Consider the following 57,671-nt stretch of genomic DNA (forward strand, 5'->3'; position numbering starts at 1 on the left):
TAAACTAGTCCCCCCTTCAAAATCTGGAATTACGTTTAATAACGAAATGAAGGAAAGTGAAAAGATAAACTACCTGAAATTTACAGCAATCTACAATGGTGGTGGTGTCGCAGTAGGTGATATTAATAATGATGGACTAGAAGACCTTTTTTTTACAGGAAATATAGTTGGCAGTAAACTCTATTTAAATAAAGGAGAACTGGAATTTGAAGATATTACATCTTCTTCTGGAGTATCTACTGAGGGGCTTTGGTGTAATGGAGTATCAGTTGTTGATATAAACGCAGACGGTTTCAATGACATTTACGTGGCAGTTTCTGGACCTCATGAAGACAAACGCGAAAACCTTCTTTTCATTAATAATGGCGACAATACATTTAAAGAAAGTGCGCGTTTATATGGCTTGAACGATGATGGACATTCTACTCACTCGGTATTTTTCGATTACGACCTAGATGGCGACCTAGACATGTATCTGCTTACTTACGGAAATAATGAAGGTACTGACCTTACATTGGTCAATAAGAAAATTTCAGACGGAACAGCCTTGTCTAACGACAAACTATACAGAAACAATGGAGATAATACCTTCACAAATGTGGCGACAGAATCTGGTATTCTTGTAGAAGGATATGGCCTTGGTGTGGCAATAAACGACATAAATAATGATAACTACCCCGACATTTATGTTAGTAATGATTTCTTATTCGACGACATTCTATACATCAATAACCAAGATGGAACATTTACAGATATGTCAAAAGAATACTTAAATCATACAAGTGTCTTTGGAATGGGGGTAGACTTTCAAGATTTCAATAATGACCTTTTACCCGATGTAGTGCAAGTGGATATGATGCCTGAAGATAATTATCGGCAGAAGAAAATACTTGGCCCTATGCAATTTGATTTTTTCAATTTGTCGATAAAAGAAGGGTATACCCCACAATACATGAGAAATAGCCTTCAGCTGAATCAAGGAGAAAGAGGTTTTTCAGAAATTGGCCAATTGGCTGGTGTTCACCAAACAGATTGGAGTTGGGCTCCTATGTTCGTTGATCTCGATGCGAACGGAAGTAAAGACCTTTATATAACAAACGGCTTCAGAAGAAATGTAAGTGATTGGGATTTTAGAAATTATATAGGTGAACAGATCAGAGTCGCGAAGGAAGCCGGTAAAAACTCGGATCAAATCGCATTAGACATTATTAAAAGTACTAACGATGTAAAGCTCTCAAATTACGCCTACACTTATAACCATGACCTTACATTTTCTGATGTAACAAAGAAATGGGGCTTATCTGCGCCTACATGGTCGAATGGGATGGCCTATGCTGATCTGGACAAGGACGGAGACCTAGATATTGTAATTTCAAATATTGATGATTTTGCCCATGTCTACGAGAATACTTTGAATGAAGAAGAGAGTCCAGCAAATTACCTAAAAATCCAATTGCACGGTACCAAAAAAAATCCAATAGGTCTTGGTGCGAAAATCTTGGTGAATCAAGAAGGTCTTAAACAGGTACACTATCAAACTAAGACCAGAGGTTATTTATCAAATGTATCTTCGGAGATATATTTTGGTTTTGGTAACAACTCAGCGAAAGCAGAAGTCAAAGTTATTTGGCCTTCAGGCCAAGTTGAAACCGTAGAAAGTGACCTTAATACTACTTTAGTATTAGATATCAAAAATGCGGTTGACGAATCTAAGATAGATGAAACAGTTGTTCTTACAGATGGTAATTCTGCCTCTAAATTCGACCTAGACCATTTTGCGGAAGAAAACGATTATGTAGATTTCTACTATGAACCACTGCTACCTCATCGGTTATCACAAGCAGGTCCTACAATCACAAAAGGTGATGTAAATGGTGACGGAAAGGATGATCTTTTCGTTGGCGGATCAGCAGGCTACCCTAGCCACCTACTCACTCAAAACAACAATGGAACTTTCGATAAAAGGATCTTAGCTGACTCTGAGCAGTTTGAAGATACTGACGCTGTGTTTTTTGACGTCGATTCAGATGGAGACATTGACTTATATGTGGCGTCAGGCAGCAATGAATTTGATGAAAATGACCCTAGATATCAAGACAGGCTTTACCTAAATGACGGTAAAGGAAATTTCCTGCGAAGTGAAGCTTCATTGCCAATTATGTTGACCAGCACTGGTTCAGTAGCCGTAAACGACTTCGACAACGACGGTGATTTAGACATTTTTGTCGGTGGACGACTTTCTCCCAAAAAGTATCCTATGCCTGGTACTTCTTATCTACTCAGAAATGATGAAGGTAATTTTACCGATGTCACGTCGAATTTAAGTTCTGATCTGGTAAATGTAGGTATGATTACCACTTCCGCTTGGGCAGATTTAGATAATGATAATGTAGCAGAGCTTATCATAGCCGGAGAATTTATGCCTATTACTGTTTTCAAAAATGTCAATGGTAAATTCGAGAATCAAACGGCTTCTTTAGGCTTATCAAAGCATACTGGTTGGTGGAATACATTAATGATCGACGACGTAAATAATGATGGGAAACCAGATATCATTGCTGGTAACTTGGGGGAGAACACAAAATATCAAATATCGCCAGAAGAACCTTTAACCGTTTTTGCGAAAGACTATGATAAAAATGGAATGATAGACCCTATCATGAGCTGTTTTATTGGGGGGCAAGAGCATATATTGCACTCAAAAAGCACCCTCGAAAGCCAAGTCATCGGTTTTAAGAAAAGATTCATAAAACACGAGCCATTTGCTAAGGCTACATTCGAAGATATTATATCCAAAGAGTTAAGGGAAGACGCTTTTGTTTTACGAGCTAATACCTTTAAGCATACATTATTCCTAAATTCTGGTGACAGTTTTAACGCCGAAGTATTACCAAAGGATGTACAAGTAGCACCACTTCAGTCAATTCAAAAAAGCGATGGTAAATACTACTTAAGTGGAAATGACTATGCGACTGAGGTAATTGTGGGGCAATACGATGCCAGTCATGGTTTTGAATTGAGCTACAGTAACTCTAGCAATGCTTTTATGGTGGAAAGAGAATCTAACTACAGAGCATCAGGTAACATTAAAGATGCAGTGATTATCAACGTCGGCGATAAAAAATTGGCCGTTCACGCGGTGACAGCGGGTGAACTTTATGTTCGGGAGTTGAACTAATTACTGGCTAGATCTTACTCCTCCTCTTCGTTCGAAGTAGAATCTTTGAGATCATCGCGATCTCTTAGTTTCTTATCGTCTACGTTCTTGTTTAAAAATTCGTTTATTTTATCAATGGATAACGAATTTTGGATTTCACCAAAACGATCGATGTTGACGCTCAAACCATCGAGCTCTTCTGCAACTTTGGCTTTCTCTTCTTGATTCTTTTTCTTCTTTGCCATAATTATTTACGCTAAAGTTTCAATTGCCTTATCTATACGACTGATGACTTCTTTTGGACCTAAAATTGACATAATTGCCATTAAATCAGGTCCACCAGCTTGACCTGTAAGTGCGAGCCTCAAAGCAGGCATCACTCTTCCTAAAGGTGTATCATCTTTTGCTAAAAAAGACATAAAGAGTTCTCTTACATCTTCCTTAGACACGTGATCGAAGTTAGACAGTTCAGCAGAAAATCCCTGCAACTTTTTAACTGCTAAGTCATTCCACTTTTTTCGAGTAGTTTTTTCATCATAAACCGAAGGAGACTCAAAAAAGAAACTACCGGCTACTTTCATTTCTTGGATGAATGTCACCCTTTCCTTTAACGCAGCCACGATGGCTAAAGATTTACTTCTTTCAATAGGCTCATCAAAAAGGTTTGAATATACATCGGCCAATTCATCATCAGACCTTGCCCTTAGATATTGTTCATTGAACCATTTTGCCTTATCGATATCAAAGCGTGCACCAGCTTTATTTATTCTTTCGATTGTGAAGGCGTCGATCAATTCTGTCAAAGAGAAAATCTCATCTTCTCCTCCTGGGTTCCAGCCGAGGAAAGCCAAGAAATTGATAAATGCATCTGATAGGTATCCCTGTTCTTTGAAACCTTTCGATAGTTCTCCCGACTCAGGATCGGTCCAGTTTAATGGAAATATTGGGAAGCCCAATTTGTCAGCCGCACGCTTGCTTAGTTTTCCATTTCCATCTGGCTTCAATAATAATGGTAAATGGGCAAATTCAGGCTTTTCCCACCCCAAATACTCATAAAGAAGAACATGCAATGGCGCTGAGGGTAACCATTCTTCGCCACGAATAACATGAGAGATGTGCATCAAGTGATCATCTACAATATTAGCTAAGTGATAAGTTGGCATGCCATCAGACTTCAAAAGAACTTTATCGTCCATAGTAGCGGTATTCACAACTACCCAGTCCCTGACTAAATCCTTGAATCGAACATCTTCATTACGCGGAAGTTTAATTCGGATTACATAAGCATCTCCCCGTTCAATTCTTTGTTTTACTTCCTCTTCCGAAAGTGTTAAAGAATTAACCATTTGCATTCTTGTAATGGCGTTGTATTGAGGGTTGGCCACTCTTGCTTCTTTTAGCCGTTCCCTCATTTCTTCTAACTCTTCGGCGGTATCAAAGGCATAATATGCCTTACCTTCGGCTAGTAACTGGTCGGCATACTGTTTATAAATATCTTTACGCTCAGATTGTCGGTAAGGCCCGAACTCACCTCCGGCGTTCACGCCTTCGTCCGGAGAAACTCCTGCCCATTCTAGTGCCTTTTCTATATATTCCTCAGCACCTTTTACAAACCTATTCTGATCCGTATCTTCTATTCTGAGAATAAAAGTGCCATTATTTTTCTTGGCAAATAGGTAATTGTAAAGTGCAGTTCTAACACCGCCAATATGTAGGGCACCTGTGGGACTAGGGGCAAATCGTACGCGAACGCTCATATCAATAAATTAGGCCGCAAATATATGAATACTTGAAGAATGACCGATGATTATAGGTCAACTGCAATACAAGAAATCTCTACATTTACATCTTTTGGCAACCGAGCTACTTCTACTGTTTCTCGTGCTGGTGGATTCTCTTTAAAATACATACCATAAGCTTCGTTTATTGTACCAAACTGGTTCATATCCTTGATGAAAATCGAACATTTTACAACGTTTTTAAAACCCATTCCAGCCTCACTTAATACAGCTTCCAAGTTCTTCATTACTTGATGGGTTTCCTCTGTTATGTTCTCATTGATCATTTCTCCAGTGAGCTGATCAAATGGGATTTGACCTGAAACATATAGCGTATTCCCCGCTTTAACAGCTTGACTATAAGGTCCAATGGGCGCCGGTGCCTGATCACTTGTAACAATGGTCTTTGTCATAGTTTAATTGTTTAATAGAATCCATACTTTTGTCTCAAATTAGTGATTTATGAAGATTCTGGTTGTCGGTACAGAAAGAGATTTCGAAGAATTTGAAAATAAGTTTGGTATTGATCATGACCTGACGCTCGATAAGCGGTACCAATTCCAATCAACGTTCGCTTCTTTTGATCTAGTCTTTGATTTCTTTATTGGAGACGATCCTGAGCTTTTCAACAACTATATTGGTTTAGAAGGTGTCAGACTCTTTATTAACATACCAAAGATTTCTCTCCTAGAGTTGTCCTACTTTCAAAACCATGAATTCGATATTAAGATATTTGGGTTCAATGGACTTCCTACATTTACCGATAGGTCTTTACTTGAGGTTTCACTTCTAAACGACCAATATAAAGACGAGTTGACCGCAATTTGTGCGTCTTTGAAAACAGATTTCCAGATTGTGAAAGATAGAGTAGGCATGATTACTCCTAGAATCATATGCATGATTATTAATGAAGCATTTTATACGGTTCAGGAAGGGACAGCTAGCCCTGAAGATATAGATCAAGGAATGAAATTAGGAACCAATTACCCTTATGGTCCATTCGAGTGGAGTCTAAAAATTGGCATCAAGAACGTATACGAATTGTTAGAGGCAATCTATGACGACACCAAAGACGAACGATACAAAATCTGTCCCGCTTTAAAGCAGGCTTACCTAAAACTATAATAAAAAAGGGAGCTTTCAGCTCCCTTTTTTATTACTCAACAGTAACTGATTTAGCTAAGTTTCTTGGTTGATCAACATTACAACCCCTCATGACAGCAATGTGATATGATAGCAATTGCAGTGGTATCACTGACACTAAAGGCATCAAGGCCTCATGAGTATGGGGAACTTCGATGATATGATCAGCAATCTCTGCTATATCAGTATCTCCCTCTGTCACAATTGCAATTACCTCACCCTTACGTGCTTTAACCTCTTGTATATTCGAAACTATCTTTTCGTATGATGAATCTTTTGTGCCAATGAAGACAACTGGCATATTTTCATCAATTAAGGCAATTGGCCCATGTTTCATTTCAGCCGCAGGATAGCCTTCTGCGTGGATATAAGAAATTTCTTTAAGTTTGAGAGCTCCCTCTAAGGCTACCGGGAAATTATAACCTCTTCCTAAGTAAAGGAAGTTGGCGGCATCTTTGAATTTTGCGGAGATGATTTCAATCTGAGGGTTCAGGTCTAAGCACTTTGCAATTTTTTCAGGTATCGTCTCTAATTCTACTAATAAGCTCCTGTACGCACTTTCTGAAAGAGTACCTTTTTTCTGAGCAATCATCAGCGCCATCATTGTTAAAACAGAAATCTGAGCAGTGAAAGCTTTTGTACTTGCTACACCAATTTCAGGTCCTGCATGGGTATATGATCCAGCATGAGTAACCCTTGGAATAGAAGAACCGACCACGTTGCAAACACCAAATATGGTAGCGCCCTTTGATTTAGCAAGATCAATGGCAGCAAGTGTGTCAGCTGTTTCTCCAGACTGAGAGATCGCGATAACGACATCATTTTCTCCAATAATAGGATTTCGATATCTGAACTCAGAAGCATATTCTACTTCTACAGAAATTCGACAAAACTCTTCAAAAATATATTCAGCGACTAAACCGGCGTGCCATGATGTACCACAAGCGAGGATGACTATTCTATCCGCATTAACTATTTTATTGGCATAATCATGGATTCCACCCAAATGAAGGTGACCATTTTTAGCATTCAACCTCCCTCTTAGGCAATCTGCCACTGATTTAGGCTGTTCAAATATTTCCTTGATCATAAAATGATCATATCCACCTTTTTCAATCGCCTCCAATTCAATATCAACAGTTTGAACGTAAGGTTTCATCTCTACGTCCTCGATATTCTTTATGGTCAAACCACCATCTTTTATGATTGCTATCTCTTGGTCGTCTAGATAAACAACCTCGTTTGTATACTCAATAATAGGTGTAGCATCAGATGCCAAGAAGAATTCATCTTTACCTAGACCGACTACTAAAGGGCTTCCTTTTCGAGCAGCAATTAACAAATTTGGATCTTCTAGGGACATAATAGCAATTGCGTATGCACCAACAACTTTGTTAAGCGCGAGTCGCACTGCCTCTGCCAAGGGAACCTTCGTATTGAGGTAAATATCTTCTACAAAATTTATGAAAACCTCTGAATCAGTTTCACTTTGGAAAGTATATCCCTTGGAGGTTAGGTCTGTTTTAATAGATGCATAATTCTCAATAATTCCGTTGTGAATCATTGCTAATTTACCACCATTCGAAACGTGTGGATGAGCATTAACATCGTTTGGTTCACCATGAGTGGCCCACCTCGTATGCCCAATACCTATTGTAGATTTAAGATCATGTTCTTTGGCAAAATCGTGTAGGTCGGCCACCTTACCTTTCTTCTTATAGACGTTTAACTTGTTGTCATTCAAAAGTGCTACACCCGCGCTATCATAACCTCGGTACTCAAGTCTTTGAAGACCCTTCACGATGATAGGATAAGCTTCTTTTTTACCTATGTAACCAACAATACCACACATACACGTAAGTTTTCTGAAAAGTAATAATTATAAGGCTGTCTACCTCAATTGGGAAAAGAAAATCTTTAATTGAACATCTTCAACAGCAACAGTCAAACCATTAACCGAAAGGCTCATATTAGTTGGGTAAAGAAACACTTCGTTTCTCCTAAAAATGTCACTCAAATAAGCCTGAGTATAGGTGGTCAAAGATGCTGTGTATGTTCTATCGTCAGTATTATAGATTAACTGAACAGGTGCATCATCCGATAAAACATTAGCTCCATCCCTTTGAATAGACCTAAAGCCCGAACCATCTGGTATGATAGAGTTTCTTTCATCTGTTAATGCCATAAACAATACAGGAGGCGGAAAAACACCTTCTGGCAAGTCTCCAATTGGTCCAACTTTAATCTCAGAAAGGTTGACGATAACACCGTCATTTTCTGAATTGAATCTCTGAAAGTCAGATAAATCTAGACGAGTTACTACACCTGCTCCTGATTGGACGGTAAGTCTTGATAGGCCTCCATAGACAACATTTGTCTCCTGTACCACAGAAAAGTCCGTTGCTGATCTGTCGATAGTGAAGTTGTGAAAATTAGGCATACCAGTAGAGTTCATCGTAATTGTCTTATTGACTACGTCCCCACTACCATCACCCACTGGATCTGAATAATAGAATACCATCTCAAAAGTAGCCCCTATACTCAACCCAAAAATGTTATTCGAAGCCCCTTCATGCCTCAATACAAAGCCAGGAAAGAAATCATCGAAGGCATCTTGCGTATCGAAGGTAACGTCACCATTTCGAATACCTTCGAAAATCTGGGTAGACCAAGTTTCATCAACGCCTATTGAGTAAGTGGAATCAAATTTATCTATCATGACATCCCCTGAAGCAAGTAACATATTAGTTTGAGCTAATTCGTTTCGGGTAATGTAAGTGGTATCCTTGAACTCTTCTCCAATTTGGTAGGCTCTTAGACTCAGTTCACGATTACTCGCGGTATCATACAAATAACTCACTCGGAAATTTATTCGAGTAGAATCCAAAACAGATTCTTCAAGTGTAGGATGAGTTGATTCATTCAAATCTAATGCGATGAAAGCCTTAGCCTGCATTGTTCCGAATTCTGAACCAACGTGCTCTCCGACCATCAACCTTCCGGTACTAGAGGAAGGAATGGAGTCGAGCCACACCAAAGAGGTACCTAATGAAATTTCCTCAACGTCAAATTCAATTGGCGCTACATCATCAGAGCCCAATCCAAATTCACCTTTCTCCTCACAAGAATTAAATATAACAATGCCCAAGATGAGCGTCGCGTATATTCTAATCTTAGCCAACAAGTTCATTATATAAGTTATAGTAGGAATCTAAAAAGTCATCGTCTTTCTCTATGGTACTGACTGTTTTACCCTGTCCAATTTCACTAAATAGGTTGCTTAGCACATCACTAGCTTCTTCTTCAGCTCTAATAACAGCATCAGCGTATTCTGCACCTGTCTTAATGAAACCAGCAAAATCAGCACTTTTAAGGTTTTCGAGCATACTATCTTCAATATCCATCATCTTCACTTTATCTAATAAGTCTGCTCCAAACTGGTGAGCAAAAGCATTATTATAAATAGTGAATACCGATCTCGTATTTTGGAAAATAGGATCGTTTTTGTAGGTAGTTTTTAAGTACAATGGTATTAAACTAGTCATCCAATCATTACAGTGAACGATATCTGGCGCCCAGCCAAGTTTCTTCACTGTTTCAAGAACGCCTTTACAGAAGAAAATTGCCCTCTCATCATTGTCTTCATAGAAATTATCTTCTTTATCGAAGAAAACTGACTTTCTATGGAAATAGTCTTCATTATCAATAAAATATACTTGAAGTTTGGCATTTGGGATTGAAGCGACCTTAATCACTAATGGCTTCTCTTCTTCACCAACAGAAATATTAATTCCTGAAAGCCTAACTACTTCATGCAATCTATTCTTTCGCTCATTGATGAGACCAAAACGTGGCACTAGAATTCGAATTTCCATACCTCTCTCTTGCATAGCTTGAGGTAATTTTCTTACAAAATCTGCAACTTCAGAAGTTTGAAGAAATGGTTGAATTTCGTTTGCAACGTACAGAATTCTTAATTTTGACATACTAAATGGGAATTTAATGAAAACTCTTCCTTGAAAAAGAGCCACAAAATTACGGTATTTGGGTCAAAAAACCTTCAATTTTACAGAAAAAGGCAATGAGCCTGTCATCACCCCTCGTTAATATAGGTTAAATAGAAAATGAAAGTTTTTCAAACCATTGTTCAAATCCGCGAAAAAGTACAGTCTTTCAGGGCTCAAGGAAGAACCATTGGGTTTGTACCAACTATGGGTGCCTTGCACCAAGGACACTTGGCTTTAGTCCAGTCATCGAAACAAAACTGCGACATTACGATAGCTAGCATTTTTGTAAACCCGACCCAATTCAATAACCCAGAAGATTTAGAAAACTATCCCAGAACATCTTCATCCGACATAGAAAAGCTTGAGGGAGTTTCATGCGATTTTTTATTCATGCCGTCGAAAGAAGAAATGTACCCGCATGAAAACAGCATTAAGATTCAACTTGGATCAATCGCAAATCAACTGGAGGGCAAATTCAGGCCTGGACACTTCGATGGTGTGGGCGTGGTCGTTTCAAAGCTATTTAACATCGTTCAACCTGATCAAGCATTTTTCGGACAAAAAGATCTACAGCAATTTTTTATCATCAAAAAGCTAATAGATGAGGTAAACTTTCCGATAACCCTCAACATGGTACCAACAGTCAGGGAGGCTAACGGACTAGCCATGTCATCAAGAAACTTAAGGCTAAATTCAGATCAAACCGAAGATGCCAGTCTTATTTACAAAAGTCTTCTAAAAGCCCAAAAAATGCTTTTATCTCATACCCCAATTCTAGAAGTCAAGGCAAAAATCGAAGAACTATTCAGTACTCAACGATGTTTAGAACTCGAATACTTTGAAGTCATCAATACAGATAATTTTGAAAGTGTAAATGACGTTGTTGAAAAGGAAAAAATAGCGATGTGCATAGCAGCTGAAATTGGAAGGGTTAGACTTATAGATAACCTGATGTTAATTTCTTAGCTTTGCGCTCGTTTTTAGGAGGAGTTATGCAAATAGAAGTCTTCAAATCTAAAATTCACAGGGCCAAGGTAACACAAGCCGAGCTACATTATGTGGGTAGTATCACACTTGATGAAGCGTTGATGGAAGGGGCAAATATCATTGAAAATGAGAAAGTGCAGATAGTCAATGTGAATAACGGTGAACGTTTTGAAACCTACGTAATTAAAGGTGAAAGAAACAGCGGTACTGTATGCCTGAACGGGCCTGCTGCGAGACGAGTCCAAGTAGGCGATGTTATTATTATTGTATCTTACGGTATTATGGACGCCGAAGAAGCTAAAAGCCATAAGCCAAGAATAATATTCCCTGACAGTAATAATAAAATAGCTTAGCCCGATCTTGAAAATACCCGTCAAAGACCTTCTCAAGTTAGTATTTTCGATCGCCCTAACTTCCTTCGTAATCTATAATACATCCGAGGATGGTGATTGGAAGCAAGCCCAAGAAGCCATTGTAGACTTCAATTACGGTTGGATAATTTTGAGTGTTTTTCTTTCACTCATTAGTCATTTGCTAAGGGCATATCGTTGGAATCTATTACTCGAAACACAAGCCTACACGCCCAGGCTTTCCACATCTTTTCTAGCCGTAATGGTAGGCTACCTTTCTAGTATGGCAATCCCCCGCTTAGGTGAGGTGACAAGGTGCGCTATCTTGAAAAGGTCAAATAACATTCCAATATCATTTTCATTTGGCACCGTAATCACAGATCGTCTACTCGATCTTTTTATGCTAATGTTGCTATTAGGAATACTCCTTTCCTTAAAGTACCAGTTGCTAAAGACTTTTTTTACTGATTTTGTTGAATCGAAGGTACCTGTATTACTCGATCTTTGGCCACTACTCTTAGCCTTTGCGGTTATTGGAATAGTACTCGTGATTTGGTTAGTTAAAAAATCAAGACAAGGTACTAGTGGAAACAGCTTGATTGACAAGGTTATTAACTTTCTAACAGAAGCGATCAATGGCGTAAAAGCCATCAGAAAAGTCAAAAAACCAGTAGTCTTTTTGCTTGCTACTTTAGGAATTTGGGTCCTCTATTTTTTGATGCTTTACGTCATATCTTTTGGTTTCGATCCAACTGACGAAATGTCACTTTCGGCTGGATTAGCTGTACTCGTAATGGGTAGTTTTGGCATGGCCACACCGGTAAATAACGGAATTGGAGCTTATCAAGCCTTTGTTGCCAGTATTTTGGTCGCTTTTGGCATAAACTACGACGATGGTTACGTTTTTGCTGTAATATCGCAAGGTTCACAGCTTGTGACCGTGATAATAATTGGCTTTCTTAGTTTAGTAGTTCTCAACTTTAGAAAGAAAAAGCAAATTGGAACAGACAGCGCAAAAAGTACTCAGTAAAAAGAACCTGAAACAAAAGGTTATTGAATGGCAGTCGCAGAACCTGAAAGTTGTCTTCTCCAACGGTTGCTTTGATATTCTACACTTAGGACACATTGACTACTTAGAAAAAGCCAGTGCTCAAGGCGACAAGCTAGTAATTGGTTTAAACTCGGACAATTCAGTTAGACTATTAAAAGGTGAAAACCGACCTATTAACAATGAAGAAGCGAGAGCTAGGATGTTGGCCGCTCTGGCTTTTGTAGATGGCGTTGCTGTTTTTGACGAGGAAACTCCAAAAGAACTGATAGAGTATCTTCTGCCAAATGTTTTGGTAAAAGGTAGTGATTACAATGTAGAAAACATTGTTGGCGCAAAAAGCGTAATTGCCAATGGTGGAACAGTAAATACCATTGATTTAGTAGATGGTTATTCCACAACAAGTATTATAGAAAAAATAAAAAAATAGAAATATGGATCCAATGTTTATTGCGCTAGTAGTCGGTATTATGATTATTAGCTGGGCTGTTCAAAACAGCCTAAAACGAAAATTCAAGAAATATTCGCAAGTAGGACTGCACATGGGCTTGTCGGGAAAAGAAGTTGCCGAGTTGATGCTGAGAGACAATGGCATTGACGACGTACAAGTAGTTTCTGTACTAGGAAGACTTACAGACCACTACAACCCGTTGGATAAAACAGTCAATTTAAGTCCAGATGTGTATAGTGGTAGATCAGTAATGGCAACTGCCGTTGCTGCTCACGAATGTGGGCATGCAGTTCAGCATGCTACAGCATATGCACCACTAAAAATGCGATCGGCATTAGTGCCTTTACAAGCGCTTAGCAGTAGAATTTTAAACATTCTATTCTTTGTGATGATATTTGGTGTGGGCGCATCCTTTTTACCGCCAGCAACTGCCGGGGTATTGATCGTTGGTGTTTATTCAGTATTTACAATTTTTGCATTTGTTACCCTACCCGTTGAATACGATGCAACAAAGCGTGCTTTAGCATGGATAGACCAGCGAAACATAGTAAATGGAAAGGAACATGAAATGGCCACTGATGCCCTGAATGCGGCTGCGCGTACCTATTTAGTTGCTGCTCTGGGGTCGTTAGCAATGCTCCTTTATTATGCGATGGCATTCCTAGGAAATGATTAGCAAATTTTCACGAAATGATTACCTTTGCCTAACAATCGTTAGCTAAAATTTTCCGAATGAATTTCGAATTGACAGAAGAGCATAAAGCTGTAAGAGATGCGGCCAGGGAGTTTGCAAATACCGAACTTTTACCTGGAGTAATTGAACGTGATGAACATCAAAAATTTCCAGCTGAGCAAATCAAACAAATGGGTGAGCTTGGTTTCATGGGAATGATGGTGGACCCGAAGTATGGTGGTGGTGGAATGGACACTGTCTCCTATGTGTTGGCCATGGAAGAAATTTCCAAAATTGATTCTTCTGCCAGTGTTTGTATGTCTGTAAATAACAGTCTGGTTTGTTGGGGGATAGAGAAATTTGGAACAGAGGAGCAAAAAGAAAAATATCTAAGGCCACTAGCCACAGGTGAGAAAATTGGAGCTTTTTGTCTATCTGAGCCCGAAGCGGGTTCTGATGCTACTTCACAACAAACAACTGCGGAAGATAAAGGCGATCACTACCTACTAAACGGAACCAAAAACTGGATAACGAATGGTAATACGGCTTCTATTTACCTAGTTATTGCCCAAACCGATCGTGAGAAAGGCCATAGAGGCATCAACTGCTTAATAGTAGAGCGTGGTATGGATGGTTTCGTTGTTGGTAAAAAAGAAGACAAGCTAGGCATCAGAGGGTCAGACACTCATTCATTAATGTTTACTGATGTAAAAGTTCCTAAAGAAAATAGAATCGGTGAAGATGGCTTTGGTTTCAAATTCGCTATGTCTACGCTTAATGGCGGAAGAATCGGAATTGCTTCTCAAGCTTTGGGGATTGCTTCAGGTGCCTATGAATTAGCACTAGCATATTCTAAGGAACGTAAAGCATTCGGAAAGCCGATTAGTCAACACCAAGCGATTCAATTTAAACTAGCCGATATGGCTACGGAAATTGAGGCAGCTCGTTTACTTTGCCTAAAAGCAGCTTACTTAAAAGACCAGAAAAAAGATTTCGGTAAAGCAAGTGCCATGGCTAAGCTATATGCCTCGAAAGTAGCCATGGAAACCACTGTAGAAGCTGTACAAGTTCATGGTGGATATGGATTCGTAAAAGAGTACCACGTAGAACGTCTCATGAGAGATGCGAAGATCACTCAGATATATGAAGGTACTTCTGAAATACAAAAGATTGTTATATCCAGAGAATTACTGAAATAAATAGAAAAATCATATTAAACTGACCATTGACATATATTTTATTGGCAATGGTCATTTTTTTTGGTTAATCTTATACCATTAGGTACTTTAGTACATTACTTTCCGGAATATTTTGTAGAAATTTCTTAATCAAGCATGGAAGATTATAATAAAATTATCGAATCCCTTGGCGTTCGCTATATAAAGAGTAGAAACATTAAAATAGCCAAGTCTGTCACTATTGATAACTTTTACGATGTAGAAAACACAATCATTCTTATCAATAACGGTGACGTTTACTTCGGCCCAGACCAAGAAAAGGTGTCGGAAGGTGACATGCTTTTTATCCCAGGTGGTAAATCGCTCTCTATTTCTTTTGGCTCGGTTACGGCCCAAGCCATCTCTAACGACGAGTTCATCACCAATAAGAAAAAGTATTTACAAAACGCGACTGAATCAGAAATCAATGATTTCGATGTTGATGGTTTTAGCCAAGTCATGTTTGAAGCTAAAGTATTCGATTCGGTTAACTTCTTCTCTTCACTGAATATTACACCTTTTGCCATTAAAGGATCTAGCGTATTAAGTGAATTGATTCGTTTAATCATTGCAGAGGACAACTCTGTAAAACCTGGTAAGAATAGAATTATTAAGGTTAACACGGAGTATTTAGTAGTCGAAGTAATCAGATACATTCTAGACAATAGGCTATTTGTTGAGCAACTAGTAACAAACAGTACTTATTTCAAAGACCCTCGACTAATCGATATTTTCAACTACATCAAGAAGAATATCGGTGGTGACTTATCGAACAAAGTACTAGCGAGAGTTGCCAATGTATCTGAAGATTATGTAGGTCAATACTTTAAAATGTTGACAGGCATCAACCCTCAAGACTACATTGAATATCAGCGTATGGAAGCTGCCGTTGACTTATTAAGAACAACAAAGAAAAGCATCCGCGATATCGGTAGAGAAGTAGGCTATAAGGATACAGCTTATTTCTGTAGAAGATTCAAAATGATGTTTGGTATACCAGCTGGTAAAATGAGAAGAAGAGAGAGCTTAATTAACGTTTAAGGCCTCGTTATAAAATTTCACTAAATCAGAAACCTCAGTCACAAGATTGAGGTTTTTTTGTGCGCCATTACCGATAACAATAATATCAGCACCCGCGTCGAGCGCATTTTTAGCTTTGAAAGTAGAGTTTAGGCCACCGCCAATGATCAATGGTACATCTATACTTTTGCTTACGGCTTTGATGACTTTAGTACTGATAGGTTCTTCGGCACCACTACCAGCATCCATATAGATAGCTCTCATACCGAGCATTTCTCCCGCCATAGCAGTACTCGCCGATAAGCTTGGTTTATCGTTCGGTAGTGGCTGCGAATTACTAATGTAGGATGCACTGGTAGGTCGTCCAGAATTCACCAACATGTAGCCAGTAGGAATTACCTCAAGGTTGCTCCGTTTAACAACTGGTGCAGCAACGACATGCTGACCAATCAATAATTCTGGGTTTCTACCAGAAATCAGAGATAGAAATAAAATGGCATCAGCCGAAGCGTCTATTTGAATGGCATTGCCCGGAAAAAGGATGCAGGGAATATCAGTATACGACTTGATCATACTGACTACCTCATTTAAATTATTACTAGTGATTAGGCTTCCACCGACAAAAAGGTAGTCGACATTATTCTCCAGACAAACATTTAAACTTTCGATAAGGCTTCTTTCGTCGGTATCATCGGGGTCAAAAAGAACCGCCAAAGATTTCTTCCCAGCTTCTTTCGCCTCATTAAATGAATGCCATACCTTATTCTTTCTCATCCTGATCTAGTTCATTTAAAAAAGCCGTCAATCTTTCAGCCGCCAGGCCAAGTAAAAACACAAATGCTTGTTCTTTTAGCGTTGAAGTAAGGAGGTTATCACTCTTAAGTTTACTATCTGCTTTTGACTTCTCTTTCTTAGATTTTTTCTTTTTATCTGAGCCAGTAATAGCATTGGAAAGGAGATAAGCACCGAGTAGTCCTCCACCTACAATAAGAGCTGTTTTACCAACTTTATCAAAATTATGTTTCAAATCCTCCACCTGAGACTCAAGGGCATTCTTGAACTTATCGTTGGCTTTTTGAAGTTTTTCTCTCTTCGTTACTTCCATATTAATTTTCCTCTTTTTCAGCTTTCGTTGCCTGATCTTTTACTTTTTCTAGAAGATCTTCTCGCTTACCGTAGATCAAACCAGCTAATCCCAGATAGATTCCTCCCACAATTACAAAGCCCAGAAAACTGCTATCTATGTATAAATTGATCGCTACTGCTGAGGCTATTGACAAAAATAAAATCGCCAATAATCCAAAAAGGGTGAGCATAGCAAAAACAAGGAACTTTGCGATTAAACCACTTAGCTCCTCTTTTGCATCATGTATTATTAACTCAACCTTGGTTTCAAGATAGCCAGTTAGCGAGTCTATTAATTTATCTAAATCGAAAATTTTCAAACCGATACGGATTTAGGGCAAGATATAAATAAGAAACAAAAATAACCGAGTAGAAAGGAACTTACTGTACTATCTGAGTTGGCTTCTCACTTACTAGAAGCTCTTGACCTTTTACTTTCACTAAAGCATATGCGCTTTTGTAAGACGGATTTTCTGAATAGAGTATTGATTGTAAATCCTCTTTTATGGTAACGTGAAATCTATCTCGCCGATCCAAAAACTCCGTGGTTTGGTTAGCCTCATCCTTTACATCTTCCTCTTTAGCGCTATTTCTACTAAGATAAATGAGTGTAAATGGGAGTAGAAAAAAGGACACAATAATGTAAGAAAAACCGAATAATCGTGAGTCGAAAGTTAGGGTACCGAATCTATAAGCGATCAGAACAGGTATTTTTCTAATGATTGGGAAAGGTAAGAAAATCAGTACTCCAATTAGGTTGAACAGCAAGTGAACGAAAGCTAAACTTATCGCTGCATCTGATCTATTAAATGCTGCCAAAAGAGCCGTTATCGTTGTCCCTATATTGGCACCCATGATAAATGGAAAAGCGTTGTTGAGTTTTACTTTTCCTGATGCCACCAACGGAACAATTAAAGAAGTCGTGATAGAACTGGACTGTACACTCGCGGTGATGAGCGTTCCCCAACCAAATGATCTATAAGGATCTTTAAAGACATATTTCTTTAACCTGTCTTTTGAACGGCCAATCAGTTGAGAGTAAATCACCGATGACAGGAATTTGATCGATATGAACAACAGCACAAGGCCGATAATCACCGAAATTACATTTTGAGGTAATACGCCGAGAAGAAAGTCCGTAATTCTAGAATAACCAATCTCAACACTGCCGTTTAATATGCCAGTTCCATTTCCGCCACCACCAATTAGGCTTGTTAGCTGCGTTGCGCAATAGCCGAGCAATCCATAATAGTACTCGAGCGGGAATACGATGAGTACTGTGAAAATATTGAAGAAATCATGAATAGTACCGGCTGATATGGCCTTTCTAAACTCATTCCGATTAGTAATAAAACTTAGAGAAACTAAAGTACTGGTCAACGTTGTACCAATATTTGCCCCCATTACGATCGGGATGGCATTTGATAAGGACAATGAACCCGATGCTACTATAGCCACAGTCATGGCGGTGACGGTCGAACTACTTTGTAACAAAGCAGTCGCGAGCAACCCAATGAAAAGTCCAATAAACGGATTGGACGTTACGAGAAGAATCGATTCAACGCTTTCTTTTCCAAGCATCAAAACCGATCCACTCACTAGTTCAATAGCCAGTAAAAACAGACCAACAGCCAGTAGAAAGAGTACTGTGAAGAGTAGTAAACCGTAAGGCTTACGATATAATATTTTTAAATAACTTTCTCCCACCTAGGTGCGCTGTGACGTCTTAAAAATTAAGATTCAAAAGTAGGTTATTCTGTTTCAATAGCGCTTTAGATCATGTAAAGCATTTGTTAACAAATTATATTCTTCAAAAAAACTCAATATTCTTATTTACCTGTTTTTCAGCGTTTTATAGATTTTAAATGTCCAAAACCCTTTACACTCTGTGAAGCCAACATTTAGTCTCGATTAAGATAATTCAAAAAGAATCATATTTTTGTGATACTCAAGTTATCAATGACATAAACGATCATTCAAGCGCTATCCTGAACTTTTAGAATGTCTCCCGAAGAAGAACCGTTGATACTCAATATAATTAAGATTTTTGGCGCCCTTGGCTTATTCATTTACGGAATGAAAGTCATGAGTGAAGGCATTCAAAAAGTTGCCGGGGATAAGCTTCGAAGTGGGCTTAGTAAAATGACGAACACACGGTTTGGAGGTGTTTTAACAGGCTTCTTTACAACTTCAGTCATTCAAAGTTCGTCGGCCACCACGGTAATGATCGTAAGCTTTGTAAATGCCGGCTTGCTCAATCTAAAACAAGCCATAGGTGTTATTATGGGTGCCAATATTGGTACTACTATTACGGCACTAATAATTGTTGTTTTTGGCTTCAAATTTAGCATCTCAAGTTTTGCATTGCCGTTGCTCATGGTTTCAGTGCCATTATTTCTATTCTCGAAGTCAGAACGATGGAAGTATTTGGGTGAATTTTTAATCGGGTTCTCCATATTATTTATAGGACTAGGTGCTCTAAAAGACCTGGTTCCGAGTGACCTCCCTCCAGAAACTCAAGAGTTTATCGGAAGTCTGGGTGAGTACGGATTCTTTTCCACGGTTTTAATGGTAATTGTCGGGACTATTGTAACGATAGTTGTTCAATCGTCCAGTGCGGCCATGGCCATTACGCTAACCTTATGTAGTAAGGGTATCATCCCTTTCGAAATGGCAGCAGCTATTGTTTTAGGAGAAAATATTGGTACGACTGTGACAGCTAACATTGCTGCTGTAATTGGTAACACGCATGCTAAACGTGCAGCACGAGCTCATTTGATTTTTAATTTAATGGGCGTTCTATGGATGCTCATATTATTCAATCCATTCCTAAGACTCATTGATGGTATAGTTCAATCAATGGATTTGGGCTCGCCTTTTGCCGATGTTGACGCAATCAATAATGGACTTACAGCATTTCATATGCTGTTTAACATCCTGAATACACTCCTCCTTGTTTGGTTTGTAAACTTTATTGCCAAAGTGGTTATTAAAGTTGTTCCTTCTAATGATGAGGATGATGAAGTGTTCAAATTGAACTACATCAGCGGTAATATGGTGAAAACCCCTACGCTGTCTTTGCAAGAAGCAAAAATGGAAATTAGACAGTTTGGAAATATTTTGGCCAGCCTCTCTAAAAATGCCAAAAAATTATTGCTGTCTGATGACAAGACTAAAAGCCAAACTTATAAGTCAAGGATTGCTGATTTAGAGGATACTACCGATAAATTCGAGGAAGAAGTCTCTAATTATGTAATCAGAATTACTGGCGAACAATTAAGCCAGACTAACTCCAACGAAATCAGAGATATTCTAAGCATTGCATCAGAATTTGAGCGGACTGGTGACGAATTCCTTAGACTGGTGAAGCACTGTGAGCGACTTGATAACAAGAAGTTTGTCCTAAATGCCAAGCAGAAAGACAAGCTTGAAGTACTACATAACCTTATCGCTGATGCCGTAGAAATAGTTGCCCAAAACCTTAATACGAATGACTTAGCCGATGTTAGCGACGAAGCGGCGATTAAGAAGGAAGACGAGATTAATAAGTTTGTGATTAAGCTTCATAAGCAGAACCTTAAGTCTATAGAAGCAAAAGAATACTCGGTTAAAGAGGGGGTAATTTATAAGGATATTATTGCGAGTCTAGAGACTATTGGAGATCACTTACTCAATATTAGCCAGAGTGCTGTTGGAAAATACAGCGAAGAGGATCAGATTTGATCTAATTGATTCAAGGCAATCCATGCCATCATTCCAATCCCTATTTCAATAGCGTCTTCGTCGATATTAAAGTTCGGCGTGTGAACACCTCTAGTTGTTCCCTTGGCTTCATTACCAGTGCCTAATCTATAAAATGTGCAAGGTACCTCATGCGTATAATAAGCGAAGTCCTCAGCTCCCATCCATAAGTCTAAGGCTACGACATTTTCTTTTCCAAGATAAGCCTCTGCGGCATTTCTAGCGACGCGCGTTGTTTCAACATCATTGCTTAAATAAGGATAGCCCACATCAATATTTACATCACAGCTTCCACCCATACCTTCTGCAATTCCCTGTGCAATCGCTGTAATTCTCTTGTGCGCCTCAAATCTCCAATCTTCATTCAGAGCTCTGAACGTGCCGGAGATTTTCACTTCGTCTGGAATGATATTCTGTGCCTGTCCACCATTTATTGTCCCAAAAGAAAGGACAGTTGGCTTTTTGGGGTCAGCATTTCTACTGACGACTTGCTGTAGTGCCACCAGAATATGTGATGCAATCAAAATTGGATCGACCACCTTATCAGGCAAGGCAGCATGCCCACCTTTCCCTTTTACTGTTAAGTAAATTTCATCGGCACTGGCCATATATTGGCCCTCACGAAAACCAACTTTACCCACCGGAATAAATGGCATTACATGTTGCCCAAGCATCCTATTAGGTCTTGGATTTTCAAGTGCACCATCTTTAATCATCAGGGATGCTCCACCGGGATTCTTTTCTTCTCCTGGTTGAAAAACCAGCTTGATCGTACCTTCGAATTGATCTTTTATTTCGTTCAAAATTCTCGCAGCACCTAATAAACAAGCAGTATGAACATCATGCCCGCAGGCATGCATTATGCCGTCATTTTTTGACTTGTAGGGAACTTCATTTGCCTCTTGGATTGGAAGTGCGTCCATGTCTCCCCTAAGCGCAACTGTTTTAGCATCAGGATTCTTTCCAGAAATTAACGCCACAAGTCCAGTACCAGCTACACCTTCTTTAGGTTCTATTCCTATTTTTCGTAATTGTTCCGCTACATACTTAGCGGTTTCATATTCTTGATATGAAAGCTCAGGGTTCGCGTGAATATGCCTTCTGATCTCTATAATATCATTGGCATACTGGCTTGCAAGTGACTTAATTCTCTCCGCTGAAATCATTGTTCGATTGGAAATTTATCCGGAACAATTGAAGCGGTTGGGTAGTAGCTTCTAATCTTTCGGTAAAGTGTTTGAGCTTCTATTTGCTGGTAAAACTGCCCCACTTTCACAAAGTAAGTGGGAAGTTTGTAGCTAAATCTTGCATCGAGTTCGGGCACAATATCAAATAGTCTATTTCTGACACGGCCTGCCTCTGTTTGATCATTTCCAGAATACACTAACACGGTGAAACCATTGATCATTCTAATTGTGTCATTACCGACCCTTACGGAATCTAGCAGTTTGTTCAGGCTATCGGAGATATCGAATCTCGTGACCATTGGTCTAGTCTGAATCACTTCCTCCGTTTTTTCCTCCGAACCGCTGGGTAGTCCTTCTACCTGAGGATTATACTGAGAAAGATTCTCAGAATAGCTCAAGTCCACTGCTTCGTTGACCTTTTTCTGAGGCGTAGTTGCTTTTGAGCAACTCACTGCACCCAAGCCGATCAAAAAAGCGGCTAAAATGATATTTGAAAAGACCTTATTCATCTATAACAACGCACTTACTACTTCTAATGTCATCTTCAACTGACTTAAACTTAACGTCCTTTTTAACTGAACCGTCTGAGTACTGAACAGAAACTCGATCATTTCTGCCATAAACTTTATCTGACTTAATCGGAGCTACTTTTTCAACAGGAGGTCTATTTCTGGTATCCTGCCTTCCAGCTAGTGCACTTCTGGATTCTTCCTTCGATTCATTATAACTCTGACGGCTAGATGATCTGGCTTCTTGAACCCTATTCGGGTCTTCAGTAGGGATATCTGCTTTAGTCAAGAATGACATCGTGTCTTCGTTAACTTTAGAAAGGAATCCTTTAAACATCTCGAATGCCTCGAATTTATAGATCAATAGTGGATCTTTTTGCTCGTAAACGGCATTTTGAACCGACTGCTTCAAGTCATCCATATCACGCAAATGCTCCTTCCAAGTAAGGTCAATTACCCCTAACGTGATCGCTTTTTCCATGGCCTTCACCATTTCTTGATTTTCCGTAGCGATCGTTTTATCAAGGTTTACAGGAACACCAATTTGGCGTTTACCATCAGAGAAAGGCAATAGAATATTCTCAATTGTAGCACCACGCTCTTTTTGGATCTGCTTCAACAATGGAAGCGTTCGGTCAGAAATCGCCTTATTCTTATCCTTATATGCTCCTAAAGTTTCTTCGTAGAGATCGTTTACAAGAGTATTGAAATCTGTGGTTTTGAAAGCGTTCTCATCGATCTTTGAATCTAATCCAAGTACGCTGATGCAACTCAATTTAAACGCATCGTAGTCATCAGAGCCTTTACTATTATTCAAAATATCTTCACAGGTATCATAAACCATATTCATGATATCTAACTGAAGACGCTCTCCTTTTAAGGCATTTCTACGTCTATCGTAAATCACAGTTCTCTGCTGATTCATGATATCATCATATTCCAAAAGGCGTTTACGCGTGCCGAAGTTATTTTCCTCTACCTTGCGCTGCGCTCGTTCGATAGACTTCGTAATCATAGAGTGCTGAATCATTTCGCCCTCTTTCAAGCCCATTCTATCCATCAGTTTAGCCACTCTATCAGAACCAAATAGTCGCATTAAACTGTCTTCAAGAGAAACAAAGAATTGAGATGAACCTGGGTCTCCTTGTCTACCCGCACGTCCTCTTAACTGACGATCGACACGTCTTGATTCGTGACGTTCTGTACCAACAATGGCTAATCCACCGGCAGCTTTTGAATCTGGGTGTAGCTTAATATCCGTACCTCTACCAGCCATGTTGGTGGCAATTGTAACTGTACCTGGCTTTCCTGCTTCTGCAACTACATCTGCCTCACTGGCGTGTTGCTTCGCATTTAGTACTTGATGCTTAATCTTTTTAAGGTTGAGCATTCTACTCAACACTTCTGAAATCTCAACAGAAGTTGTACCGACCAAAACAGGCCTTCCTTGCTCCGTTAATTCGACAATTTCATCTACAACAGCGTTGAATTTTTCTCTTACGGTTTTGAAAACCTTGTCTTGTCTGTCATCCCGCTGGATAGGCCTATTGGTAGGGATAACAACTGTATCTAACTTATAAATCTCCCAGAATTCGCCTGCCTCAGTCTCCGCAGTACCCGTCATACCAGATAACTTGTGGTACATCCTGAAATAGTTCTGGAGAGTAATGGTGGCGTAAGTCTGTGTTGCGTCTTCTACCTTAACATTCTCTTTTGCTTCAATGGCTTGATGCAATCCATCAGAATATCTTCGGCCATCCATGACACGACCCGTTTGCTCATCGACAATTTTAACTTTATTCTCATCAATGATATACTCGGTATCACGCTCGAACATGGTAAATGCTTTGAGCAATTGGTTTACTGTATGGATTCGTTGTGCTTTGACACTGTAATCCTTTATGGCCTCATCTTTTTGCTTAAGTTTTTCTTCATCACTTAGCGTATCGTCTTTTTCGAATTTGGCCACGATATCACCAATATCTGTTAGGATAAAGAACATAGGATCTTCACCTTCTCCTGTTATGAGATCGGTACCCCTTTCCGTCAGGTTTACTGCATTACTCTTCTCGTCGATCGTGAAGTAAAGCGGTTCATCTGCCTGAGGCATATTCTTCTGGTTATCAGCCAGGTGAAAGTTCTCCGTTTTCTGAAGCGCAATCCTAACCCCTGTTTCACTGAGGTATTTAATCAAAGGTTTATACTTTGGCAGGCCTCGATATGCTCTAAAAAGTGCAAGTCCGCCATCTTGTTCGTTGCCTTCTTTTAGAAGTCTTTTTGCATCGTTTAAGTACTGACCACACAGTTTTCGCTGTGCCTCAACGAGCTTTTGGATTCTTGGTTTTAACTCATAGAATTCATGCTCATCACCTCTTGGTACTGGACCAGAAATAATCAAAGGTGTTCTCGCTTCATCAATTAAAACTGAATCTACCTCATCAATCATGGCATAGTGATGCTTACGCTGTACTAGCTCACCCTCTTCTCGGGCCATGTTATCTCTCAGGTAGTCAAAACCAAATTCATTATTCGTTCCATAAGTGATATCGGCACGATAAGCTTCCCTTCTTGATTCGGAGTTGGGTTCGTGTTTATCAACACAGTCAATTGTAATTCCGTGGAATTGGAAAAGTGGAGCCATCCATTCGGAGTCACGCTTTGCCAAATAGTCATTTACCGTTACTACGTGTACTCCTCTTCCGGCCAAAGCGTTTAGGTAGGCCGGTAATGTAGCGACCAAGGTTTTACCTTCACCTGTAGCCATCTCAGATATTTTTCCTTTGTGTAAAACGATACCTCCAATGAGCTGAACGTCATAATGGAGCATTTCCCATTTTACTAGGTTTCCGGCAGCCATCCATTCATTATGCCATGTGGCTGTATCACCAGAAATTTCAATATGATCACCAGTAGTCGCTAATTGACGGTCCATCAAGTTCGCCGTCACCACAAGTTTCCCGTTTTCCTTAAGTCTTCTTGCTGTTTCTTTTACCACAGCGAAAGCGGAAGGCAAGATATTCATCAGAACCACTTCTAGTTCTTCGTTTCTTTTATCCTCTAGCGCATCCATAGATTGGAAAATGCTTTCCTTTTCTTGAATATCAAGATCTGGCTCATTTTCGATTCTCTCATGAAGGGCACTGATCTCACCATCAACCGACTCTAAATCTTTGGCGATTTGATCTTTGAATTCTTGTGTCTTTGCACGTAGTTGATCATCACTTAAACCAGAGAAGGTTTCGTATATTTTGTTAATCTCACTGACTATAGGAGTCACTTCCTTAACGTCTCTCTCTGACTTACTACCGAAAAGCTTCGATATCCCTTTCGTAAAAATGCTCATATTGAATAATTATGTGCTAAAGTTAATTTCTTGTATATAAATAAAGAAGGTATCCGAGTATAAACTTAGATACCAAATTCGCCAGCAAAAACCTTCTTAGCTGGACCTATTAAATATATGTTTCTAAATGTTTCTCCGTCTTTTGTAAAAGACACCCTTAAATCTCCACCGATAGCTTTCAGAGCTACTTCATTTACCGATGATTTCAATCCTAGTGATAACGCGGCGGCTGTGCAACCAGTACCACATGAGTATGTTTCTCCCTCTACTCCCCTTTCGTAAGTACGAATTTTGAGTGCACCGTCATTAATTTGCTCAAGAAAATTGACATTGACACCTTCTGCAGCAAAACGCTCTGAGTAGCGTACTTTTCTTCCTTCTTCTAATGGGTCAATATCATCGGTACTGGTAACGTATTTCAGATAATGTGGTGAACCTGTATCAATCAAGAAATCATCACCAATTTGCTCAAAATCCAGCACATCGTGCATCAATAACGAAACTTGGTCACCCGAAATTTTCGCTTCGTGGATTCCGTCAATCGCCCTAAAGGTTGTCTCATTTTGAATCAGTCCTAAATGCTTCGCAAACATCACTGCACATCGACTTCCATTACCACAAAGTGATTGTGAACCATCAGGATTAAAGTAGATCATATTAAAATCGACATCTTCTGCCGGTTCGATGAGAATGACACCATCCGCACCAATACCAAATCTTCGATCACACAATTTGCTGACCAAATCTAAATCATCCTTATCAAACGCGTTATCACAATTATCGATCATTACGAAGTCGTTTCCCGTGCCTTGATATTTATGAAACTGAATGATTGCCATTATCCGATTTTTGCTGCTGATTGCAATTAACGAGCCTTTTTTAAATAAGTGACAAAATGGCGGAGAATAACCGTCTAAGTGTACTACTTTTCCTTCTTCCTAAGAAAATATCTCAGTCCAATAGAGCCTTTGAAGACATCTGCATTAACACCAGCTATAAACATTGCCTCGGCATGAATTGCCAGATTTGGCTTCGATTCAATTGGCTTAATTTGAAAACCAACAGCAGGTAGTATAACTCCTTCAAGAACATTGAACCTTCCGCCGGCTCCGACAAAAAAGTCGAAGTCTTTCCTTTTCACCACATTAACAAAAGTAACCAGCTCAGGGCCTACGTCTTGCCAAGCAACATCAAGCGTTAACCTAGCTTCTGCCCAAAATCGCTTTTGCGGATTAGAGCTGATACCCAAGGTACTGACAACATCAGAATGGAGATAGGAAAATCCAACTTGTGCTTTCAGGGTAGAGAAAGAACAAAGTACCAAGGCAATAGTGAGTATTTTTTTCATAATTGAGTTTTTAACTATTTATGAAAATAAACAATCCTAGTACCACAAAACAAAAAATCCTCAGCCTGAATTCACAAGCTGAGGATTTAAATCGTAGAAGAAAGCTAAATTACTTTCTTGCTATAAGTTCTTTGATTCTAGCAGCCTTACCTTGTCTTCCTCTTAGGTAGTATAGCTTTGCTCTTCTTACCTTACCTTTTCTGAGCACTTCGATTTTATCGATGTTTGGAGAAAGTAATGGGAAAATTCTTTCAACTCCGATACCACCCGAAATCTTTCTTACAGTAAAAGTTTCACCGTTAGATCCTGAATTTTTTCTCTGAAGGACAGTACCCTGATACTGCTGGATTCTTTCCTTGTTACCCTCTTTAATTTTCACGTGAACGTTTACAGTATCACCCGGTGCGAAATCAGGAAATGATGCCCTTCTTTCGTTACTTTCTTCCTCTATAAATTTGATAAGATCGCTCATATCTCAATGTCTTAATCTGGTGTTCCCAAAATTGGACTGCAAATATAGGTATTAGTTTTTTATTTCCAGATACTGGATTGAAAAATTTTAATCATCCAGTAGGTCAGGACGCCTTTTCTTTGTCCTTTCTAGAGATTTTTGAAAACGCCACTCCTCAATTTTCTTTTCATGACCTGAAAGAAGTACCTCTGGCACTGTCATTCCTTTATATTCGACTGGTCTTGTATAAACAGGTGGTGCTAGTAGACTATCCTGAAAAGAATCAGTCAAGGCCGATGTTTCATCAGACAAAACGCCAGGAATAAGTCTAATAATTGCATCTGATACCACTGCTGCCGCTAACTCTCCACCAGACAAAACGTAATCCCCAACACTTATCTCTCTAGTTATGAAATGTTCGCGTACACGCTCGTCCACTCCTTTATAGTGTCCACAAAGAATAATTAGATTTCCTTTTAACGAAAGTTCATTAGCTACTTGCTGATTAAACGTTTCGCCATCAGGAGTCATGTAAATGATTTCGTCATAAGGCCTGTCCGCTTTCAAAGCAGAAATGCACTTATCAATGGGCTCAATGAGCATAACCATTCCGGCGCCTCCGCCATAAGCGTAGTCATCTAACTGCTTCTTTTTATTCACAGCATAGGCTCTCAAGTCATGAACCACCACTTCCACTAAGCCCTTATCCTGGGCACGCTGAAGAATAGAATGACCAAAAGGACTTTCTAACAACTTTGGCAAACATGTAATTATGTCAATCCTCATTGTCGTTTAAATAAACATCCAATAATCCTTCTGGAATGGCCAAGGACATTGTTTTATTCTCCCTATCCAATTCCTTTAAGAGATCCTTGTGAAAAGGAATAAGTAATTCAATATTACCTTCGGCTAGAACTGAAAAAAGAAGCTGTGGACCAGACTCGATCACATTATCTATTGTACCAACCACTTTCTGTGACTCATTGTCAATCATAGAAAAGCCGATTACCTCGTGTAAATAGAATTCTTTTCCCTTTAATGAAGGCAGGGCCGTTAACGGCAAATAAAGCTCCTTGCCTTTGAGCGCCTGCGCATCAGCGAGCTCATAAACATCTTCAAAAGCCACAATTGCTTTAGCACCATTAAAACTAATAGACTCAATAAAAAAAGGAACCAGCCTTTGTCCGTTAAGAACAAAAACTGATTCCAAGTTTTTATATTGATTTGGTGAATCTACGTCCAGAAAAATCTGAACCTCACCTCTTAAACCATGGGTTTTGACTACATACCCTAATTGATAACAGTCATCAACCGTCATGGCTATTGATTACTCCTCTTTCTTTTCCTCTTCAGCCGCTGGTGCTTCTTCAGGAGCTGGAGCCTCCTCTACTGCAGGAGCTTCTTCGGCTTCAGGAGCAGCTTCTTCAGCTACAGGCGCCTCTTCAGCAACTGCTTCAGAAGCAGCAGCTTCTTCAGTTGCAGGAGCTTCTTCGTTAGCCTCTTCAGCTACCTCTTCTTCAACAACCTCTTCCTCAACAAAATTCTTAGCTGCGATTGCCTCTGCACGTGCCGCACTTACCTTAGCTTCCGCTTCAAGTCTTGCTGCTCTTGCATCAGCCTTCGATTTAGCCAATTGCTCAGTTTTACCTTCAATCTTAGATTCTTTATCTTCGATCCACGCTGCTAATTTCTTATCAGCCTCTTCCTGAGTAATAGCACCTTTGTTCACACCTACTTGTAAGTGTTTTCTGAACATTACGCCTCTGTAAGAAAGCATAGCTCTTACAGTATCCGTTGGAAGGGCACCTTTCATTACCCAATCAAAAGCCTTGTCGTTATCGATATTAATCGATGCAGGGTCTGTGTTAGGGTTGTAAGTACCAATTTTCTCAATAAAGCGTCCATCACGTGGAGCTCTAGCGTCAGCAATGACTACATCATACATTGCTCTTTTCTTGCGGCCTCTTCTGGCCAATCTGATTTTTACTGCCATATAACTTTTAAAGTTGTAATGAGGATCTCGTCCTCTCTTTTCCAAGAACACGTCCCGAAAAAGGACTGCAAAGGTAAGTATTTTTTTTATAGATGCATGTCTCTGTTTAAGAATTACAACTTAGCCCTGACCACACTCACCTTTTTGGCAGCCTAATTGCATAAACGTGAACAAATAACTCAGTCGCGATACTACAAAACGTGATGTCTTGAATTAAGAAAAATTATTATTTTTAGCGCCTTCAAAACCCATAGTAAAGTATGAATTACGCCTTTGACAAAAATCTGTCTATTAACCAGCTAAGTCGTTATATCTTCGTTTTCCTCTCTTTATTTCTAGTCGAAACCTCATTATCCAGTCAAGAGCTCAAAAAAGTGAGTACCTCGACCGAACTAGAGGATATTCTGATCCAGTGCAATACCCAAAACAAATTACTCTTTGTTTATGCTAGAGTTTCTGGGATTGATGACTGTGAAGTATGTGATGAAATCGAAAATAAAGCATTAAAGGATGAGAGAATAACTGAACTGATAAACTCTAATGCATTAGCCATTTCGATTGACTTAGCAGAAGATCAATTATCCAAAGCATATTCAGACTATATGCCTGACAGCTACAATATGGGAGGACTGTTGCAACTGATAGACCCGACAACTAACGTGCTATTGGCAACTTCTGGAGGTAAAGCACCAAAAAGAAGTACCGAGTCAATGGTCCGCTTACTCAACGAAGGGTTAGAGAGTAAGATATGGTTCGATGAGGTTATGAATCGCGATTTCTCGAACCTGAGTGGCGCAGACGCTTTGGCCCTCTACCAAGAAGCTCAGAAGAAAGATATTCATGAGAGAATGGTCTTTAATGTGGCAAACAAAGTAGCCAACGACCTAAACACTCAACTTTGGACTGATGAAGGTCATGGAATTACACTTCAACTATTCAATGCAGAGAACATTGAAAACCCCAACTTCCAATATTTGATTAACAACAGAGAATTAATCGAAAAAACTCAAGGCCAAAGTGCGTGGGGAAACTTCATTATTCGGGCCATAGAAATCCAATCTCAGCGTTCGATCAACTTAAAAGACATCAAGCTAACCGATTACGTGATTGAAAAACTTTATCCTCTGATAGACCTACCAAATGACAAGTTTAACGACAGAGTATTCAACACGTATAGTATGTTTTACTATCAAAGCCAAAACGCCAATAGCTACCTAGAATACATTAGCGAATTTAAAGACAAAGAGTACTACAATCCGATAGTGAGAAGCTTTATCGAAGACGGCTTTTCGAACAACGAAGGTTACGAGAAAAGTTTTTACACAGAAATTCTTAAAATCTATCAAGAAATAGGCTTAGGTGACAACATATCTACCTTCTATAACACGATAGGAAAAATAAGAACTCAAGCAGGCAACAGTTCAGCCTATGAAAAAACCCTTGAGGCCTATTTGAAATACCTTGATAGCATCGCTAAAAAACAAAATGAGTTTCAAACTGAAATGAAGCAACTCATGGAGAAAGAAGGTAGAACGCCATTTATAAGAGGTGCAATAGAAAAAATTATAGCCATATATAAGGAAGAATCTAGTATCGAGAAAGACGAAAAATTCTATTCAAACCTGACACAGCTCTACAACCAAATTGGAGATCACAAATCCGGTAGAGCCTACCTTTTAAAAAATCTAGAGGAATCAGCTAAAAAGGATAATCAATGAAAATTCGCATTACCGGAATTCTCTTAGTATTCGGCTTAAACGTATCGATTGCTCAGGGAATCGATTATAACAAGGTAGCTGAATTAGTCTTTCAAAAGCCGACGGCTGAAGGAATAAATGTGCTAAAAGATGCCTTAAAACGGCACCATATGCAGATCTTGGTGAAATTTCTTTACGAAAAGAAGGAGTTTAAAGAATATAACATTAAACAAAGAGATGAATATCTGGATAAAACAAACCTTGAGTTAGACAAGGTGGCCAAGTCTTCCCCGTCCAGTAGTCAGTTGTACAAGCGCATAAAAGAGCTGCAAAGAGAAGTAAAATCAAAACGACGACAACAGAATAGCACCATGGTAATGGCCGAATTAAGTTACTCGAGCCACCTATTAGCCTCAGGATTAGGCAATGCGGCAAATGCAGAAAGATCCTATTCCGAATATTTGAGACTAAGAAACATAGCCGATGATCATGAGTACGAAGCCAATAGACTTATTGACCGACTTGATCCATTAATAGATGAGTATAACGCCCAAGTTGGGGAATTTGATGGAGCGTATAAGAAGTATGTCGCCGAAAAACAAAAAAACCTAGATAAGTTGAATGCTAGAATCGAACAGAGCAATGAGGAGTATGGGAAAGTAGTACAAGAGCTATATGATCTGTACAAGAATAATATAGATATCTATTTTGAAGAAAAGAGAATTGCCGAAGAGAAAGCAAAAGAAGAAGCTAGAAAACAACAAGCCTTGTCGTTTCTAAACGATATTGATTTCGGTGATGACGATGCAGAAGAAAAGATTTCTGACCTGACTATCAAAGAGGTTCTAATCAACACAGAAAGAATGCAATATGATTGGGATAAATATTCAGGCCTAGTTCCTGTCAAGGGGGCCAATAAATATGGTTATGTCAATAAAGAGGGCGACGTAATAATTCAACCACTATACGACCTTGCATCAACATTTTCACAAGGATTGGCCGCTGTTGTTCAAAATGGAAAGTCGGGCTTTATCAATATAAAAGGAGAGGTTATCGTACCAATTACCTATGAAGAAGTTCGCTCATTTAGTGAAGGACTTGCAGCAGTCAAAAATGATGGGAAATGGGGTTTCATAGATCAAAAAGGAGCTACAGTCATACCATTTGAATATGTGGAAGCTTACTTTTTCACAAATAACCTGGCCAATGTCGCCCTAAACGGAGAATTCTTTTACATTAACAAACAAGGTGAAAAAGTAGATAAGTAAAGTCAGCAATTGTCTTAGAAATATTAAATCCGTAAACCCGCATAAACGGTTTTTAAAGACAAAACCATTCCTGTACATTTGTCGTATAGCAATGGGAATACTTTACCATGGACAATTATACTTATCTGAGTAACGCTGATCCAAAAGCATTAGAAGGCCTTTATCAGCAGTACCAATCCAATCCCGAAAGTGTTGATGAAGGCTGGAGAAAGTTCTTCGAAGGTTTTGAATTTGCACAAGGTGATTATCCAATGTTGCCAAATGGACAGGCAACTTCGCCCTCTTCTTCAAGTTCTGGTATTTCGGACAAAGAAGTTCAAGTTAGAAATCTGATTCACGCTTATAGAACAAGAGCTCATCTTCGTTCTAAGACAAATCCAGTTCGCGAGCGAAAAGACAGAAAACCGATTCTTGACTTACAATACTTCAACTTATCAGATGCAGATTTAGACACTGAATTTATTTCAGGAGAGGAAATTGGGATTGGAAAAGCTACGCTCAGGAAAATCATCGAAACACTGAAGTATATCTATGAAGGCACCGTCGGCTTTGAATACATGTCGGTACGGGACCCGGAACAACTTAAGTGGCTTCGCGAAAAAATTGAAAAAGATGCACTAAGCTTTAACCCTTCTACGGATCAAAGGAAAAGAATCCTTTCTAAACTGAATGAAGCGGTCGTTTTTGAAAACTTCTTGCACACAAAATACTTGGGTCAAAAGAGATTCTCTCTAGAAGGAGGTGAAACTACAATTCCAGCCTTAGATGCTATCATTAATAAAGGTGCAGAACTAGGGCTAGAAGAAGTTATGATCGGTATGGCACATAGAGGTAGACTCAACGTGTTGGCCAATATCATGGGCAAGACCTACGAACAAATCTTCAATGAATTTGAAGGTGGCGCCACTCCAGACCTGACCATGGGAGACGGCGATGTAAAATATCACTTGGGCTTCTCGAGTCAGATAGAAACACCAAATGGCAAAAAAATTGAGCTGAAATTAGCGCCAAATCCGTCACATTTAGAAGCTGTAAACCCAGTGGTTGAAGGATTTGTAAGAGCTAAAGGTGACGAAGAATACAATAGAGATCGGTCTAAGGTAATGCCGATCCTTATCCATGGTGACGCAGCTGCTGCAGGCCAGGGAATTATGTACGAAGTAGTTCAAATGAGCAATCTCGATGGCTACTTTACAGGCGGAACAATTCACTTCATCATCAATAATCAAGTTGGTTTTACGACCGACTTCGACGATGCACGGTCAAGTATTTACTCCACCGATGTAGCCAAAATTATCGATGCTCCGGTACTTCATGTTAATGGTGATGATCCAGAAGCAGTTGTATTCTGTGTTCAGTTTGCAGTAGAATATCGTCAGAAATTTAACAAAGATATCTTTGTGGATATGGTCTGTTATAGAAGGCATGGCCATAACGAAAGTGATGAACCTAAATTCACGCAACCGTCTCTCTACAACCTAATTTCTAAGCACCCCAACCCTAGAGAAGTTTACAACAAGAAACTCATTGAAAAAGGAGAAGTTGAAGCTGCCCTAGCCAAAAACATGGACAAAGAGTTCAGGGCTACGTTGCAGGATAGGCTGAATATGGTGAAACAAAAGCCTCTTCCTTATACTTACCAACCGCTGGAAGAAGAGTGGAGGAACTTAAGAAGAGCAACACCTGAGGATTTTGAGAGCTCACCTGAAACAGGAATTTCAGAAGAAACTATACAGAAAGTAGCTAAGGCGCTAACATCAATCCCATCTGGTTTTAAGCCGATCAAACAAATTGAAAAACAGTTGAAGCAACGCAAAGACATGTTTTTCAAGGATAAAATGCTCAACTGGGCTGGAGGTGAGCTTCTCGCCTATGGATCGTTGCTCGTAGATGGTAAAAAGGTACGCCTAACTGGACAAGACGTACAGCGTGGCACATTTTCTCACCGTCACGCAGTACTTCGCGACCTGAATACCAACGAAGCCCACAATAGCTTAAACCATATTGAAGGAGCAGTAAATGATTTCGAAATCTATAACTCCTTACTTTCAGAATTTGGTGTTATGGGATTTGAATTTGGATATGCCATGGCAAATCCAAATGCACTAACCATTTGGGAAGCACAGTTTGGAGATTTTGCCAATGGTGCACAAGTAATGATAGATCAGTTCCTATCATGTTCTGAAACAAAATGGCAACGCATGAATGGTCTCGTTCTTTTATTGCCACATGGCTATGAAGGACAAGGACCAGAGCATTCAAATGCAAGACCAGAACGCTACCTACAGTTGAGTGCTGAATACAATATGATAGTGGCGAATATTACATCCCCTGCTAACTTCTTCCATGCTTTAAGAAGACAAATGACTTGGGAGTTTAGAAAACCACTAATTGTAATGTCACCTAAATCGCTTTTGAGAAATCCTAAAGCTGTTTCTCCATTAGATGACTTCACAAAGGGTAGCTTCCAAGAAGTGATTCCAGATACGAGTGTAACAGCACGATCAGTTAAAAGAGTAATCCTGTGTTCTGGAAAAGTTTACTTCGACCTACTAGACAGAAAAGAAAAAGATAAACGAAAAGATGTAGCCATCATTAGAATCGAACAGCTACACCCTTTCCCTGTAGCACAGGTAAATAAGATACTAGACAAATTCAAAAATGCAGAATATGTCTGGCTACAAGAAGAACCAGAAAACATGGGCTATTGGAACTTTATCCAGCGAGCCTATCCGGAAAGACAGTTAACGCTGATCTCACGAAAAGCCAGCGCATCTCCGGCGACAGGTTATGCCAAAGTACATGCCACAGAACAAGAAGAAATTATTAACAAAGCTTTTGCTTAAACCCATAGAGAAATGAGTTTGGAAATTAAAGTCCCAGCAGTTGGTGAATCCATCACAGAAGTAACCATAGCACAGTGGTTCAAGCAAGAAGGTGATCAAGTCGAAATGGACGAAGTCATCTGTGAGCTTGAATCTGACAAAGCCACCTTTGAATTAAATGCGGAAGCCGCAGGTAAGCTACACATTGTAGCTCAGGAAGGTGACACACTCGAAATAGATGAACTCATCTGTACGATCGATACGGATTCAGCCGGAGAAACAAAAACTGAATCATCCCCTGCTCCTGAGGCAGCTTCATCTGATAAACCAGCTTCGGAAGGACCTAAATCAACCGGTGAAATCAAGGAAATGATTGTTCCTACCGTGGGAGAGTCAATAACAGAAGTTACTATTTCAAGTTGGTTGAAAGCCGATGGTGACTTTGTAGAACTAGATGAGGTGATAGCAGAAGTCGACTCTGATAAAGCGACTTTTGAGTTACCAGCAGAAGCTAACGGAATCTTAAGAATAGTCGCACAAGAAGATGACACCATAGAAATTGGTGCTCTTATTTGTAAAATCGAGGTAATGGAAGGCGGCGCTCCTACAGCAGAGAGCACACCTGCCCCAGCGACCACTGATACGAGTAGTAGCACTTCTTCGACTTCGGAAAACGAAACCTACGCCACAGGGCATGCATCACCTGCAGCCGCTAAAATATTGGCTGAAAAAGGGATAGACCCAGCTAATGTTAAGGGCACTGGAAAAGATGGACGCATTACTAAGGAAGATGCCGAAAAAGCACAAGTAACGGCACCAAAACCAGCCGCAGCTCCAGCGAAACAAGAAGAAACCGCAGAAGCTATAGCAGCACCAGGAAGTAGAAATGAAAGAAGAGAGCGCATGACCTCTCTAAGAAAAACAGTTTCAAAAAGATTGGTATCTGTTAAAAATGAGACCGCTATGCTCACCACATTCAATGAGGTGAACATGAAGCCTATCATGGATATCAGAAAACAGTATAAAGAAAAATTCAAAGAGAAATACGAAGTTGGACTCGGTTTCATGTCATTCTTCACAAAAGCTGTTACTGTAGCTGCTCAAGAATGGCCAGCGGTAAATGCTCGTATTGAAGGAAATGAAATTGTATACAATGATTTTGTCGATGTATCCATAGCAGTTTCTGCACCAAAAGGACTCATGGTTCCTGTGATTAGAAATGCAGAATCTATGTCTTTCGATCAGATTGAAAAAGAAATTATTCGTTTAGCGACTAAAGCACGTGACGGGAAACTGACAATTGATGAAATGACAGGAGGAACCTTTACAGTTACCAATGGAGGAATCTTCGGCTCAATGCTGTCAACCCCAATCATCAATGCACCGCAATCCGCAATTTTGGGAATGCACAATATTGTGGAGCGCCCAATGGCTGTAAATGGCGAAGTGAAGATTTTGCCAATTATGTATGTCGCGCTTTCTTACGATCACAGGATTGTTGATGGACGAGAATCAGTTAGCTTCTTAGTTCGAGTAAAAGAACTACTGGAAGATCCTACACGATTGTTATTGGGCATATAATTGAGAAGCTTAAACTGTAACACATACTAAAAAAGAAAATCATGAAATACGATGTAACAGTAATTGGTTCTGGGCCAGGTGGCTATATCGCTGCAGTTCGTTGCGCGCAGTTGGGCATGAAAACCGCCATTATTGAAAAGTATAATACACTAGGCGGTACTTGTTTAAATGTGGGTTGTATTCCATCAAAGGCATTGCTCGATTCCTCCGAACACTATCACAACGCAACACACACATTCAAAGATCATGGAATAGAATTGAGTGACCTAAAAGTCGACTTCAAGCAGATGATCGAACGCAAAACACAAGTTGTGAATCAAGTAACTGGTGGCGTTGACTTCTTGATGAAGAAGAATAAAATCGACGTTTTTCATGGGTTAGGCTCTTTCATCGATAAAAATAATATCAAGGTGACCGATGGTGATGGTAAGGAAACCAAAATTGAAACAGACAAAACCATTATTGCCACTGGTTCGAAACCAGCATCGCTCCCATTTATTGAAATCGATAAGAAGCGAATTATTACATCTACTGAAGCCTTAGTATTAAAGGAAATACCAAAACATATGATCGTCATAGGTGGTGGGGTTATCGGTATGGAATTAGGATCAGTATATGCCAGACTTGGGGCTCAAGTATCGGTAGTAGAATTTATGGACGATATTATTCCTTCTATGGACAAAACCATGGGTAAGGAATTGAAAAAGGCATTGAAAAAGCTAGGATTTCAATTTTACCTCGGCCACAAAGTGGTAGAAGTAAAAGGAACGGCTAAAACTGTCACCATTAAAGCCGAAAACAAAAAAGGAGAGATTGTCGACATTAAAGGTGATTATTGCCTTGTGTCAATTGGTCGTAAACCTTACACAGAAGGACTTGGCTTGGAAAACGCAGGAGTTAAAATGGACGACCGAGGCAGAATTGAAGTAGACGAACATTTGAAAACGTCAACTGATAATATCTACGCCATCGGTGATGTTGTAAAAGGCGCAATGCTGGCACACAAAGCCGAAGAAGAGGGTGTCTTTGTAGCAGAAGTTATCAACGGGGAGAAACCTCATATCAATTACAACTTAATTCCAGGTGTGGTTTATACTTGGCCAGAAGTTGCCGCAGTCGGACAAACTGAAGAGCAACTAAAAGAGAGTGGAAGAGCTTACAAATCAGGCTCGTTCCCATATAGAGCTCTTGGACGTGCTAGAGCATCGATGGATATTGATGGTTTGGTAAAAGTGCTGGCAGATAAGGAAACTGATGAGATATTAGGTGTACATATGATTGGCGCCAGAACGGCCGATATGATTGCCGAAGCAGTTGTAGCCATGGAATTTAGAGCTTCCGCTGAAGATATCGCCAGGATGTCACACGCGCACCCAACCTATACAGAAGCTTTTAAAGAAGCTTGTCTAGCCGCTACGGACAATAGAGCCCTGAATGTTTAAAATATCTATAGACAAAAAAAGAAAGGCTAACCAAAATGGTTAGCCTTTCTTTTTTACTAGGACTAAGGTTATTTGCTTACCCTTTTTCCTTCTAGCGGAAATGAGTCTTCACCGAAATAAATCGCCCCACTCATCGTATCACCATCAAAATCACATTCAATACTTGCCGTATTTCCCATTACTTCAATATCTCCAGTCATTGCAGTACCTTGTACATCTAGATTTTGTAGTTCTAAGGTGCCAAACTGATCTGTCTCTAAAGAAGCAGAATAAGCACCCGGGTTACCTGCAATGATGAATTTACCGCCATTAGCGCCGTCAGGCGTTTCAACAGTATACTCCCAAGTACCGGTTGGATCATAAGGTTTCTCCTTTTTAGAATTCTTAGCAGTTGTCCCGGTCGAGGCTGTATTTGATGCAGCACAACCCACTACAAATAGTACCATTACTAGTAGAGCCAATGTGCTTTTTATTCCGTTAACGTTTCTCATAGTCTCAAAAATTTCTAAAGTCAATCAAAAAGCAAAATAACGAATTTTCCTTTTCCATCAGCTTGATTGTCACTCAAAATGAAGAATAAAAGCGATGTTTATTCAATAATGAATTTGAGATTTTGATTATTAGTTAAACGCTATAACTTTGTGCCAATTTGTACCTAAGTCAACCCGAACAGCCCTTAAATTACTATGCCAAAAGACAACAGCATTAAGTCCATTCTCATCATAGGTAGTGGCCCCATCATCATCGGACAAGCATGTGAATTTGATTACTCTGGCTCTCAAGCCTCTCGTTCCCTTATGGAAGAAGGTATTGAAGTTACTTTGATCAATTCAAACCCTGCAACTATCATGACAGACCCTGTCATGGCCGATAATATTTACCTGAAGCCACTTACTAAGAGGTCAATCATTGAAATTCTAGAGAAACATCAAATTGATGCGGTCCTACCGACCATGGGAGGACAAACTGCATTGAATTTGGCAATTGATTGTGACGCTGCTGGCATCTGGACAAAGTACAATGTGAAAATCATTGGTGTTGATATTAAAGCAATCGAGACCACCGAGGATCGAGAGAAATTTCGACTCAAAATGAAAGAAATTGGTGTCGGTGTCTGTAAAGGATCTACAGCAACTTCATTCTTAAAAGGAAAAGAAATTGCGCAAGAAATTGGTTTCCCACTCGTAATTAGACCTTCCTTTACCTTGGGAGGCTACGGTGGTGGCTTTGTTAATTCAAAAGACGAATTCGATGAATTGTTAACTAGAGGTTTAAATGCCTCGCCAATTCACGAAGTACTACTAGAACAAAGTATTCTGGGCTGGAAAGAATACGAGTTAGAGCTGTTAAGGGATAATATCGGGAATGTAATTATCATCTGTTCAATCGAGAACTTCGATCCAATGGGCGTTCACACAGGAGATTCTATCACCGTGGCACCCGCTATGACACTCCCTGATACGACTTACCAAAAAATGCGAGATATGGCCATCACTATGATGAATGCCATAGGTCAGTTTGCAGGTGGTTGTAACGTTCAATTCTCTGTGAGCCCTGATACAGACGAAATTATCGGAATTGAAATTAACCCCCGTGTTTCGCGATCGTCCGCATTAGCCTCTAAAGCAACTGGGTATCCTATTGCAAAAGTGGCAGCCAAATTAGCGATCGGCTACAATCTAGACGAGCTTAATAATCAAATCACAGGGACAACTTCGGCATTCTTTGAGCCAGCTTTGGATTACGTGATCGTCAAAATTCCTCGTTGGAACTTCGACAAGTTCAAAGGTTCGGAACGAAAACTCGGTTTACAAATGAAATCTGTGGGAGAAGCCATGGGTATCGGCCGAAATTTCCAAGAAGCCTTACAGAAAGCCTGTCAATCACTAGAAATCAATCGAAATGGTCTTGGTGCCGATGGCAAAGAGCTGAAAGATCAGGCAAAACTGCTACATAGTTTAGAAAACCCAAGTTGGAACAGACTATTCCACATATACGATGCTTTTAAACTGGGTATTCCATTCAAAACTATCCAAAAGAAGACACGAATCGACAAGTGGTTCCTACAACAAATTGAGGAGCTGATAACCGTTGAGAAGGAAATACAAAAACATACGCTGGATACACTTCCAGAGAAACTACTCAGAATTGCCAAAGAAAAAGGCTATGCCGATCGGCAAATTGCACACCTTCTTGACTGCGTAGAGAGTAAGGTTTTCAACAAAAGGCATGACCTGGGCATTAAAAGGGTCTACAAACTAGTGGATACTTGTGCAGCGGAATTCGAGGCACAAACTCCTTACTATTACTCTAGCTTTGACGAGGAAAATGAGTCCATTGCCACAGACAAGAAAAAGATTATTGTTTTAGGTTCTGGTCCAAACAGAATTGGCCAAGGGATTGAATTTGATTACTGTTGTGTACATGGTTTGTATGCCGCGAAAGAGTGTGGTTATGAAACAATCATGATCAACTGTAACCCAGAAACCGTTTCGACAGATTTCGATACAGCTGATAAACTATACTTTGAGCCAGTTTTCTGGGAACATATCTACGACATCATTCTGCATGAAAAGCCTGAAGGCGTAATTGTACAGCTTGGTGGCCAAACTGCGCTTAAACTTGCCGAAAAATTAGACAGGTACGGAATCAATATTATAGGAACTAGCTACGAAGCACTAGATTTAGCAGAAGACAGAGGTCGTTTTTCAACGCTATTAGCAGAAAATGACATCCCATACCCAAAATTTGGTGTGATCGAAGATGCTGACGATGCACTTGAGCTTTCTAAAGAAATTGGCTTCCCACTATTAGTAAGGCCATCATATGTTTTGGGTGGGCAAGGCATGAAAATCGTGATCAACGAGCAAGAACTGGAAGAACATGTTGTGAATATCCTTAAAGATATTCCAGGAAATAGAGTCTTGTTAGATCACTTCCTAGAAGGAGCAAAAGAAGCAGAGGCTGATGCGATTTGTGACGGAGAGAATGTCTACATCATCGGAATCATGGAACATGTAGAGCCAGCGGGAATTCACTCAGGTGATTCATATGCTCTACTACCTCCTTACAGTTTGGGCGATATTGTGATCAGGCAAATAGAAGCGCACACTAAGAAAATTGCATTGGCCTTAAAGACTAAAGGACTCATCAATATTCAGTTTGCGGTGAAAGATGATCAAGTTTATATCATTGAAGCCAACCCAAGAGCCTCTAGAACCGTTCCATTCATAGGAAAAGCATATCAGGAACCTTATGTGAATTATGCCACCAAGGTGATGTTGGGAGAAAAGACGCTAAAAGACTTTGATTTCAAACCAGTTAAAAGAGGTTACGCGATTAAAGAACCAGTTTTCTCTTTCCATAAATTCCCTAATGTGAATAAGGAATTAGGGCCTGAAATGAAGTCAACCGGAGAGGCTATCTATTTTATAGAAGACTTAATGGATGATCATTTCCTAGATATTTATTCCAAACGAAACTTATATCTGAGTAGATAGAGAAATGATTTTCAAGGTTATCACATTTGTAATTGTCTTACTTTTCATCTTTAGATTGATTTCTCAATCATTCATAGGTAAGATTTATAGACAAGTACAAGAACAGCAAAGAAACAGTCATTACGATCAAAGAAAGAGTAGACCCAGTGGTGGCAATGTGAATGTTGAGTATGCACCTTCGAAAAAAAATCCTAAGTCTTCCGATAACTTTAAAGGGGGAGATTATGTTGATTATGAAGAAGTAGATTAACGGACTAGATAATATTCCTTAAAACGCTGCTTCAAACATCATTCAAACAACGAATAATCATCTTAAAAAACCTTTAAAATGGCACAAATAACACTTGGTGGAGCACCAACCAATACCAATGGCAACTTGCCTAACATTGGAGATTCAGCAATAGACTTTCAATTGACGGCGGTAGACTTATCTGCTAAAACACTTTCAGATTTTCAAGGCCAGAACCTAGTACTCAATATATTTCCAAGTGTTGATACTGGCGTTTGCGCTACATCTGTGAGAAACTTCAATAAAACTGCAGCGAATCTAAATAATACGAGCGTTTTATGTATTTCTCGAGATTTACCTTTCGCCCAAAGCAGATTTTGTGGTGCAGAAGGCATTGAAAATGTTGTGATGCTTTCTGATTTTAACTCGGGCAAATTTGGAAAAGATTATGGCCTTGAAATTACAGATGGTGCATTTGCTGGTTTACATTCCAGATGTATTGTGGTCATCAACACAGAAGGGTCTGTTATCTACACTGAGCAAGTACCTGAGATAGGTCAAGAACCAAATTACGATGCTGCTTTAGCTAGTTTATAGAAAGATAAAAATCAAAAAAAGAGGGCCAATCCAGTGGATTGGCCCTCTTTTTATTTCATACGTAAAGTCTTAAGGCATTTGGTAAACCATAGCATTGATATGCATACCAGCACCTACAGAGGCAAAAATCACATGATCTCCAGAGGCTAATGCGTGATCATCTAGCTCACCACGAAGAATCAAGTCTAGCATAGTCGGTATAGTTGCTACCGAACTATTGCCTAAACGCTGAATAGTCATTGGCATGAGTTGTTTAGAGTCTCCCATTACGCCATATAACTTAAATAGCTTATGCAAAATGGCTTCATCCATTTTCTCATTTGCCTGATGGATCAATATTTTACTGATATCCTTTAGGTCAAGATTAGCCTTTTCAATAGCACATTTAATAGCATCAGCCACATTAGTCAATGCATACTCGTAAATTTTCCGACCCTTCATTTTGATGTAACTCCCACCATGATCATTTAAAGAAGCATTATAAGAAGGTCCCATCGCTAAATAGCAAAGTTCTTCAGAGGCATCAGTCCTAGAACACTGTGAAATATAGCCACCCTTCTCGCTTTCGGATGCCGAAAATATAGTAGCCCCAGCCCCATCAGCGAAAATCATTGAATCTCGATCATGCGGATCAACAGTTTGACTCAAAGTTTCTCCTCCAATCACCATAACATGCTTCGCATCACCACACCTAATCATTTGTGTGGCCTGAATAGCACCTTGAACCCACCCAGGGCAGCCAAAAATTATGTCATAACAAGAAGTAGACGGATTAGAAATTTCAAGTTGACCTTTTACGCGAGCAGCCAAACTCGGCATCATATCGATTCGGTTATTATCCTTTCGCATATCACCAAAATTGTGCGCAAAGATGATGTAATCGAGATCATTGCCATCTATACTACTGTTTTCAAGCGCATGCTTGGCAGCAATGGCACCCAAATCTGATGCTTTTTGGCCCGGTAAAGCATAACGCCTTTCTTTGATGCCAGTAATCTTTTCGAATTTCCTTATGATCACTTCATTCTCATCTGGAAAAGGTTCTCCGTTTTCTTGATAGAATTCAGCATTTAAGAACTCCGAATTGGGTACTACCCGTTCGGGGATACAACTACCGACGCCATTAATTACAACACTAGACATACTCACTATTCATGTTTACGAACGGCATCCCAACAAGCCTCAGCCGCCTGATCGATACGCTCTTCAGTTAAAGATTGATTGTGGTCAATATGGAGTTTAGACAAAGACACTATTGGACCATATAACAAGGAAACAATCGTATAGAGGGGTAAATCCTTCATTGCGCCAGCTCTTTTAGACTCAATAAAAAAGGACATGATGGGTGCCAAAATGATAAAAGTCTCTTCGCGAGTTACATTACTCACAAAAGGAGCGTATCTATACTGCTCCACAAAATGAAATTCCTCAGGGTTACCAATACAGTAGTTGATCAGATTGCGCCAGAGGTGTTTAAACCTTTCCTGAAAGCTCCCCTCTTCCCGATAATCTTCCAGCATCGCCTTAATTACTCGCCTTTTTATTGCGGTAAATAGCTCATTGATCAACTGTTCCTTGTTTTCGAAATACCGATAAATAGTTCCCGCGCCAACACCTGCATGCTGTGCGATCATAGAGATAGGTGTACCATGAAAACCATGCTCAGTGAGCAATTTTAAGGTCGATTCAAGGATGACACTTCGCTTATCAACTGTCTTTTTATCGATCATTTTAGTGCGGAATGAACGTTCATTCCGTCACAAAGGAAAAGACAATATCATTCATGCCCAAGTCTTTTGTATAGTTTTTCTAACATTCCTGATTTGCCTTTTCTTTTTGGCGGCTCACTAGTTTTAGGCTATTTTTGCCTTTCTCTAAAAAATTTTGGACGATAACATAAACTATGTCTTGGTTTCAGCGAAAAGTTAAGGGTATCACAACACCAACAGATCAGAAGAAAGACGCTCCTGATGGTCTGTGGTTCAAAACACCGTCTGGTACAATTGTTCATACGCGTGAGCTAAAAAACAACGCTTATGTCAGTCCAGAAGATGGTTTTCACGTTCGAATTGGCTCTAAAGAATATTTCGAAATCCTTTTCGATCAGAACTCTTTCACTGAATTGGATGAAAACCTGAGTTCTGGTGACCCGCTAAAATTTGTCGATAGCAAGCCCTACCCAAAAAGAATCAAAGCTGGGCAGGAGAAATCTAGCTTAACTGACGCTGTCCGCTCTGCTTATGGCAAAATGAATGGCGAAGATTTGGTAGTCTCTTGTATGGATTTTGCCTTTATCGGTGGTTCAATGGGATCTGTCGTCGGAGAAAAAATTGCCCGCGCCATCGATCATGCCATCAAAACTAAGACACCATTCTTGATGATTTCTAAATCAGGTGGCGCTAGAATGATGGAAGCTGGTTACTCTTTAATGCAGATGGCTAAAACCTCGGCTAAACTTGCTCTACTAGGAGAACAAGGCATTCCTTATATTTCATTACTTACCGACCCGACCACAGGTGGAGTGACCGCTTCTTATGCAATGCTTGGTGACTTTAACATTGCGGAACCTGGTGCATTGATCGGATTTGCTGGTCCTAGAATTATCAGAGATACGGTCGGAAAGGATCTTCCTAAAGGATTTCAAAGCTCTGAATTCGTGCTAGACCATGGATTCTTAGACTTTATCGTAGACAGAAGAGATTTAAAGAATAAACTGACTACACTACTTCGAATGTTGAAGTAGATTTAAATTTTTCAACTTCTTTTTTTGAATCATCAATAAGTGCTGCTAGGTTTGCAGTGCAAGTCATTCAATTCTGCCCAATCAGGGCTTCGAAATGAATCGATTTATACAGAAGCGTGGAGAGACAGGCTCTTTGAAGCGCTAGCAACCACCTCTAATATTAGAGAAAGGTGCTAAATCCTGATCCCAAAGGATGTCGAGTGACATTCGGGAGAATATAAATTGGTATTTATGCAACATCTAATTTCAGGCGAGCAATCGCACCTCTTTAAAAGTCTTCATCTAATAAAAAGCGCTGTCGAATGCATTATTTGTATTCCGGCTTCAATTATTGGATCAATTCTCTGATTACACTTTTTCTCTTTCCTACTTAAAGTAAATTGACAATGTCTACAGCTATAAAGACGGGGTCGGTTGAATCACAATCCATCGATAACCCCTCGCTAAAATACTTCAAAGTCCCAAGTGACTTTACGCTCGAAAGTGGCACGCAGCTACAAGAGGCAATTATTGCCTACCATACTTTCGGACGGTTGAATGCTAAAAAAGACAACGTGGTTTGGGTTTGCCATGCACTCACTGCAAACGCAAACCCAATGCAATGGTGGCCAGGATTAATTGGATCTACTAACCTCATCAATCCAGATGAACATTTTATTGTTTGTGCCAACGTACTTGGATCGTGCTATGGAAGCACAGGCCCCAAAAACTTTAACCCTGAAACTGGCGAGCGATATTTGAGGTCATTTCCTACGCTCACCATTAAAGATATGGTTAAGGCGCATGGGCTTTTAATGAATCATCTTGGCATCGATGAGATTTTCCTTGGCATTGGAGGGTCTATGGGTGGCCAACAGGTGATTGAATGGGCTGTAGAATCACCTGACGTTTTCAAACATATCGCTCTGATTGCCTCGTCGGCAAAAAGTTCGCCATGGGGTGTAGCGATTAGATCAGCCCAGCGCATGGCAATTGAAGCCGATCCTTCCTTTTTCTCGAGTTCTCCAAAAGGTGGATGGAAAGGCTTGGAGGCTGCTCGCGCAATGGCGATGACATCTTATAGAACTGATACGGCCTTTAACAAAACGCAGGCTCAGCAGGCAACTTTTGATGAGATCAGTGAGGCAGAAAGCTATCAGCGATACCAAGGAGAGAAACTTAGAAACAGGTTTGATGCAAGAACCTATTATACATTAAGTCAAGCCATGGACTTTCATGATATCAGTAAAAAGTATAAGTCCATAGCAGAAGCCTTAAGTCGGGTGCAAGCTAAAGCGCTCATTATCGGAATAGAAGAAGACTTACTCTTTTCGAAAGCAGAGCAATCTGTTTTAGCAGATGGCATAAACCAATCAGAATTACACTTTATAAACTCAGCATATGGACATGATGGCTTTCTAGTAGAAGCCAAAGCGATCAGTGCACTACTCAAAAACTTTTTAAACAAGCACAAATGAAAAAGATCAACATAGGATTGTTTGGTTTCGGGTGTGTAGGTCAAGGACTTTACGAAACCCTTAATAACTCCAAGAATTTTGCCGGTGAAATAAAGAAAATCTGTATCAAAAATGCCGAAAAGTCTCGAAGTCTGCCTAGAAGACTCTTCACGATTGATAAAGAAGAAATTATTCGAGATCCCGAAATCGATGTAATAGTGGAATTGATCGATGATGCTAACGCTGCCCTTGAAATAGTAACCTCGTCACTCAAAAATGGTAAATCTGTGGTGACCGCCAACAAGAAAATGGTGGCAGAAAACCTTGAATTCTTAGTGAAACTACAGAATGAAACGGGTAAAGCGATTCTCTATGAGGGTGCAGTTTGTGGCAGCATACCTATAATAAGAACTTTAGAAGAATATTTTGGTCATGAACCTCTTGATGAAGTAAAAGGCATTTTTAATGGATCGACGAACTATATTCTCACCAAAGTCTTCAATGAAAATTTAGACTACGATGAGGCATTGCGTCAGGCGCAATCCTTGGGGTTTGCAGAATCTGACCCTACACTTGACGTGAAAGGCTTCGACGCAAAATATAAGTTAAGTATACTATTAACTCACGCTTTCGGAATCTACGTAAAACCCGAAAGCATTGTCAATTTGGGTATTGATCATCTTAAAAATACCGATTTGGAATATGCGAGAGAGAAAGGCTTTAAAGTGAAGTTAATCGCACAAGCTCGACGTATTGACGATAAGGTTTTTGCCTTTGTTGCTCCGCAGTTTATTGGTCATAATGATAGTTTGTCGTCCATTGACAACGAGTTCAATGCGGTTTCGCTGACAGGAGACTTTTGCGACGAGCAGCTTTTTATAGGGAAAGGAGCGGGAAGTTTACCAACTGGCGCGGCTGTGCTTTCCGATATCTCTGCTTTGAGTTATGATTACAAATACGAGTATAAGAAGTTTTACAACTTGGGCCAGTTACCTTTTAGCAATGAGTCATTACTGAAAGTATACGTCAGTTTTAATTCGCCACAAGAGATAGACTTATCTGATTTCGAGAGCATTCATGACAAATATTTTAGTTTCGATCACAGCTATGTTGTGGGCAATATTTGTATTTCGAGGTTATTAGAGAAAAAATGGCTAAACAATCCAAATAACAATGTTGTTCTGTGCGAGAATAGTCGACAGTTACAGTTAGGGAATCTCTGTGTAGCCTCTCTAAACACTGAAATTGAAGACTTAAAAAAGGGTCAGGTGTTATTGGAAAAAATTACGGTTTAGCCTTGATTTTGGCTGCTTATCTTTTTTCAATTTCGCCTACAGATTTAACCTTTTAGTGAATATATTTGTAGCCCTGACGGAAAGGGTCAGTTTAGATTCAAATTGTTGATTTAAAATCGATTAATAGATGTCATCTATCATAATTACTTCAATAGTAGCCTTCTCAGTAGTTATCCTATTGTTGGTACTAATTTTACTTTACGCACAGTCAAAATTAGTCCAATCAGGCGATGTTAAAATCGTTGTAAACGGAGACGAGTCCAATCCCATTGTGGCAGCAGCAGGTTCAACACTCCTGAATACGCTTTCAGGTCAAAAAATATTCTTACCGTCTGCCTGTGGTGGCGGTGGTACTTGTGCCATGTGTAAGTGTACAATCAACGAGGGTGGCGGAGACGTACTGCCTACTGAGGTTGGTCACTTAAGCAGAGCTGAGCAAAAAGAAGGTGTTAGACTTTCTTGTCAAGTGAAAGTGAAGCAAGATATGCGTATCCACATCCCAGAAGAAATCTTCGGTATTAAGAAGTGGGAATGTGAAGTTGTTTCTAACTACAACGTTGCATCTTTCATTAAAGAATTTGTGGTAAAACTACCAGAAGGAGAAACACTGGACTTTGAAGCTGGTGGATATATCCAGGTAGATGTACCGCCTGTTGTTTGTGAGTTTAAAGACATGGACATCAGACCTTTCCCAGACGATCCTGCTGGAGATGATAAATTCAAAGAAGATTGGGATAAATTCGGTCTTTGGGATCTGAAAATGGTCAACAAGGAGGAAATCTTCCGAGCATACTCAATGGCCAATCACCCTGCAGAAGGTAATATTGTAATGCTGAATATTCGTATTGCAACTCCACCTTGGGACAGAGCGAACAATAAGTGGATGGATGTTAATCCAGGTATTTGTTCTTCATATGTATTTACTAGAAAACCAGGTGATAAAGTAACAATCTCAGGTCCTTACGGTGAATTCTTCATCAAGCCGACAGAAGCTGAAATGCTATACATTGGTGGTGGTGCAGGAATGGCGCCGATGAGATCACACCTTTTCCACTTATTCCACACGCTAAAAACTGGTAGAAAAGTGACTTACTGGTATGGTGGACGTTCGAAACGAGAGCTATTCTACTTAGAGGACTTTAGAAAAATCGAAAGAGAATTCCCGAATTTCAAATTCCATCTAGTACTTTCTGAGCCTGTTCCTGAAGATAATTGGGTTGAGAAAAAAGATATTGACGATACTGAAGGAGACGGTTTCTTAGGTTTCGTTCACCAAGCAGTGATCGACCAGTACTTAAGTAAGCACGAAGCTCCTGAAGAAATCGAATTCTACTTCTGTGGACCTCCAATGATGAACGCAGCCGTATTGAAAATGTGTGACGACTGGGGTATACCAGATGAGAATGTCGCATTTGACGATTTCGGAGGATAAAAAACCATTAAATACTACCGAAGCCTCTCCATGTTGGAGGGGCTTTTTTTATGCCCATAAACAGACTAAGTCAGAAGCGTGAAGTTTTTCTAGCCTTCAGAATTGTTCTATCTTTAGTTAAAGAATTTACGCCTCCCAGATGAACCTCAAACTTTTCTTTACAGCACCCACTTTCGAATTTGACGGACCGACCAATGCCATTGGTCACAGCTTTAAACAGCTACAAAGTGAAGACTTTGATATTAGTCAAATGAACTTGGCATTAGTTGGAATAAATACCAGAGGTGATGCTGATATGGTAAGGGGAAAACTATTCCACTTGAAACGAAGTCACGCTTCTTACCGGATGGCTGACCTTGGTAACCTTCAACTAGGTGATAGCCCTGAAGATACACAAGCGAGAATTCGCGAGGTATGCGAATTTCTGATGACCCAGCGTGTTATCCCTATTTTAATCGGTGGAAATCAAGATTTAGCCCTTGGCCAATACCAAGGCTACGAGCAGACTAAAAAGCTTATTTCCGTATTAAATGTAGATGCATTTTTAGATATGGAGCCTGAAGGCGAGCCTTCAAATAAATTTCTGAACGATCTTCTTACCCATCAGCCCAATTATCTATTTAGTTACAGCCACCTTGCTCATCAGTCGTATTTGATCGATTCGAATCAATTAAAGGCTTTGGACAAATTGTATTTTGAGTCACTAAGACTTGGTGAACTTCGGTACGACATAAAACAGTCTGAACCGCTAATCAGAATGGCCGATATGCTCACTTTTGATATCTCAGCTATCCGATCTTCTGACGCTCCAGGAAACCCTTCTGCGCAACCATTTGGCCTTTCCGGAGAAGAGGCTTGTCAGTTAACCTGGTATGCTGGAATCAACGAAAAAATGACTTCCATCGGCTTTCATGGCTACCACCCATCATTGGATGATGATGCCCTAAAAACGGCATCTGTACTGGCTACTATGGTTTGGTATTTCATTGATGGTTACTACAACCGAAAAGATACTGGCCAGTTCAATTCTGAGCATTATATAAAGTATACCGTCAGCTTTGAAGGCACGGACGACACGATGACTTTTTATAAAAGTAAGTTGTCAGAAAAATGGTGGATGCTTGTGAACTATGGTGACAATTTCTTGGACCGAGCCTACATTCCATGTAGCTATAAAGATTATGTAGGTGCTACTCATGGAGACTTCCCTGAAAGATGGATCAAAGCACAGGGTAAATTGATCTAAGCACAAATGAAAAGCCCTCAGTTCCATCCAAACCAAGGGCTCCTACTGGGTCATTAAAATAAAAACTGATCTTAATTTCTTACTAACCTAAACTATTGCGATTGCATTAATGATACGCATGAAAATAGGTTTACCCTACTTTGGCAGGATTAGCAACAGATTTTTTTCAGTGATTAATTATTTAACGCCTAAGGCTGGAAAGGGAACACCGAAAAGCTCACGGCACCATAACTATTTTTAAAGTATCTGGCGAGACAGTATTCCTCGAATCTCTCATCGAAATTAACACGGCCTCTTTTACCTGCTTTTGGGAAAGGATTGTTCTCATGAAAGAAGTAGACTTTAGTAGTCCCTTGCTTGCTGTATGGCATGAGTTTACCATATAATTCCATCTCACTAAAAAGAGTATCACTTGTTGTAACAATGTAGACACGATCTACAGGCCCGGTATTGTTTTCATTTCGGCTAAGGTGAATTTCCTTGAATGTTGAATTAAAATCGTCCAATCCGGGCTGTGAAAATGCGTTCCACAGGATTACCAGCGTAATGACTATGGCAATCCCCATAAGCATTGGCTTGAACTTTCTCATATCAAGCCCCTTGATTTTAGCTCTAAATACTTATTGATTGTATTCACGCTCAGTTCTTTAGGGGGCGTAAGTATAGAGTGGATACCATGGGCTTTCAACTCCTTCACAATTAGTTTCTTTTCAAAGGATAGTTGTTCGGCAATTCCCTTGGTATATACTTCCTCAATATCGTTTGCAGGGGAATCGATTAATTTATCAACCTCTGTATTTTGGAAAAAAATACAAACTAATAGGTGTTGTTGCCTAATCTTTCTTAGAAAAGGAAGCTGTCTTTTCAAAGCCGAAACCGACTCAAAATTGGTATACAACAGGATCAAAGAACGCTGAGTAACTTTTCTTTTTAGGGTGATGTAAAGCTTAGAATAGTCGGTCTCTTTATATCCTGTTTTCTGCTTGTAAAGATGCTCCAAAATCAAGTTCAACTGCATATTTCTGGCAGAAGCCGGCAGCAGTGAATTTACCTTATGCTGAAATGTAATGATCCCCGCCTTGTCACCCTTTTTTAGGGCGATGTTAGAAATCACAAGGCTTGAATTAATCGCGTAGTCTAGCAAACTCAAGCTTTCAAATGGCATTTTCATCACTCTACCTTTATCGATTACAGAGTAAACTTGTTGAGACCTTTCGTCTTGATACTGATTAACCATCAGCTGGTTTTTTCGAGCAGTTGCCTTCCAGTTTACCTTACGGTAATCATCACCAGAAACATAGTTTTTGATTTGCTCAAATTCCATGTTATTCCCGATTCTTCGAATCTTTTTCACCCCAAATGACTGGAGTTGATTTGAAATGGCCAGTAGCTCATACTTCCTCATTTGAATAAATGAAGGATAAACTGCTACATTTTTCTCATCGCCCAATTGATAACGTCTTCGGACAATACTGAGAAAAGTGGATATAAAGACATTCACCACACCAAAGGCATATTCACCTCGTTTCGTAGGCCTTATTTTATAATGGATTTCCTTTACTTCGCCCGAAGTCAAGGATAATTCAAATACCTGATCCCTAACTTGTAGTTGCTCTGGTAATTCATCAATCACTTCTAGGTCTAGGGTAATCGGGTACAGATTTTCTATAATAAGTCGGATGGGGTTATCATCTCCATTCGAAAATTTCTCCGTACAGAGCCGCTCTATTTGTATACCATCTTTTGTCCTATACAGAAGCAAAACATCGATCAAAATGCACGCAATTGCCAAGTAAAATAGACCTTCGGCAATGACGGTGACGAATGGGAAGGCAAAGCCTACCACAAACAGAAATATGATGAATCCTGCTGCGTAAAAGAACCTGTTGGTAAGATATATAGACCGGTAAAAATTCATTAACGAGGCACCTCGGTTTTAGCCACTAACTGTTGGATTACCTCCTCGGCAGATATCCCTTCCATTTCCTTTTCTGGTGTAAGAATTATTCTATGTTTGAGCACATGGGTAGCCAAAAACTGTATGTCTTCTGGTGTAACAAAATCACGGCCTTGAATAGCCGCAAACGCTCGAGAACCATTGAGTAACGCAAGTGATGCCCTTGGCGACGCCCCTAAATAAATCGACTGATCTTGGCGGGTATTGCCCACAATTTCAGCGATGTAGCCCAACAGTTTTTCATCGATGATGATCTCCTTTAAAGTTTCTTTATACGCTGCGATATCCTTGGCCTTTATTACAGGAGATACTTCTTCTACCTGATCACCTTTTCTGTTGGCAGCTCTTAGTAAAATCTCTTTTTCATCGCTTACATCAGGATAACCTATCTCAATTTTGAAAAGGAAACGATCAAGCTGTGCCTCAGGCAATCGGTAGGTACCTTCTTGTTCCACAGGGTTTTGCGTAGCGAGTACCAAATATGGACTCTCCATTTGATAGGTATTTCCATCAACAGTTACCTGTCTTTCTTCCATAACTTCGAAAAGTGCTGCCTGCGTTTTCGCAGGCGCCCTGTTGATTTCATCTATGAGGACTAGATTTGAAAAAATTGGCCCCTTCTTGAAGTCGAATTCTGTTGTTTTCATATTGAAAACGCTTGTACCCAACACATCAGAAGGCATTAAATCAGGGGTAAACTGCACTCTGGAAAAGTCAACATCCATGCTTCTAGCCACTAACTTGGCCACTAAAGTCTTAGCAACTCCGGGCACACCTTCAAGTAGAATATGGCCATCGGCCAAAACCGCAGTAATGATCAAATCGACCATTTGCTTCTGCCCTACTATAACTTTACCAATCTGCTCTCTAATCTGAGCAACACCCGCTTTCAGATTGGTTAGGTCTACCCTGTTTTCAAAAGATTCCTGATTTTCCATATTATTCTATTCCGTAAAATGCATTTAGTTGTTTTTCCATCAGCATCAACTCTTCTAAACTTATCTCATTCCCTGCCTCCACATGGTTGATTGACACTAATAGTAATTCTATTTCTTTTATATCTAATCCAGACTTTTTAGCCAAGTCCTCGGTAAACTGGTTACTCAGGTTATCTGTTCTTAGGTTGTATTTTCTTCTTACAAAGTCTTTCCAATAGGTTACTCGCTTTGTGGCTAATTTTCGGTGATCTTTTTGCCTGTAGTACAACCGACCTAGCGTTTCCACAAACTCCACTGAAAGGTTCTTCATCGGATCGATCAGTGGGATGATACGTTGTCTTCTTTTCGACTCAAAAAAGATGAATATCAACAAAGTAAAAAGCAAAATAAACATGCCCCATCGGAGTGATCTATTGGCTAAAACAACTCTTAATGGCGTCTGTGATTCCAGTCTACCTAACTGATAATATTCTACATGGAGCACCGGCTCGTCTTCTGGAAAGAGACTAAGTACTGAAGAGGCAAAAGATGTCGTTTCTTCATTAAGTACAAAGTAATTCGTTAGGGCTAAAGGCATGGTAGTTAGAATTAGTCTACCCTTTGAGCCCTTGTATTCTAATAAAACAGGCTGCTCGGCCTCATTCTTCGCTAACACATTGAAATTGTCCTCATTATAGGACAAAATCGCTGATGTGGTCGCCACACTAGAAAATGAATAGCTTTTGGCTACCCCTCCCAAGTCTGTTGTAATGAGCTGTTTCGATTCACCAGCAAGGTTTTCTTGAATAGCTTCTAGGTCATAGGTGAGCAATGGATCGGTGACTAACGGGGTAAATTCAAGCGAATCTCTTAGGCCTCCCAGAAACTCTTTGCCCCCAATAATCACTGTTTTGCCTCTGTTTACATAGTCTAAGAGTTTTTCTAGCTCATCGTCAGAAAAGGCGATACGTTCGGCCAGAATGAGCAAATTTCTTTCTTCGCCTTCTGTAGCGATCTCATAAACGGTTTCGTAAGATGATTCTACTGCCGAATCGGATAACATGTCTTTCATCAGATCATGTGTAGCCATTGTTCCAAAAGGAATGGAGTGTCTATTATGGAAAGAAGCTGTCCAGTCTAATGATTCTCCCTTTCGCATTTCAAGAAACACATAGACTATGACTAAGGCTATTAGGGCTACGACATACTTTCTATCTTTCATTTGCCCTTCCCTTTTATATCTACAATATTGGCAAAATGCTCTTGTGCTTGTGCCGCAATACTATCGTCGGCCTCAAAATGGCCATACCATGTATAGTCAAAAATGAAACTTAATCTTTCAAAATCATTTTCGGCGTCGCTGCCTGAAAGCTCGTATAGATAATCTCTGTTTGTTTTACCCTTTTTCACTTTTAACAAACCAGCATCTGCCATGCGTTTAAGGGCATTTAGATAAGTAAGCCTGATGGCAAAGCGCCACTGTTTTTGCGTTAAAGCTTTCGCGATCTCCTCCTCAAAGTTTATGGCGTCTAATTGTTCTTCATTGACCTCATAGTCCAACTTGTTTGGCTTACTGGGTTTAAATAAAGTCGAAACTTCTACTCCAAAGATTTTAATGATGAAGTAAACAAAGGCGAAAACTAAACCTCCTTTCCAAAGTATTTCTATGATGGTGCCTGTAGTACCAGAATTTAGCACACGCCAAAACCAATCTTGTACTCTTGCCACTAAGCGCTCAAAAGCATTCGGCGGTTCGGGTTTTACAAGTTCATATTGAAAATCACTGTTAGCTCTATAATCAGCTAATTTCTGCTCATTGAATTCACGGATTTCAATGACAGGTTCAGCCGTATTTAAGCCCTGAGCGAGTGCTGAGCAACTGAAAAAGAATAATAGAATCAGGCCATTAATAATCCTCATCCGAATCTTCCTCTGCCGCCTCGTTATCCATCTGCTCTATTTTGGCTACCAATCCTCTTGACTCTTTTCTTTCCACAAGATTGAAGTATTGAAAAGCCATGGCTATGTAGACCAATGCGTATAATAAAATAGCACCAAAGGTTTCTAGCAGCGAAAAGAGAATATTGAGCGTTCGGCTTGTATCAGAAATGAGCTCTAGCCCATTAACATCACCATCTTCTTGAAAGGCCGTAAATGCATCGATACCCATAACAATCGCTCTTGGCAGGCCAAAAAACAAATTGATAATATAGCCTATGATACCCATCACTATGAGAAGCCCAAAAGTACTCCACCATTTGCCCGAGACCAATTTGAAAGATCTACTGAAAGCATCAATAGGATTACTGGATTCGAACACTATAATTGAAGCGCCCAAAGTCAGGGCAATACCCACATAAATTCCTGGAAGGATTAAGAAGAATGAAGCAATTATGACAACAATGTATGTCAAGAAATTGAAGCCAAGTATATTGAAAAACCTACCAGCAAAATTTCTAGTCACAGCGGCCACCGTAATATCTTTTGGTGGATTGTCTTGGTAGGCTACCATATACCCATAAGTCACTGTAGGAATAACCGTGGTCGTCACCATAGTAGAAAGTATCGTCAGGCCATATACTTCTAGTAAATCGATTATGTTATTGGCTGTAAAACCCGACTCAAGGTCGAAATTTAAATCTCCCATCATATTCCCTAAGAGAATGGATATCAATAAGAGTATCGGGCCAGCGATCATGAGCTGAACCTTTAAGAATGGCCAGGCATTTTCGCGAATAAAAACGAAGGTGGCATTTACCTTCTCACCAAATTGGCGCTTTTTAAAATATTCCAGCTGTTGACTATAAGACATCTTTATACAGTTTTCTAGGATATAATATAATGTAATAAATCATGAAGGCCAGCGAGCCAAATATGATTATGGCTTTCAAAAAGTCAGGCATATCAAAAAGCCTAGTCACATAGGACTCTAGAAAGCCTGCTAATATAAACATGGGCACCAAGCCCAAAACCACTTTGGCACCTGTTAAGGCTCCCCTTCTGAGCGATTCCATTCGGGTGTAAGTACCTGGAAAAAGCATGGAATTACCCATAATTAATCCTGCACCGCCAGCTACAACAATCGATATAATTTCTATGGTCCCGTGTATCCAGATGGTCAACAATGAAGTAACTAAAAGGCCTTTAGAGTAAAAGAAATATTGAAATGAGCCCAGCATCACACCATTTTGAAACAACATAAATACCGTTCCTATGGAGGCTACCACGCCCATAGCAAATGCTATAAATGAAACCCTCACATTATTAAAAGTGATGAAAACGAACATATCGGCTTGAGCCATTTTACCATAGACACCTAGCGGTACACCTCTTTCTATATTACTCAGGGTCATATTTACGTATTCATCACCTAAGATCAACCGCACAAAAGCATCATCATTCGCAGCGGAGAATGCACCGATCAGGCAAGCAGCTAAAAAGAAAATCAGCGAGTAAAGAAACTCCTTTCGATGTACCCAGAAAATCTTCGGTAGTTCTAATTTCCAGAATTCGACAAAACGGTTTCGGCGTTCCTTTCTATTACGATAAATATATTGGTGGACTTTAGTCGATAGATTATTCAGGTAGACTGTAATCTCTGATTGAGGGTAATGCGTTTTTGCGTAGGAGAGATCATCTGTGAGCTGCACAAATAGATCGGCGAGTTCGTCAGGATCCTTCTTCGCCTTCGTGCCGATCAAGCTTTCAAACTCTTCCCATTTACTTATATTTGCCTTCACGAAGGCCGACTCCCTCATATTAGATTCGTATTTCTTCCAAAAATTAGGTAATAATAGTTCATATGCAAGCTGTTAGCATTCAAACAACACAAAACATTCAGCTCGAGTATCCGATTGCTGGAATTGCAGATCGATTGCTGGCATTTGCTATTGATCTGTGTATCATGTTGGGCTTCTTTTTGCTATTCAATTTCATCAGTCGTCTGCTCGGACTTGGAGGCTTAGCCGTGAATTTAAC

The 57,671-nt window shown here is 39.8% G+C and carries 53 protein-coding genes and 1 riboswitch (2 of these 54 only partly in view); of the genes, 24 read left to right on the forward strand and 29 right to left on the reverse strand.

All coding sequences use genetic code 11. The features are described 5' to 3' along the window. A protein-coding gene (locus BFP71_RS07275; protein WP_176723333.1) for a VCBS repeat-containing protein crosses the window boundary here: on the forward strand, positions 1-3,178 show its 3' portion. The gene continues 86 nt to the left of window position 1, outside the view; the window shows 3,178 of its 3,264 coding nt (coding positions 87-3,264); its start codon lies beyond the left edge, outside the window; the stop codon is at positions 3,176-3,178. Positions 3,179-3,192: 14 nt separating this feature from the next. On the opposite strand, the gene BFP71_RS07280 is transcribed toward BFP71_RS07275, so the two are convergent. The 3 genes from BFP71_RS07280 to BFP71_RS07290 are packed head-to-tail and all read right to left on the reverse strand — an operon-like array spanning position 3,193 to position 5,348. After that, entirely contained in the window at positions 3,193-3,402 is a 210-nt protein-coding gene (locus BFP71_RS07280; protein WP_069834825.1) for a hypothetical protein, read from the reverse strand. Positions 3,403-3,408: 6 nt separating this feature from the next. Further along, a complete protein-coding gene (gene gltX / locus BFP71_RS07285) occupies positions 3,409-4,920 on the reverse strand; it encodes a glutamate--tRNA ligase (protein ID WP_069834826.1) in 1,512 nt (503 codons plus the stop codon). Positions 4,921-4,964: 44 nt separating this feature from the next. Beyond that, on the reverse strand, positions 4,965-5,348 hold the full coding sequence (locus BFP71_RS07290) for a RidA family protein (protein ID WP_069834827.1): 384 nt from the start codon (positions 5,346-5,348) through the stop codon (positions 4,965-4,967). Positions 5,349-5,397: 49 nt separating this feature from the next. Here BFP71_RS07290 and BFP71_RS07295 point away from each other — a divergent pair, with 49 nt between their 5' ends. After that, positions 5,398-6,060, forward strand: coding sequence for a 3-hydroxyacyl-CoA dehydrogenase family protein (locus BFP71_RS07295; RefSeq protein ID WP_069834828.1), 663 nt, complete (start codon positions 5,398-5,400; stop codon positions 6,058-6,060). A 31-nt stretch (positions 6,061-6,091) separates the two neighbouring features. Here the strand turns inward: BFP71_RS07295 and glmS are convergent, their stop codons facing one another. From glmS to BFP71_RS07310, 3 genes are read right to left on the reverse strand one after another with little or no spacing between them, the layout of a single operon-like run. After that, entirely contained in the window at positions 6,092-7,930 is a 1,839-nt protein-coding gene (gene glmS, locus BFP71_RS07300; RefSeq protein WP_069834829.1) for a glutamine--fructose-6-phosphate transaminase (isomerizing), read from the reverse strand. A 39-nt stretch (positions 7,931-7,969) separates the two neighbouring features. Further along, positions 7,970-9,259, reverse strand: coding sequence for a DUF4270 family protein (locus BFP71_RS07305; RefSeq protein ID WP_176723334.1), 1,290 nt, complete (start codon positions 9,257-9,259; stop codon positions 7,970-7,972). Beyond that, complete coding sequence (locus BFP71_RS07310) at positions 9,252-10,064, reverse strand: glycogen/starch synthase (protein ID WP_069834831.1); 813 nt, start codon at positions 10,062-10,064, stop codon at positions 9,252-9,254. Before BFP71_RS07310 ends, BFP71_RS07305 begins: the two co-directional genes overlap by 8 nt. Before the next feature lie 138 nt (positions 10,065-10,202). Here BFP71_RS07310 and panC point away from each other — a divergent pair, with 138 nt between their 5' ends. From panC to BFP71_RS07345, 7 genes are all read left to right on the forward strand, one after another. Next, positions 10,203-11,051 (forward strand): pantoate--beta-alanine ligase, encoded by an 849-nt coding sequence (gene panC / locus BFP71_RS07315; RefSeq protein ID WP_069834832.1) that lies wholly within the window; start codon positions 10,203-10,205, stop codon positions 11,049-11,051. Positions 11,052-11,077: 26 nt separating this feature from the next. After that, a complete protein-coding gene (gene panD / locus BFP71_RS07320) occupies positions 11,078-11,425 on the forward strand; it encodes an aspartate 1-decarboxylase (RefSeq protein WP_069834833.1) in 348 nt (115 codons plus the stop codon). Between the two features lie 7 nt (positions 11,426-11,432). Further along, a complete protein-coding gene (locus BFP71_RS07325) occupies positions 11,433-12,452 on the forward strand; it encodes a lysylphosphatidylglycerol synthase transmembrane domain-containing protein (RefSeq protein WP_069834834.1) in 1,020 nt (339 codons plus the stop codon). Then, positions 12,421-12,900 carry a D-glycero-beta-D-manno-heptose 1-phosphate adenylyltransferase gene (rfaE2, locus tag BFP71_RS07330; protein WP_069834835.1) on the forward strand — a complete coding sequence of 160 codons (480 nt, stop codon included), beginning with the start codon at positions 12,421-12,423 and terminating at the stop codon, positions 12,898-12,900. The genes BFP71_RS07325 and rfaE2 overlap by 32 nt, the downstream gene beginning before the upstream one ends. Positions 12,901-12,913: 13 nt before the next feature. Beyond that, the gene (locus BFP71_RS07335; protein ID WP_069834903.1) at positions 12,914-13,597 is read left to right on the forward strand and encodes a zinc metallopeptidase; all 684 of its coding nucleotides are present in this window, start codon (positions 12,914-12,916) and stop codon (positions 13,595-13,597) included. 56 nt (positions 13,598-13,653) lie between these two features. Continuing rightward, positions 13,654-14,793, forward strand: a complete 1,140-nt coding sequence (locus BFP71_RS07340) for an acyl-CoA dehydrogenase (RefSeq protein ID WP_069834836.1) — start codon at positions 13,654-13,656, stop codon at positions 14,791-14,793. A 135-nt stretch (positions 14,794-14,928) separates the two neighbouring features. Continuing rightward, entirely contained in the window at positions 14,929-15,852 is a 924-nt protein-coding gene (locus BFP71_RS07345; RefSeq protein WP_069834837.1) for a helix-turn-helix domain-containing protein, read from the forward strand. On the opposite strand, the gene BFP71_RS07350 is transcribed toward BFP71_RS07345, so the two are convergent. From BFP71_RS07350 to BFP71_RS07365, 4 genes are all read right to left on the reverse strand, one after another. Beyond that, positions 15,838-16,605 carry a geranylgeranylglyceryl/heptaprenylglyceryl phosphate synthase gene (locus BFP71_RS07350; protein ID WP_069834838.1) on the reverse strand — a complete coding sequence of 256 codons (768 nt, stop codon included), beginning with the start codon at positions 16,603-16,605 and terminating at the stop codon, positions 15,838-15,840. The two genes, BFP71_RS07345 and BFP71_RS07350, sit on opposite strands and share 15 nt — an antisense overlap. Next, positions 16,592-16,936, reverse strand: coding sequence for a hypothetical protein (locus BFP71_RS07355; RefSeq protein WP_069834839.1), 345 nt, complete (start codon positions 16,934-16,936; stop codon positions 16,592-16,594). The genes BFP71_RS07350 and BFP71_RS07355 overlap by 14 nt, the downstream gene beginning before the upstream one ends. 1 nt (position 16,937) lies before the next feature. Beyond that, complete coding sequence (locus tag BFP71_RS07360; protein WP_069834840.1) at positions 16,938-17,276, reverse strand: phage holin family protein; 339 nt, start codon at positions 17,274-17,276, stop codon at positions 16,938-16,940. 61 nt (positions 17,277-17,337) lie between these two features. After that, positions 17,338-18,663, reverse strand: coding sequence for a Na/Pi symporter (locus BFP71_RS07365; protein ID WP_069834841.1), 1,326 nt, complete (start codon positions 18,661-18,663; stop codon positions 17,338-17,340). A 294-nt stretch (positions 18,664-18,957) separates the two neighbouring features. Here BFP71_RS07365 and BFP71_RS07370 point away from each other — a divergent pair, with 294 nt between their 5' ends. Continuing rightward, positions 18,958-20,679, forward strand: a complete 1,722-nt coding sequence (locus BFP71_RS07370; protein ID WP_069834842.1) for a Na/Pi cotransporter family protein — start codon at positions 18,958-18,960, stop codon at positions 20,677-20,679. On the opposite strand, the gene BFP71_RS07375 is transcribed toward BFP71_RS07370, so the two are convergent. From BFP71_RS07375 to BFP71_RS07415, 9 genes are all read right to left on the reverse strand, one after another. Then, positions 20,670-21,863, reverse strand: coding sequence for a M20 metallopeptidase family protein (locus BFP71_RS07375; RefSeq protein WP_069834843.1), 1,194 nt, complete (start codon positions 21,861-21,863; stop codon positions 20,670-20,672). The genes BFP71_RS07370 and BFP71_RS07375 overlap by 10 nt on opposite strands. Further along, the gene (locus BFP71_RS07380; protein WP_069834844.1) at positions 21,860-22,393 is read right to left on the reverse strand and encodes a hypothetical protein; all 534 of its coding nucleotides are present in this window, start codon (positions 22,391-22,393) and stop codon (positions 21,860-21,862) included. The genes BFP71_RS07375 and BFP71_RS07380 overlap by 4 nt, the downstream gene beginning before the upstream one ends. Continuing rightward, a complete protein-coding gene (gene secA, locus BFP71_RS07385; protein ID WP_069834845.1) occupies positions 22,386-25,736 on the reverse strand; it encodes a preprotein translocase subunit SecA in 3,351 nt (1,116 codons plus the stop codon). The genes BFP71_RS07380 and secA overlap by 8 nt, the downstream gene beginning before the upstream one ends. Before the next feature lie 65 nt (positions 25,737-25,801). Continuing rightward, the gene (dapF, locus tag BFP71_RS07390) at positions 25,802-26,575 is read right to left on the reverse strand and encodes a diaminopimelate epimerase (RefSeq protein ID WP_069834846.1); all 774 of its coding nucleotides are present in this window, start codon (positions 26,573-26,575) and stop codon (positions 25,802-25,804) included. A gap of 83 nt (positions 26,576-26,658) precedes the next feature. Beyond that, a complete protein-coding gene (locus tag BFP71_RS07395) occupies positions 26,659-27,084 on the reverse strand; it encodes a hypothetical protein (protein ID WP_069834847.1) in 426 nt (141 codons plus the stop codon). Positions 27,085-27,193: 109 nt separating this feature from the next. Beyond that, positions 27,194-27,556: a 50S ribosomal protein L19 gene (rplS, locus tag BFP71_RS07400; protein ID WP_069834848.1), complete on the reverse strand. Its 363-nt coding sequence runs from the start codon at positions 27,554-27,556 to the stop codon at positions 27,194-27,196. A gap of 87 nt (positions 27,557-27,643) precedes the next feature. Beyond that, positions 27,644-28,321, reverse strand: a complete 678-nt coding sequence (gene trmD / locus BFP71_RS07405) for a tRNA (guanosine(37)-N1)-methyltransferase TrmD (RefSeq protein ID WP_069834849.1) — start codon at positions 28,319-28,321, stop codon at positions 27,644-27,646. After that, positions 28,311-28,853, reverse strand: coding sequence for a ribosome maturation factor RimM (gene rimM, locus BFP71_RS07410; RefSeq protein ID WP_069834850.1), 543 nt, complete (start codon positions 28,851-28,853; stop codon positions 28,311-28,313). Before rimM ends, trmD begins: the two co-directional genes overlap by 11 nt. Positions 28,854-28,862: 9 nt before the next feature. After that, positions 28,863-29,528, reverse strand: a complete 666-nt coding sequence (locus BFP71_RS07415) for a 30S ribosomal protein S16 (protein WP_069834904.1) — start codon at positions 29,526-29,528, stop codon at positions 28,863-28,865. Between the two features lie 260 nt (positions 29,529-29,788). Between BFP71_RS07415 and BFP71_RS07420 the strand changes: the two genes are divergently transcribed. The 5 genes from BFP71_RS07420 to lpdA all read left to right on the forward strand — a co-directional run bounded on the left by BFP71_RS07420 (position 29,789) and on the right by lpdA (position 38,341). Continuing rightward, positions 29,789-31,246: a hypothetical protein gene (locus BFP71_RS07420; protein ID WP_069834851.1), complete on the forward strand. Its 1,458-nt coding sequence runs from the start codon at positions 29,789-29,791 to the stop codon at positions 31,244-31,246. After that, positions 31,243-32,493, forward strand: a complete 1,251-nt coding sequence (locus tag BFP71_RS07425) for a WG repeat-containing protein (protein ID WP_069834852.1) — start codon at positions 31,243-31,245, stop codon at positions 32,491-32,493. Before BFP71_RS07420 ends, BFP71_RS07425 begins: the two co-directional genes overlap by 4 nt. Before the next feature lie 107 nt (positions 32,494-32,600). Continuing rightward, entirely contained in the window at positions 32,601-35,339 is a 2,739-nt protein-coding gene (locus BFP71_RS07430; RefSeq protein WP_069834853.1) for a 2-oxoglutarate dehydrogenase E1 component, read from the forward strand. A 12-nt stretch (positions 35,340-35,351) separates the two neighbouring features. After that, a complete protein-coding gene (gene odhB, locus BFP71_RS07435) occupies positions 35,352-36,899 on the forward strand; it encodes a 2-oxoglutarate dehydrogenase complex dihydrolipoyllysine-residue succinyltransferase (RefSeq protein WP_069834854.1) in 1,548 nt (515 codons plus the stop codon). A gap of 41 nt (positions 36,900-36,940) precedes the next feature. Continuing rightward, positions 36,941-38,341, forward strand: a complete 1,401-nt coding sequence (gene lpdA / locus BFP71_RS07440) for a dihydrolipoyl dehydrogenase (protein ID WP_069834855.1) — start codon at positions 36,941-36,943, stop codon at positions 38,339-38,341. A 68-nt stretch (positions 38,342-38,409) separates the two neighbouring features. Here the strand turns inward: lpdA and BFP71_RS07445 are convergent, their stop codons facing one another. After that, complete coding sequence (locus BFP71_RS07445; protein WP_069834856.1) at positions 38,410-38,832, reverse strand: hypothetical protein; 423 nt, start codon at positions 38,830-38,832, stop codon at positions 38,410-38,412. A 195-nt stretch (positions 38,833-39,027) separates the two neighbouring features. On the opposite strand from BFP71_RS07445, the gene carB reads away from it, so the two are divergent. From carB to tpx, 3 genes are all read left to right on the forward strand, one after another. Beyond that, positions 39,028-41,841 carry a carbamoyl-phosphate synthase large subunit gene (carB, locus tag BFP71_RS07450; protein WP_069834857.1) on the forward strand — a complete coding sequence of 938 codons (2,814 nt, stop codon included), beginning with the start codon at positions 39,028-39,030 and terminating at the stop codon, positions 41,839-41,841. A gap of 4 nt (positions 41,842-41,845) precedes the next feature. Next, complete coding sequence (locus BFP71_RS07455) at positions 41,846-42,091, forward strand: hypothetical protein (protein WP_069834858.1); 246 nt, start codon at positions 41,846-41,848, stop codon at positions 42,089-42,091. A gap of 78 nt (positions 42,092-42,169) precedes the next feature. Next, complete coding sequence (tpx, locus tag BFP71_RS07460; protein ID WP_069834859.1) at positions 42,170-42,667, forward strand: thiol peroxidase; 498 nt, start codon at positions 42,170-42,172, stop codon at positions 42,665-42,667. Positions 42,668-42,736: 69 nt separating this feature from the next. Here the strand turns inward: tpx and BFP71_RS07465 are convergent, their stop codons facing one another. Together BFP71_RS07465 and BFP71_RS07470 are read right to left on the reverse strand one after the other, a co-directional pair. Beyond that, complete coding sequence (locus BFP71_RS07465) at positions 42,737-43,810, reverse strand: 3-oxoacyl-ACP synthase III family protein (RefSeq protein WP_069834860.1); 1,074 nt, start codon at positions 43,808-43,810, stop codon at positions 42,737-42,739. A 5-nt stretch (positions 43,811-43,815) separates the two neighbouring features. Continuing rightward, positions 43,816-44,397, reverse strand: coding sequence for a TetR/AcrR family transcriptional regulator (locus tag BFP71_RS07470; protein ID WP_069834861.1), 582 nt, complete (start codon positions 44,395-44,397; stop codon positions 43,816-43,818). A gap of 173 nt (positions 44,398-44,570) precedes the next feature. On the opposite strand from BFP71_RS07470, the gene accD reads away from it, so the two are divergent. The 5 genes from accD to BFP71_RS07495 all read left to right on the forward strand — a co-directional run bounded on the left by accD (position 44,571) and on the right by BFP71_RS07495 (position 50,819). Beyond that, the gene (gene accD, locus BFP71_RS07475) at positions 44,571-45,410 is read left to right on the forward strand and encodes an acetyl-CoA carboxylase, carboxyltransferase subunit beta (protein WP_069834862.1); all 840 of its coding nucleotides are present in this window, start codon (positions 44,571-44,573) and stop codon (positions 45,408-45,410) included. 101 nt (positions 45,411-45,511) lie between these two features. Then, positions 45,512-45,634, forward strand: a riboswitch (SAM riboswitch). 162 nt (positions 45,635-45,796) lie between these two features. After that, positions 45,797-46,867 (forward strand): homoserine O-acetyltransferase MetX, encoded by a 1,071-nt coding sequence (gene metX, locus BFP71_RS07480; protein ID WP_088124931.1) that lies wholly within the window; start codon positions 45,797-45,799, stop codon positions 46,865-46,867. Beyond that, complete coding sequence (locus BFP71_RS07485; RefSeq protein WP_069834863.1) at positions 46,864-48,141, forward strand: homoserine dehydrogenase; 1,278 nt, start codon at positions 46,864-46,866, stop codon at positions 48,139-48,141. The genes metX and BFP71_RS07485 overlap by 4 nt, the downstream gene beginning before the upstream one ends. 127 nt (positions 48,142-48,268) lie before the next feature. Next, the gene (gene nqrF / locus BFP71_RS07490) at positions 48,269-49,573 is read left to right on the forward strand and encodes an NADH:ubiquinone reductase (Na(+)-transporting) subunit F (protein ID WP_069834864.1); all 1,305 of its coding nucleotides are present in this window, start codon (positions 48,269-48,271) and stop codon (positions 49,571-49,573) included. Between the two features lie 139 nt (positions 49,574-49,712). Then, a complete protein-coding gene (locus tag BFP71_RS07495; protein WP_069834865.1) occupies positions 49,713-50,819 on the forward strand; it encodes a formimidoylglutamase in 1,107 nt (368 codons plus the stop codon). 188 nt (positions 50,820-51,007) lie between these two features. Here BFP71_RS07495 and BFP71_RS07500 read toward each other — a convergent pair whose 3' ends face one another. From BFP71_RS07500 to BFP71_RS07530, 7 genes are read right to left on the reverse strand one after another with little or no spacing between them, the layout of a single operon-like run. Next, positions 51,008-51,409 (reverse strand): hypothetical protein, encoded by a 402-nt coding sequence (locus BFP71_RS07500; RefSeq protein ID WP_069834866.1) that lies wholly within the window; start codon positions 51,407-51,409, stop codon positions 51,008-51,010. Continuing rightward, positions 51,406-52,737 carry a DUF58 domain-containing protein gene (locus tag BFP71_RS07505; protein ID WP_069834867.1) on the reverse strand — a complete coding sequence of 444 codons (1,332 nt, stop codon included), beginning with the start codon at positions 52,735-52,737 and terminating at the stop codon, positions 51,406-51,408. Before BFP71_RS07505 ends, BFP71_RS07500 begins: the two co-directional genes overlap by 4 nt. Beyond that, a complete protein-coding gene (locus BFP71_RS07510) occupies positions 52,737-53,714 on the reverse strand; it encodes an AAA family ATPase (RefSeq protein WP_069834868.1) in 978 nt (325 codons plus the stop codon). The genes BFP71_RS07505 and BFP71_RS07510 overlap by 1 nt, the downstream gene beginning before the upstream one ends. 1 nt (position 53,715) lies before the next feature. After that, a complete protein-coding gene (locus tag BFP71_RS07515; RefSeq protein ID WP_069834869.1) occupies positions 53,716-54,915 on the reverse strand; it encodes a DUF4350 domain-containing protein in 1,200 nt (399 codons plus the stop codon). After that, positions 54,912-55,613, reverse strand: a complete 702-nt coding sequence (locus tag BFP71_RS07520; RefSeq protein WP_069834870.1) for a DUF4129 domain-containing protein — start codon at positions 55,611-55,613, stop codon at positions 54,912-54,914. Before BFP71_RS07520 ends, BFP71_RS07515 begins: the two co-directional genes overlap by 4 nt. Then, complete coding sequence (locus BFP71_RS07525) at positions 55,600-56,505, reverse strand: hypothetical protein (protein WP_069834871.1); 906 nt, start codon at positions 56,503-56,505, stop codon at positions 55,600-55,602. Before BFP71_RS07525 ends, BFP71_RS07520 begins: the two co-directional genes overlap by 14 nt. Then, entirely contained in the window at positions 56,495-57,451 is a 957-nt protein-coding gene (locus BFP71_RS07530; protein ID WP_069834872.1) for a stage II sporulation protein M, read from the reverse strand. Before BFP71_RS07530 ends, BFP71_RS07525 begins: the two co-directional genes overlap by 11 nt. A 44-nt stretch (positions 57,452-57,495) precedes the next feature. Here BFP71_RS07530 and BFP71_RS07535 point away from each other — a divergent pair, with 44 nt between their 5' ends. Beyond that, positions 57,496-57,671: the 5' portion of an RDD family protein gene (locus tag BFP71_RS07535; RefSeq protein WP_069834873.1), read on the forward strand. 532 nt of this gene lie beyond the right edge of the window; the window shows 176 of its 708 coding nt (coding positions 1-176); it begins with the start codon at positions 57,496-57,498; its stop codon lies off the right edge, out of view.

Source organism: Roseivirga misakiensis, assembly GCF_001747105.1.
GTDB classification, from domain to species: Bacteria; Bacteroidota; Bacteroidia; order Cytophagales; family Cyclobacteriaceae; genus Roseivirga; species Roseivirga misakiensis.

Coding starts and splice junctions, on each gene's coding strand:
- BFP71_RS07280 (WP_069834825.1), bottom strand. CDS start 3,402: ATGGCAAAGAAGAAAAAGAATCAAGAAGAGAAAGCCAAAGTTGCAGAA.
- BFP71_RS07290 (WP_069834827.1), bottom strand. CDS start 5,348: ATGACAAAGACCATTGTTACAAGTGATCAGGCACCGGCGCCCATTGGA.
- BFP71_RS07295 (WP_069834828.1), top strand. CDS start 5,398: ATGAAGATTCTGGTTGTCGGTACAGAAAGAGATTTCGAAGAATTTGAA.
- glmS (WP_069834829.1), bottom strand. CDS start 7,930: ATGTGTGGTATTGTTGGTTACATAGGTAAAAAAGAAGCTTATCCTATC.
- BFP71_RS07310 (WP_069834831.1), bottom strand. CDS start 10,064: ATGTCAAAATTAAGAATTCTGTACGTTGCAAACGAAATTCAACCATTT.
- panC (WP_069834832.1), top strand. CDS start 10,203: ATGAAAGTTTTTCAAACCATTGTTCAAATCCGCGAAAAAGTACAGTCT.
- panD (WP_069834833.1), top strand. CDS start 11,078: ATGCAAATAGAAGTCTTCAAATCTAAAATTCACAGGGCCAAGGTAACA.
- BFP71_RS07335 (WP_069834903.1), top strand. CDS start 12,914: ATGTTTATTGCGCTAGTAGTCGGTATTATGATTATTAGCTGGGCTGTT.
- BFP71_RS07340 (WP_069834836.1), top strand. CDS start 13,654: ATGAATTTCGAATTGACAGAAGAGCATAAAGCTGTAAGAGATGCGGCC.
- BFP71_RS07345 (WP_069834837.1), top strand. CDS start 14,929: ATGGAAGATTATAATAAAATTATCGAATCCCTTGGCGTTCGCTATATA.
- BFP71_RS07350 (WP_069834838.1), bottom strand. CDS start 16,605: ATGAGAAAGAATAAGGTATGGCATTCATTTAATGAGGCGAAAGAAGCT.
- BFP71_RS07355 (WP_069834839.1), bottom strand. CDS start 16,936: ATGGAAGTAACGAAGAGAGAAAAACTTCAAAAAGCCAACGATAAGTTC.
- BFP71_RS07370 (WP_069834842.1), top strand. CDS start 18,958: ATGTCTCCCGAAGAAGAACCGTTGATACTCAATATAATTAAGATTTTT.
- BFP71_RS07375 (WP_069834843.1), bottom strand. CDS start 21,863: ATGATTTCAGCGGAGAGAATTAAGTCACTTGCAAGCCAGTATGCCAAT.
- BFP71_RS07380 (WP_069834844.1), bottom strand. CDS start 22,393: ATGAATAAGGTCTTTTCAAATATCATTTTAGCCGCTTTTTTGATCGGC.
- secA (WP_069834845.1), bottom strand. CDS start 25,736: ATGAGCATTTTTACGAAAGGGATATCGAAGCTTTTCGGTAGTAAGTCA.
- dapF (WP_069834846.1), bottom strand. CDS start 26,575: ATGGCAATCATTCAGTTTCATAAATATCAAGGCACGGGAAACGACTTC.
- BFP71_RS07395 (WP_069834847.1), bottom strand. CDS start 27,084: ATGAAAAAAATACTCACTATTGCCTTGGTACTTTGTTCTTTCTCTACC.
- rplS (WP_069834848.1), bottom strand. CDS start 27,556: ATGAGCGATCTTATCAAATTTATAGAGGAAGAAAGTAACGAAAGAAGG.
- trmD (WP_069834849.1), bottom strand. CDS start 28,321: ATGAGGATTGACATAATTACATGTTTGCCAAAGTTGTTAGAAAGTCCT.
- rimM (WP_069834850.1), bottom strand. CDS start 28,853: ATGACGGTTGATGACTGTTATCAATTAGGGTATGTAGTCAAAACCCAT.
- BFP71_RS07415 (WP_069834904.1), bottom strand. CDS start 29,528: ATGGCAGTAAAAATCAGATTGGCCAGAAGAGGCCGCAAGAAAAGAGCA.
- BFP71_RS07420 (WP_069834851.1), top strand. CDS start 29,789: ATGAATTACGCCTTTGACAAAAATCTGTCTATTAACCAGCTAAGTCGT.
- BFP71_RS07425 (WP_069834852.1), top strand. CDS start 31,243: ATGAAAATTCGCATTACCGGAATTCTCTTAGTATTCGGCTTAAACGTA.
- BFP71_RS07430 (WP_069834853.1), top strand. CDS start 32,601: ATGGACAATTATACTTATCTGAGTAACGCTGATCCAAAAGCATTAGAA.
- odhB (WP_069834854.1), top strand. CDS start 35,352: ATGAGTTTGGAAATTAAAGTCCCAGCAGTTGGTGAATCCATCACAGAA.
- lpdA (WP_069834855.1), top strand. CDS start 36,941: ATGAAATACGATGTAACAGTAATTGGTTCTGGGCCAGGTGGCTATATC.
- BFP71_RS07445 (WP_069834856.1), bottom strand. CDS start 38,832: ATGAGAAACGTTAACGGAATAAAAAGCACATTGGCTCTACTAGTAATG.
- carB (WP_069834857.1), top strand. CDS start 39,028: ATGCCAAAAGACAACAGCATTAAGTCCATTCTCATCATAGGTAGTGGC.
- BFP71_RS07455 (WP_069834858.1), top strand. CDS start 41,846: ATGATTTTCAAGGTTATCACATTTGTAATTGTCTTACTTTTCATCTTT.
- tpx (WP_069834859.1), top strand. CDS start 42,170: ATGGCACAAATAACACTTGGTGGAGCACCAACCAATACCAATGGCAAC.
- BFP71_RS07465 (WP_069834860.1), bottom strand. CDS start 43,810: ATGTCTAGTGTTGTAATTAATGGCGTCGGTAGTTGTATCCCCGAACGG.
- BFP71_RS07470 (WP_069834861.1), bottom strand. CDS start 44,397: ATGATCGATAAAAAGACAGTTGATAAGCGAAGTGTCATCCTTGAATCG.
- accD (WP_069834862.1), top strand. CDS start 44,571: ATGTCTTGGTTTCAGCGAAAAGTTAAGGGTATCACAACACCAACAGAT.
- metX (WP_088124931.1), top strand. CDS start 45,797: ATGTCTACAGCTATAAAGACGGGGTCGGTTGAATCACAATCCATCGAT.
- BFP71_RS07485 (WP_069834863.1), top strand. CDS start 46,864: ATGAAAAAGATCAACATAGGATTGTTTGGTTTCGGGTGTGTAGGTCAA.
- nqrF (WP_069834864.1), top strand. CDS start 48,269: ATGTCATCTATCATAATTACTTCAATAGTAGCCTTCTCAGTAGTTATC.
- BFP71_RS07495 (WP_069834865.1), top strand. CDS start 49,713: ATGAACCTCAAACTTTTCTTTACAGCACCCACTTTCGAATTTGACGGA.
- BFP71_RS07500 (WP_069834866.1), bottom strand. CDS start 51,409: ATGAGAAAGTTCAAGCCAATGCTTATGGGGATTGCCATAGTCATTACG.
- BFP71_RS07505 (WP_069834867.1), bottom strand. CDS start 52,737: ATGAATTTTTACCGGTCTATATATCTTACCAACAGGTTCTTTTACGCA.
- BFP71_RS07510 (WP_069834868.1), bottom strand. CDS start 53,714: ATGGAAAATCAGGAATCTTTTGAAAACAGGGTAGACCTAACCAATCTG.
- BFP71_RS07515 (WP_069834869.1), bottom strand. CDS start 54,915: ATGAAAGATAGAAAGTATGTCGTAGCCCTAATAGCCTTAGTCATAGTC.
- BFP71_RS07520 (WP_069834870.1), bottom strand. CDS start 55,613: ATGAGGATTATTAATGGCCTGATTCTATTATTCTTTTTCAGTTGCTCA.
- BFP71_RS07525 (WP_069834871.1), bottom strand. CDS start 56,505: ATGTCTTATAGTCAACAGCTGGAATATTTTAAAAAGCGCCAATTTGGT.
- BFP71_RS07530 (WP_069834872.1), bottom strand. CDS start 57,451: ATGAGGGAGTCGGCCTTCGTGAAGGCAAATATAAGTAAATGGGAAGAG.